Consider the following 57,671-nt stretch of genomic DNA (forward strand, 5'->3'; position numbering starts at 1 on the left):
ATTACCCGAAACAGGGAAGTATTTGTAAATTAGGTGGGTTTATTATCCATACAAGTCACTCAAAAGGACAAATAACAGTTGGTCTTTGCTCCTTCGTCGCTTATTTTAACCAACTATTATTTGCCTCTTAGTGGGGCGTTATGTTTTTCGATCACTCTGGAGTATTTAATGAGTCTAAATTGGGTTGATGTTGCGGATACAATGGTGAAAATTGGATTTGGGTCAATTATTACTGCTGTTTCGGGTTATGCTGTATTAAAAAGAACCCAATCTCATGATGTTGAAAAAGAAGTTAGAAATAAATTCTATAATGCACAAGATGTAAGGAAAGATAAATACGTTGAGTTTTTAGCTCAAACTCAGACGATGGTGCAAAAATACCTATTTTCTCATTGTTCGTGTCAGGAATCTGATTATACCGATTTACTTCGAATTTATAATGAAGTCCAAATAATATCTTGTAATGATGTAAGAATTAAGGCGTTTGAATTAATTAACGCTGTAAATGAAATTATTATGTTTAATAGCCCTGACGAACATGAACTTAAAATTAAACTAAGAAAAAATGTTAATGATGCAACTGCGCATTTCCAATGTGTCGCTCAAATTGATGTGACAGCAAATTTTTCTATGGCTAAAACATAACAAGGCACTTAAACGCAACTAAAACAGTGGGTTATGTGTTCAATGTATATTGTCGTTATCTACGGATTTGAGGGAACATTTTCTGGAAAAGTAGAATACGAATATACTTTTCCTGAAATAGGCAATCAACATCGCTGCATGCTATTTCTCAAACAAGAAAATGACGATTTAAACTTTGAAATAGCAGCATCAGAAATTGGTAAATTTGGCTTTGGTGACTTATCAAATTTAAAAGGTAATCCTCTTAAAGTTGAAGTGTTAAATACTGAGTCATTTAAAGGCTTTACTGGTTTTTATGAGGAAGCATTAGATTCAGGAAGTTCACTAGTGGTGTATCCAAACACCTAACAAGAATTAAAAGCGGGACTGCTTACAGTTTACTCGGTTTAGCTACGCTACACAATTTTAGCAAACTATTACCAGCACCTAATTAGGCGTTAAAGGAATAATTCATGAAATGGAGTTTCTTAATCCTACTCGTTTTATCATTTCCATCGAGTGCAATTATAATGCGACATGATGTAGATGAGTCTCAATATCTAGAATTTGCAAAAGATAATAAATCGATAGTTACCTTTTACGGAAATTATAGAGATAAAGAAATTGTCGAAGGAACTGGGACTCTAATTGCCGAAGATTGGGTGATTACCGCTGCTCATGTCGCCAATTATTTGTTAATTGATGGAAAAGTCAGGTTTAAAGATTCTTACTACAAAATAAAGAAAGTTGTTAAACATCCTGATTGGAAAGATAAGCAATTTCCAAATGATGTAGCGCTTGTCCAGTTACAATCGACTATCCCTAATAGTGAAACTGTTGCTTTATATGACAAAGAAGATGAACTTCATAAAACTTTGACGTTTATCGGTCGCGGGGACTTTGGCACTGGTGAAGTAGGAATTGTTGGTGCTGATGCTCGATTAAGGGCTGCGCAAAATGTTGTCACAGAAACTTCTGGGCAGTGGGTTCGGTTTAAGTTTGATAGTGAACAAGACTCTTTGGCATTAGAGGGTATTAGTGGTCCGGGGGACTCTGGTGGACCCGCACTACTTAAAATGAATAATCGACTTTATATTGTGGGCGTTAGTTCATGGCAAAATGCAGAGCCAACAGAATGGCAAGAAGCTAAATATGGGGTAATTGAAAACTACTCTCGCATTTCATATTTCAAAAAATGGATAGAAAAATCTATGGAGTAGCAACAACATGGTCACCCATTCCATGTGACTAAATATCAAACACTCTATAAGGCTTTAGTTACTGCTTAATATTCGGTGATTAATGATGAAGTATTTAGTCCTTTGGCCATCAGTAAATGAATTTTGGTGTGGGTGTGGGTGTGGGTGAGCAAAGTAAGAATAAGTAAAAGAAACCCAACAACTTTCAAAACAACTGTAAGCATCCGCACAAAAAGCTATTACCTCATCGACACATAAAACCATATAACTTAACGAATATCTAGTTGATAATAGGAGGTCACAGTAAGATAAACCATAATTATTTCATTGATATAGAATTATCATATAATGCTTTGAGGATAAATTTTTCAAATTAACAATAGAGATTAATATGCCTTTTAAGCAGTATCATATTCACAATATTAGTATGTTTTTTCGTGCATGTATTACAGCTCAAACTAACACTTCAATAACGCCTTCAATCGCACAAAGAAAATCAACTGAGACTCTAGCTGTTAATGCATTACTGGCTTTATACCTTGGACTATTTACGTTATTTATGTGGTTCGAGCAATTCAGAATGCCTTATATTCACATGGAAAACTTAGAATTTTATTGGGAATTATTAAAATCAGGTCCGTTTTCTGATGCAGAGATGAACTATAGACCAGTTGCTATGCGTGAAATTGCTGACCTTTATATCTTGCAGTGGGCCCTCTTTGTATTAATACCTTTGTTCGCTTTAATCATTTTTGTCATTGCTCGGTCTAAACTTAAACAAATGCCAATGCATGAAGCTTCTCAAGGGGGAAAACTGTCCACATTCGGCAGAGTATTGGCACTCTTTATTGAAGGTAAAGCGCAGTTTATAATGTTATTTGTAATTGGTTATAGTTTTTTTGCCACGTCAGCGTTTTCCCAATGGATGATAGATGCAGCCAAGGGCCATGCGGACTTCAACATTTATAGCTTGTTTTTTCCGTTAGCGTCGTTACTGCTTGTTTGGCAGTTTATTCGGCCTTTTGCCACTTACTATGTAATTACAATTAACAAAAAACAGTAATCATGCCCTATCGTGAATAAACAGTCCTTATCCCCAAATCGTTGTCCAGCTCGAAAATTTCAAAGCTCGTGGGGGAGTTGTCTAGGCCTCGGTATTCAACCTTCTTTGAAAATAATTTTTCAAAGAAGGTTGTAGTTCATTAATTAGCCCACCCAGTCTAGCTTTATGTTATAACTTCAAAATAATGGGTGGCTATGTATTAGCTATAAAAAGATCTTTTAATGAAAGTCTAATTAACACTATAGCCTTTACCCTCTAGGCAAGCTGCGCGAGCTTGATAAAAGTTTTCCTCGCCTTGGGCATTTGCAGTTTGTACCTGAGCCTGTTGTTGCGCAGCTTGCTGCTGAGCCGCTTGTTGTTGCTGTTCAACTTGTTGAATATTACTGCGGCGACTTTGACGTCTTGCTGCCACAGCGCCAATAGCGGCTCCATTTTGCGCAGCGTCACTACGATCATCATCACCAAATTCGGCAATCATAGCGCCAGCGGCTGCACCAGCCATAGCTCCTCGCATGCCAGAGCCTCTATCAGCAGAGTCATTACTATCTGGTGTAACTTGCGTCGGTTGTGTTGTTGTGGCGATAGTTTGTGGCTGACTTGGGTTATAGCCAGTTTGCGATACAGCCCAACTATTACAGCTTGCCTCATCACTAGCCTGTAGCTCTGAACTTTGATTTTGCTGAGGAAAAACATACTGCTCAGCATAACTACTATTAATGACGGTAAAATTCATCACTGCGGCAACGGCAAAAGTAGATACAAGACCTGCAGTTTTTAGCAATAAAGTCTGATTAAGCTTAGACATAATACCTCCAATAAAAGTTAGATAATCAATTGTTGTTATTCAAGAGCGCAACTGTCATTTACTACATAAGCCATTTGCAACATCAGCTCTGTTTGGCAACCAGATGAATAACTGCGCTTTAACAGCACAAATAATCGCCTATTATTGGCGGATATAGTTACCATTTAACGCCAAAAATAAAATCAAATGAAACCTAACTGAGATATGAATCTCCCCTAAAAGACATGAAGGGAAAGCCAAAGGGAAACGAAAAAGGAAAAGGGAAAACGAAGAAGAATTTAGAAACTATGCTTTGCAGAAGAGTGAGTCTAATTGGCTAAAAACGAGCAAGATGCTCGTTTTGTATTTATTTACTCCCCAAAAAAATTGAGAGCAATGAACTGCAAACTCAGAACAGCCCAAGAAAGCTGGTAAATTAACAAAACATAAACGCAGTTCCACCAGCAAAATTTCTCACTGCAATAATGCTTTTCCCTTGCACCAAACCACAAAGGCTATTAACCCGTTTTTCAATACTTTGTTGTAGTCGAGATTTTAATTTATCCAGATCAATACTCTGGGATTTATATTGATAAAATCGATGTAAATAGATGACCCCGAGACGCTTAGGTGTCATTTTTTGAGTACTGGACTTATCAATTGAACGAAAGTAATAACTTAATTGCTTTCGCTTTCTTGCAACTCGATAAAAACGCTCTGCATTAATCTCACCTTCTCTAAACTCCAATATTGTCTCTTTAAGCGAACCTGTATGCTGTAAAGCCCGCGCAATTCTGTGGCCCACACCAGGAATGCGGTAACTGGCAACACAGGATTTAAAGCGTTTTTTATGTAAAGTATCAGGAATAAACAATGGATCGTAGATAATGGTTAATGGCGTTTCACAATGGCTTGCATCAATATGTGACATATCTTGAACTTGCAGTTCGGTGTGTTTACTCAGCTTTGGATCCCACGGTGCATTAGGTTGCCAATAGGTACTTAGCGGCATGAGTAATAAGGCTTTATCTAGCTTTAACGCTTTGGCATGAAATGCTGCTGCAAAACCGCCTTTACTACAGCCATAACCAATCCGAGCAGGAAATGGGAATAATGAATCAGACAAGTCATCAATAAATGCGGCAAACTTTGCTGAGTCAAAATAATGGGTTTCACCACCAATATGATTAAACGAAATCACATTCATTTTCTTTTTAGCAAAAAACTGAAAACTCCATGCCTGCTGGTCAGCATCAACTTGCTCTTGCGACATCGCATTACTAGAAGGGGGAAATGTCACCATTAAAGGCTCATCAGTATCAAAGATATGATATTGAACCAATACATTGTCAACTTGTAAGCGTACAGATTGGTGATAAGTCAGCATTGTTAACTCCCCAGCTTGCAGTACACCATTTAAAGACATGCACTTGCTAAACGACATAATTTAAATCGCATGCTACAAGACTAAATGGGGGATTCAAAGTGTTAACTCACTTAAGGTTAAATCTACCCCCAGCGTGTAAAAAAACAGCAAGAATGGCGTTACATATGTTAAAGGAATGAGCGTGTTACGCCATTAAAAATTAATTCAACTGTTGATTTTGTCGTCAGCAAATTCACAAGCTTGAACTCAGTTGAGTCAAGCATTGTTAAAATTTCATTCGAAGCTATTAGCCCTCTTTAAATACGCCCACAAAAAACCGAACTACGGCTATCGCCATGAATACCTGTACCAACATATTTAATGACACCGTAATATCAAAACTTGGTGTAAGGTGCAGCGCACTCATGGTTAGCACTACCAGTAAATTAGCACCAATCACTTTTTGCAAAGCTAATTGAGGTGCTGCACAAAGTCGCCAAATCACCACTATATTGACAAAATAGAACATGGCTAAATGCCACACTTCTGTAAAAGAAGGCATGATAAATACATATTCCAACGTCACTAAAGCACCAAAAATACAGATACCGACCAAAGCTTCATTGACAATAAATTTTGGTAATGCAATCAAATTAACAGCCATCACCGCAGACAACATCGGAAACATATAGCCATTAGGTAACGGCGTGTATATCCACAAAGCAAAACTGGTCGCTAATGCCGCCATTACAATTAAGCCATCTTTAATGCGCAACGATAGCGGAAGCGCAATATCCCATTGTTTAACTAACTCCTGCCATGTCAAAGTCACGTTGATATCAGTAAAGGTTTTGCTGTTTTTATCAATACGTGTTGAGGTGCTCAGCAAATAATCTTTAGCTACCTGAATACGCGTCACCATTGATGCGCTCTGCATCAATTTTTCGTTCAGTTGAATAAGGCTATCTTCATTAGAAACGGCTTGCAGTAAAGACACTTTAATCACTTCAGCATCTGCATCTGCATCTGCGCTGTCGACGATACTCTTAGCTTGCTCAAGCCATTGAGTTAAACGCTCAATCGTTTCATAACTCGCAATGGTCAATAGCTTCCACTGTTTACGTTGGTGGGATAATTGGTAACTCCCTGCACTGGGCAAATCTAAAATTAAACTTTGGGATTTGATGCTTTCGGTCATCTTAGCTAAGTTAGCCTGATGGGCTAAAAGCTGATCTATACTCACCTCTTTTTTGCCATTCAAGCAGTCGGTTAGCTCTGCAACTAATTCAGTTAATTGCTCTGTGATGCTGTTGTGTTGTGCATAAAAATTGACTTCAGAATTTATCGGCCAGACAAATCGATACACAAGCGAGAACATCACCACGCCCAGTAATGTTTCTTGTAAGCGAAGAAAAATCATATTGACTGATGTTATATCGTCAAAGCTTCCCATAAAGCATATTAGAGTACATACAATAAACGTAATTCTGACAAAGTATCCGTGTTTGCGATCATAAGACATCACAGTACTAATGCCAGCAAGCAATATAAATGTCCCAATAAATAGCATTCGCTCTTGGGCAAAAAAGGCAATCATTGCAATAGCAATGCTAGCCCCCACTATTGTGCCCATAATACGGTTTTGTGCAGCTTGAATTGAATGGCTATATGATTCATTTGCCGCCAATGTAACAACGGTAATGGCTGCCCAATAAGGCTTTTCCCAGCCAAATAACAATGCCAATACAATGGCACTGGTAAAAGCCAGAGCGACTTTAATGGCTTCTTTAGTAGCAATACCCAACATATTAATCCCCTTTTGCACCATAAATATCAGGTCTGCAGCTTATTAAGCGCCATTAAAAATTTGCACTGAGGCGGTGGTGCCAACACGCAGTTGTACGTCTTCAGGAACATGTTCAATATGGATCTTAACGGGAATACGCTGTGCTAAACGGATCCATTGAAAATTAGGGTTCACATTAGGTAATAGGGTATTACCTGTGCTGCCATCTGACTTAGCAATACCAAAGCCAATGCTTTCAACTTTCGCTTCTATCGGGCTATCTGGGTTCATCATTAACGTCACGCGAGCTTCATCCCCCATATTCACCCCTTGTAAATCAGTTTCTTTAAAGAAACCTTCAATCCAAAAACTGTTCTCATCAATCAAGGCAACAACAGGGTTGTTAGCCACAACCTGGGCGCCTTGCCTAAGGTTTAGATTGGTAATAAAGCCGTCTGTAGGCGCTGTAACATGGGTATAAGCCACATTAAGTTCAGCTTGTTCAACCACTGCATCTGCTGCAGCCAGGTTAGCTTTAGCTGTTTGCACCGCGTTTTGAAAGTTATTCAAATCAAGCTCAGAAACCGTGCCGTGCTTGAGACTCTCAAGTTCCACTGCGCGATGATTTTCATTTTTAGCTTTATCTAATAATGCGCTCGCCTGCATCTGCTTTGCTTTAGCATTACTTAACTCAGCTTGGTAAATACTCGGGTCAATTTCAAACAGTAATTGGCCTTTCTTAACGCGGCTATTATCGTCTACCAGCACGTTCGTTACAGGGCCTGTCACTCTTGGGGTTATTTGAATAATGTGCGCTCTTACTTGGCCGTCACGGGTCCAAGGATTTTCAGCGTAGTTTTGATACTGGCTTAACACTGCTATTGCAGCAATCACAACCATCACCAGTGTGGTAATTATACGAAACATATCGAGCTCCAAAGTCTGATGAGTTAGGTAAAAGCGATAAATCGACTTAATAACACGGTAAATATCACCACCATGCAAAGTTCAACTAATGCTGGCAACGCTATAACGCGCTGCCAACCGAGTTTGCCAGCAACAAATGTAACCGCAACGGTAAGAAAATAAGCTAACATTACAACGATTAACAGCGGCGGAAAGTACACTTCTCCAATCGCAAATTCATGAGGCATTTGTGTCACCAATCGAGTTATAACTATAAAAGGGAGCAGCATCTTTAGATAAGCAATACTGCTAATGACGACTATTGTATCGATTGATTATTGTTTAACGGAATCGCTTAAAGAGGATGAGACCCGTCAAAGTTATTCCCATGACTGGCTCTTGTACCAATGACTGAATAGAGACTATCTTTAATAATATTTAGTGAGGCACGAACATCGTATTCAATGAGCCAATAATCGCTCAAATAAACCATTTTGAGTGGATTTGTTAAAACAAATGATGAGTATGAACAAAGCAGGTAAAGAAATACCTCATAAGCAACTGAATACGCTTGCTTACTGTTTCAATTGATACAGGGTTTAATTACACTGACTCTTGAAGGTAATTTTCTCAATCTGCATCAAATGACGTAGCTTGGCGAGTCACTTAACCAGAAATAATGATAAATGGAGCCCATACCCGATGAATTTTAGCTTAGAGCAATTACGCGCATTCGTTGCGGTTTATGAACAGCGCTCATTTAGTAAAGCTGCAGTTAAGTTAGATAAGCACCGTACAACTATTGGGCAAGTGATTACCAACCTAGAAGATCAAGTCGCAGTAGAGCTGTTTAATCGTGTCGGTCGCAGTGTCGAAGCAACTGAGGATGGAGAACTGCTTTACACTTACGCCAAAACAACGGTTCAACAAGCACTGACTTTCGATAAAATGGCGCTCAGTTTATCTTCTGGTGGGCTTGAATCTATTACTATCGCTTATGGCAGCTTCATGTCTCCCGGGATTTTAAGCGACATTCGTCTTAAGTTGCTGGAAGAGTTTCCCAATATGAAAGTGCACTTTGTAGTGCGCACTAAACCAGAAGTCAAAAAAGGCATTGAAGATGGCAGTATTCATCTGGCTATTGTCAATGTTTACAACAGCAAAGTGGTCAACAGTATTGACTTTACTTTTTTAAAGAATTTAGATTTTTATTTATATACAGGTAGAGAGCACCCATTAGCTACGGCACCTATAAGTAAAACCATGTCTATGATGAAATCATCAAAGCAATTAGTATTGAAAGCCATGATCGATGACGAAATGGAACAAAAAGTCATATTATCTTCAGATCATGAAATCATCGATCAAATGACATTAATACTCAGATTACTCGAAGCGAATGTTGGCTGGGCTTTATTGCCTAGCTTAGTATCCATGTCACCAAGCTTCAAAGACAAAGTCGTTACGTTCAAGTCTGAACAAGTTCTTGATCATATTAGTGTCCCTGTAGCGCTATGGGCACCGTATTCAAAACAAATTGCGCCAATTAAAGCGATTATCTCCAAAATCTTTGCAGAGTTTGTCTACCCTCAAATTTCAGAGTAACTTAACGGTTAGTTACTTTTCTTTTAACGGCTTATTGAGCACAATCAATAAGCCGTTTTTCATCCGTTTCACTCTTCACTTCTCACTTTTTACTCGGTCTGAATAGGATGCAGCTTCACGACTTACCTCTTTTTTATATCTCTTAAGGGATATTTCTGCAAATATTACTCAAATATAATAATCTCCCCCCTAGACTCCTAACTTCTATTTCACTGATAAAAATCAACAACCTAAAACACAAAACCACTCTATTTTCTCTCAGGATACAAACCTACAGAGGATTCGATCCATCAAATGGGATTAATTGTGTCTAGTTTCCTGCCCTAATATTGCTGCCGAAACCACGAACTATCACTCACATTCAGTTCAATAGTGAATCAGTCAATGGTTCAAATTAACCAGTAATTATTCACTTTTGAATTAAATTTTAAGGCAGCAAATATTATGAGCATTATCGAAAATCTATTTGCCGTATCTCCTTACATCGCTTTATTTATTACACTCGCGTTAGGTTACCTCATCGGTAAAATCACCATCGGCCGTTTTGTGCTTGGTGGCGTAGCAGGAACCTTAATCATGGGCGTGTTAATTGGCCAATTTGGAGTACAAATAGACCCAGGTGTAAAAACCATTTTCTTCGCGTTATTCATTTACGCAGTCGGTTATCAAGGCGGACCACAATTTTTCAGTGCGCTTAACTTCAGAACCATCAACATCTTGTTATCTGCAGTTGTTATGACAGTCACAGGTTTACTCTGTGTACTTGCTGCAGCATTGATGTTTGATCTTGATAGCGGCACAGCAGCAGGTCTTGCAGCAGGTGGCTTAACACAATCAGCCATTATCGGTACAGCAGGTGATGCTATATCACAGCTAGGTAACGTCACCGAAGAAGCTAAACAGTTGATGCAAACCAACGTAGCAGTCGGTTATGCCGTGACCTACATCTTTGGTTCATTAGGTCCAATTTTAATGGTGTCATGGTTAATTCCGACCTTCATGAAATGGGATATCCGCGGCGAAGCACTTAAGCTTGCTGAAAAAATGTCAGACGGAAAACCAGAGCTAGCAGTTGGTGAGTTTAACGCCATTACCGACCTGGTATCTCGTGCTTATCAAATTGATGGCAGCAGCGATTTCATTGGCCGCACTAGTCAACACATCAATAAAGATTTGCTCGATATTGCTATCGAAATGATTGACCGTAACGGTAATGCCATTGAGCTTGATAAAGACATCACAATTCAAGCTGGCGACGTTGTCATTGTCACTGGCCGCCGTGAAGCGATTGCAGGTTATATGAACACTGCAAGCTGTGAAGTTGCTATGCCAAAAGGAATCAGCTTAATTGAAGAAAATCGTCAGCTTATTGCGAAAGATGCCAGCCTAGTGGGTAAAACCATTGCTGAAGTTAAAGCAAAAGCCAATGCGGATACTTACCGTGGCGTTTATGTCACCGACATTATTCGTGGTGGTCATTCACAAATTGTCGACGCTGACTTTATCGTCGCTAAAGACGACATCATACAGCTAACGGGTACCGCTAAAGACATTAACCGTGTAGAGAAAAATATTGGTAAGCGTTTAGGCTCAGCCGTTGCCACTGATTATATCTTCTTTGGTTTAGGTATGGTGGCTGGTCTACTAATTGGCCTAATCAGTTTCGAAATTGCCGGTATTCCCGTCACAATTGGTTCTGGCGCGGGTTGTTTAATCTCAGGCTTATTCGTGGGTTGGTTACGTAGCCGTAAACCTGCTATTGGCTCACTACCTTTAGGCGCTTCTACCTTCTTACGTGACTTTGGTTTAGCTGTGTTTGTCGGCATTGTTGGCTTGCAAGCGGGCCCAGAAGCCATTAATACCATGAAAGAACACGGTTTAACTTTATTATTCTTGGGTATGGCAGTGACCATTATTCCACAAATCATTTCATTCTTTATTTCTTACTACGTATTGAAAATTAAGAACCCAATTGAAGCATTAGCTTGTGTTTCTGGTGGCCGCAGCGCTAACCCAGCATTCGCAGCCTTACTTGAAAAAGCAGGCAACGCGACACCAGTATTTGCTTTCACAGTGACTTATGCCATTGCCAATGTATTGCTCACCCTTTGGGGCCCTATCATTGTCGGCATCGTGTCAACTCAGTAATTTCAAAGTAATAGCTTCAAATTTAACAACATTTCGGCGAGTGAGTTCACTCAACTAGCTCGCCAATATCAGATTTTCAAATATCAAAAGGTACAAACTATGAACAATCAAAACACTAACGACCTAATGGCAATCGATTTCACTCAATTTGCAGACTTAAGCCCATTTGAACTGAAAGATAAACTTATCGAAGTTGCACAATCAGTACCTGATCGCACTTTGTTAGATGCTGGCCGTGGTAACCCAAACTTTTTAGCCACCTTGCCACGTAAAGCGTTCCTTCGTTTAGGTGACTTCGCACTAGAAGAGTCAGAGCGCAGCTACTCATACCTCAATCAAGGGTTTGGCGGTATCCCAGATGGTGACGGTGTTGTCGCCCGTTTCGATACCTTTGCTAAAGCGAATCAAGGTCGTGAAGGCGTTGAGTTTTTACAAAAAGCGATTAGCTATGCCAAAGACCGTTTAGGCATCGAAAAGCAGTCTTTCTTACATGAATTTGTTAACGCATTCCTTGCCTGTAACTACCCAGTACCATCACGTATGCTAACTAACATTGAAAAAGTCGTTAAGCAATACATCGGCGAAGAAATGTATGGTGATTTGCCAATGAATTCTGACTTTGATTTGTTTGCAACTGAAGGCGGCACTGCGTCAATGACCTATACCTTCGCCACAATGGCAAACAATGGTCTGCTTAAAAAAGGCGACAAAGTGGCACTTATCACGCCAATCTTTACCCCTTACTTAGAAATTCCAGAGCTTGCTGAGTACGACCTAGAAGTCGTTGAAATTCGCCTTGATGAAACCACATGGCAGTTACCGCAATCAGAAATTGAAAAATTAGCTGATACTGATATCAAACTACTTTGTGTGGTTAACCCAGCAAACCCAGCGTCAGTGAAATTTTCTGACGATACACTGAACCGCTTAACTGACTTTGTAAACACCCAACGTAGTGACTTATTTATCATTACTGATGACGTATACAGCACCTTTGCAGACAACTTTGTGTCACTGTTTGCAAAACTGCCATACAACACTTTATGTGTGTACTCATTCTCAAAATACTTCGGTGCAACCGGCTGGCGTTTAGGCACCATTGGTATCCATCACAGCAATGTGTTTGATGATGCTATGCGTGCCCTACCTGAAGCTCATCAGCTAGAACTTGATAACCGCTACAAAACGATCACTCCTGATCCACGTAGCATCAAATTTATCGACCGTATCGTTGCTGATAGCCGCGCGGTAGCACTAAACCACACCGCTGGTTTAGCATTACCACAGCAAGTTCAAATGGCGTTGTTCTCTTTAAATTGCTTAATGGATTTAGAAGACAACTACAAAGCAGCTTGTAAACGCATTATCCGTGAACGTTACATCACCCTTTACAAAAATATGGGGATTGAAGTTGAAGAAAACGTCGACCGTGTTGATTACTACACCTTACTAGAGCTAGACACTTTAGGTGGCAAACTTTATGGTGAAGCGTTTGTTGAATGGTTCAAAGACAGCGGTAAAGGCAAAGACTTCCTATTCCGTTTAGCTCACAAAACGGGAGTTATCTTACTTCCAGGTAAAGGCTTTGACGTCGTGCATCCATCAGTACGCGTTTCTTTAGCAAACTTAACTCATCACGAATACGAGTTAATTGGCCGTGAAACACGCTCAGTATTGAACGATTACTTTACTGAGTTTCAAGCAGCTACTGCGTAATGAATAACACCTGTATTGGCTCACTTAACTGAGCCAGTACTCGTGACAGTAATCGTGCCAAACTATTACTAAAACTATTACTAAAACTATTACTAAAACTATTACCAGTAATAACCGTCAATACTATTGTAAATACTAACGCCAATCATTAGATTGGCGTGTTTGTATGCTCGAATAGCTTTTCTAAGAATCTTCATAAAACCTTGTGCATAAGAAAGCCTTACTGGTGGATTTCATCCATCAACAAGGATTATGACTATTCAAGATCACAGACTATCATTAGCCATATTGAAATCAATCGCGTAAGCCTTTATAAGCTAACGTTAACCAGCAGCATCATTGTCAGAACATGGCATTCTTCCAGTATTGTGCTCGCATTGTTCATCACAACTTTACTTATAATAGGTCATTACATGAAAGGTATTATTTCAATTCAATCTCACGTGGTATTTGGGCATGCAGGTAACAGTTCTGCCGTGTTCCCTCTGCAGCGCATGGGCATGGAAGTGTGGCCTATTCATACGGTACAATTTTCAAATCACACCCAATATAAACAAGGTTGGAAAGGTCGTGCATTTTCTGCTGACGACATCAACCAACTTGTGGCAGGTATCGACAACATAGGTAAACTGGCGGATTGCCAAGCGATACTTTCAGGTTATCAAGGCAGTGCAGAACAATGCCAGGCAATTATTCATACCGTTAACAGTGTAAAACAACAAAACCCTGATGCGATTTATGTGTGCGATCCTGTGATGGGCGATCCTGAAAAAGGCTGCATTCTGGCAGACGGGATCACTGAGCAATTAATCAATGATGTCATGCCTATCGCAGATGTCATTGTGCCTAACCAATTTGAATTAACTCAATTTACAGGCATGGAAATCAATAACCTAGAACAAGCAAAACTCGCCTGCGAAAAAGCACTGACTCTAGGACCTAAAATCGTATTAGTAAAGCACCTGCACTCTATTGCTGATGACACCTTTACCATGATGTTAGCCACTGCAGATGGCATGTATATTTCCCAGCGACCACAGCTTGAATTTAACCGCCAGCCTGTTGGTGTGGGTGATTTAATATCAGCGTTGTTTACTGGGGGGCTATTACAAGACATGAGCGCAGTAACAGCATTTGAACATGCCACTAACGCTTGTTATGGGGTATTAAAAGAAACCCATAAAAGGCAAGAGTGGGAGCTACAAACCATTGCAGCTCAAGCTGAACTCGTTCAGCCAACTGAAGTATTTCACGCCAAAGTTGTTTAAGACTTAGACATAAAAAAGCAGGAATCAATTAGATTCCTGCAAACTAGGTGGGGGGGGAGTTACAACAGTCACTACACACCCAAAGCAGTGACTGCAAGATGTTTCATCCGCTTAGCATTAATAGTTAGCTTGGAATGTTAACCATAATTTATCGGTATCATTTGAAAAGTCATAGCCTTCATCTGCACCGCTGAAGCTGGCATATTTCACACCTAAGCTGTAATGCTTAGCAAATGGGTAAGTAGCAGCAACGCCCCACTCTGTTCCCATATCAATATCGCCATAATCTGATTCAAACTGGTGATATTTGGCTAGTAATTTAAGACCGGCAACTTTACCCGTTAAGATCACATGAGTATCGACTAAACCGTTATCCCAGTTACCTTTTCCGCCAAACAAGAATTTGTCAGTCCAACCGTTAAAGGCATGAAGTGTTGCTAATGGTGTAATAAAGCCAGCTTTACCACTATCAGAACCTAATACTTCATAACCCACTTTTGCGCCAAAGGCGTCAAAATCGATACCCGCACCTAACTTGTAGTAATCCGCGCTGTAACTTACAGGGTTATCACCCCCTTCAGACTGCTGCGCATATTCAGCTTCATAACTGACTTTCAGCGCATCTAATTTGATATTACCCGCAGCTCGAATACCAAAGGTATCAGTAGAAAAGGCAGCAACATCAGTATTATCAATCAAGTAACCATAACCGGTTAAATTAACGAACTCTAAACCTTTATAATTGATATTGATTAAGCTGGTTTCGTTTTCATGTTCTTCTTTACCTGAACCTTCAGGGAAAATACGATTTACATTAGCGACATACGCATAGTAAGCCGTCAAGTTTTCAATCGCGGTGTTTTTAATCGAAACCGCATCATAGGTTTGTTCATTTTGACGGAAGCCCACTCCGCCAACAAAACGCTGGTTATCTAATAAAATGCGTTGGCGACCTAATTTAGCTAACGTTTCAGCAGGGCCTTTATACCCAATAAAACCTTGGTTGATTTGGGTATATTTATAATCACCGATCAGTGGTTCATTATCCGTAGAGCGAACATCATCAACTTCCGCTACTGCAAATAAATTATATATATCACCTGTTTGATAAGTTAAACGTGTGCGTAATGTGGTTTGGTTTTGTTGATCCACATTGGCAACATCGACATCTTCATAGCGCAATCTAAATTGCACATTCACTGACGAGTCATCGATAAAGGCTTTTTTCAATGGGTCAACAGTTTCAGTTTCAGCATAGGCCGTAGAAGTCGCTAAACTGGCAAGAACGGCTAATGTGAGGGTACTTAATTTCATTTATTGTAATCCTTTTATTTCATCATCTCGAGTGATGTTATAAAGGTGAAATGAAATGAAATAATTGATCTAGAACAATGTTACAAAAGAGCTACAATTACGCATCAATATTTGTGAGCCAGATCATTAACTTATACTAAATTAGCATACCTCGAAATAGGTATTTTTAGCATTGACTCATATATTATTTACTAAATAATTGATTACCGTTTTACTTTTATCCTGCCAATAAAGCCTAAATAAAAATGACTATCCAAAAAAAGCCTGAAATAAGCATTTCAGGCTTTATTGAATTTTTTCAAAATCGACTTTAAACGGCTCAAAAAAGCTCTTTTTTAATAAGTTTTAATAAAAAAGTTTCACGCTCAATGGATAAACCTTTTTTGTCACTGTTCGTCATGGTATTGAGATTATGTTGAATCGCCTCATCAATATCCATCCACACGGGTTTCATGCCATTATTAATCTCGTGGGACTCAAACTGGGTTTCACCCAATTCACTATCTATCTCGCAGGTATAGCAGTATGACAACATATGGATTAACGTCATGCCATCACGTACCCAAGGGCGATATTCCTCGTACAAGCCAAATTCTTTAATATTACGAATTGATTTAGCGCCAGTTTCTTCTTGTAGTTCTCGTACTAAACCTTGCTCAAACTCTTCATGATCATCAACCCCGCCACCAGGTAAAGTGTAATCATGATAACGCTCGGTATAGAGCATTAAAATAGTATTACCTTGCAGTACAATTGCCCTCGCAGCTCGGCGAGTTAACATTGAGTCTTGCTGTTGAGCAACAAACTGACTAGGTGTGTCGGGGTGGTGGCTGGTTTTTAAATGGCGCATAACAAGATCATCAAAATAAAAACGCGCATGATACGCTATTTTTCATAGGAAATATTCCTTCCCTCATCCAAACGTCAATCAATTTTTAATCAATAAACAAAAGCAAAAATGACCCAACATCAATAGTGCCCCCTCTCATTATTAAAACCTCTGCCATACGCTAACTTGTCACTTATAGCACCGAGACGCGCAAAAAAAGACCAAATAAATCTTTACTTAATAATCTCTATTACGCAATATAACAACATAAGACATTGATAAATAAGGACTTTAACGACACATAACGCTACAACTGTTAAGTAATTGTAATCAACAACTAAAAGAATATTTTTCACTTAAAATAACAAGGACGTCGCTATGAACAAGCTCAAGACTCACGCACCAAAGTTAGCAACAAAGTTAGCAACAAAGTTAGCAACAAAGTTAGCAACGGCAATATCAATCAGTTTATTGGCTTTTACTGCGCAAGCTGATAATCAGCAAAACTCAGCATCTAATGGTTTTCATCACGATATCAGCGCTGCGTATATCGACGATAATGACAACAGCGACAATACTTCAGTATTGGCTGGTTACCGCTATTACTTAAATACTGTCGATACTGATAAAGGACCTTTGGCGCTGAATACCTTTTTGGCACAATCATCCAATATTGGGGTGAATTATATAAAGTCAGATTTATCCGAAACGACAAACTATCAAATTGATGGTACCTATGTATTTGCTTCAAAATGGTTTATCGGTGCTAATTACCAGCAAATCAATGATGATTCTGATGGCTGGTTTTATCCTTATGATGAATCACTTTACGGCATTAATCTTGGCTATTATTTTAATGACACATCATCCGTCTCGGTTTTCTATCAAAACCAAAGTGGCTCAGACAATTACCAAAACCCAAATGCTGACAGCCAAGATTGGGTGATGAATGCCAACTTTGATAATCAAGCTGACATCTTTGGTGTTAATCTACAAAGTTATATTCCGATGGAGTCTTTCAGTGGGATTAATTTATTTGCGAGTTGGCAATATCGTGATAGTAACAACAGTAATTTCAGCCAATTGGTAGCTAATGATAACGATCCTCAACGAGCTTTTACCAATACCAATGAGCAAACAATGCATCACCTATACCTTGCTGCTGATTTTTATATTAATCATGCATGGTCAATCGGTGTAAATTACGCTTGGCAAGATGTCGATGGGACTTTTGTAATTAAAAACAGCTTGCTTCCTGATGACTCCGTAAACCACTATTCCGATAGCTTTAATCATTATGGGGTCAACACCGCTTACTGGTGGCAATTGTCTCAACATTTTTCAGCTAAATTTAGCGTAGCAAAGCAATTTAATGATGAACTCTCAGACAACTTATTGCTAGGAATTGACATCAATGCTCGCTTTTAAATAGACATCATTTAAATTTTCCTAAATAGCCTGTTGTGGCAGTTCCCCAAAACCTGTCGCAACAAGCCGATAACAATCACGCTGTTTCCCCTCATTTCCTGCACCGTTTCTGCACTTTTTAACGCTAGGATAAACCAAACTCAATTAAGCAAGCGCTTAACAAGTAGACCTCTGTACCTAGAGGCTTGTAAACAGCTCTTGATAACTGCCTATTTATAAATTGCTTTTTATAACAAGTGGAAGCCCTTGCCATGAAACTCTTTGCCCCGACCAAGCAACACTCAATTAGCCTAATAAAGTCAGCCTTATTTGTACTCATCACAAGCACATTACTGGCTTGTGGCAGTAGCGATGATGATACTGCTGTTGAAGATGCTGATGAAGTTATCACCACTCCAGACGACTCTACTGATGATTCAGGTGATGATTCTGATAATGACTCTGGTGATGATTCTGGAGACGACCCTGATAATGAAACGCCTTCAACAGGTTCAACAGATGGTGTGCTGTGTGATTATGTAAATAGCACCTATAACGAATCTGAATCGGTTTATAACACCAGTAATGCCGAGTGGACTTGCGAGGAAGGTGAACGCTTGCTTGATGCTAATGGGATCCCTGATCATGAAGTGGGATTATTTCCTAATGCAAATAATCCAAACAGCATTTATGAGCAAGATGTTTCTGCCAGTTACACCTTAACCCCTGAAGAAAGTAACACTGCTACAACCCTTGGTGGCCCCAGAGGTGTTTTAGGCTATGTACTTAATGGGGTAAAAATTGATGCTAGTACCGCTGGCACTTGTGATGACTCTGGTGATGATTGCAGTTTAGTTGGCAATGACGGCAACTGGAATATTGAAGCATTGGGCCAATCAAGTTTCAACTTTGGCACCGATGACAATAACGCCCATGTTCAACCTGGCGGTGAATACCATTACCATGGCATGCCAGAAGGCTTCGTCACTTTACAAGGTGGTAGCAGCGATAAAATGACCATTATCGGCTGGGCAGCAGATGGCTTTCCTATTTATGCTCGTTACGGCTATAGCATCGCAGACGATGCCAGTTCTGCCATTAAAACCATTACAGGCAGTTATCAGTTAGTGACCAACGCCAGCAGTAGCAGACCATCAACTGACATATATCCATTGGGTACATTCGCGCAAGATTGGGAGTACGTAGCAGGTTCAGGTGATTTGGATGAGTGTAATGGCCGTGTTGGGGTCACTCCTGAGTTTCCTGATGGCATTTATCATTACTATGCCACTGACAGCTACCCCTACTTTCAACGTTGTGTAAAAGGTGAACTGTAAATAACTGTCTAACTATTGGCATCATGATGAAGTCAATGAAGCCATCAAGCATAAAACCTATTAAGAGTATGAGTACATGAAATTAATAAAGAAACTCGCTGCAGGGATCACTACTTGTATCATCTTGAGTGGATTAACATTCTCATCTGTTCAGGCACATATGATGGTGGCCCAACATGGCACAATTAACTTAGTCGATGATGGTGCCTTTATGGTGCTATCACTGCCGGTGTCGGCGTTTCATTTTCTTGATAATAGTCTGACTGAACTTGATGGCTCTGATGCTGCTGATGGCTCTGATGCTGATGCTGCTGATGGCTCTGATGGCTCTGATGGCTCTGATGGCTCTGATGATGTTGATAAAAAAATCGGCAATATATCAATGTCGAACCTGAGCATTGATCAAAATAATGACGGAAAACTATCATCTGATGAATTACAACAGCATCGACAACAAATAAGCCGCATCATTCTACAACGGGTAAGTTTAAGCGATGCTACTGGCCCACTGCCTCTGCAAGGGTTGATTATTTCATTGGCTTCACATGGCTCTCCTAAACAGCCATCAGATCAAATCATCGTTATGGGCAGGTTCAAACTCAACAAGAATCAAGATCCCCTCATATTTGAGAATCAATTATTTGGTAAAAGTTTCAGTGAACAAGTGATTGATATGAGTGTCACTCGGCAAGAGGATAAGCAGAAAAAAGTATTTCAAATTTCAGTAAATGCTCCATCGCATCAATTATTTTCCGTTCTATAAAATGAAAACATTCACACTAGCATTAAGTTACCTTTGATATTCATAACAAAACGGCAGCCATTTAGGTTGCCATTTTCATCTTAATCTTAATCTTAATCTTAATCTTAATCTATTTATAATACCTATGTCTTTAAAGTCATTGCTAACAATAAGTGATTAAATTAATCAGCCAGTCTTACCACATCAACATCTAATGAAGTTGACGACCAATCACTATCAATTTCACCTATAATTGTTAATTTGATCTCAGGAGTTGCTTGAATACCATGCCAATCATCATTTTCAATTTCTACCACAATCTCACCGCTATCATCCTTAAAACGATATTCTTCATCACCTAAAGACTCGACAATATAGCCTGTTAATACTGCAGGAGTATCATCTTTTGCTTCTAACGCTTTAGCTGCTGTATTCACCACGCCTCGACTTGGACCAGTAAAGCCTCCTACTTGGCTAACACTTGCTTTAGCCGATGGTGTAACGACTGAATCAGTATAACCTTCAGAAGAGCTGGCGATTGCTGTTGTTGAAGCAAATAACACGCCGCACACTAATAATTTCTTCATTTGATGACCTCAAAATAGCTAACTTTTAATAGGAACATCATACTATAAATTAGTTGTACAAAAGCTGACATTTACAGTGGTTAATATTAATCATCGTTAATGGTTAACTTGTGAAGTTTATTAAGGCAGCTTAAGACCTGTCTTGAAAAGGATATTGTTGCCGCACTGGTTACCTAAATAGGGACTATCAGCTAATCATTCACCATCGACTCACACTCAAAGCCTTGGCGCATTGAGTCAAATCGACACTGAGAACCACATTGCCACGGCGCATTATCATATTTAGCTGATACCGTTTGAGCGTGAACTTTGCAGGACTGATAATCGGTGAAGTCGGTGTCCATTTCGTAGGCAGCTGAAGTATAGCCATTTTTATACACAAACGAGCTCCATACTGCAGGCCCCTTATGTTGATTAGACTGATTAATCATTATCACAGCTGTGATAACAGCAATCAGTAAAATTAAGACAACTACGATAGAAATGGCATTGGAATTTTTTGAAACGGTCATAAGTATCAGCACAGCTTTCGAAAAGAATTAGCATAAACTTTAACATGATATTTGCAATCAAAAATGCGGCCAACATCTAGTCTACAGTGATTAATAAAAGCTTACTCACGCCCTCTATTATTAACAAAACCTATAAACTAATTCTACTGAACTCTCGCTTATCAATCGCTTTATACCTGCTAACATTAATATATTGAATGTGCGGGCGATAGGTTTATAAAACATCAATTTTTAAGCCTTAAAGTCTTAAAGTCTTAAAGTCTTAAAGTCTTAAAAATGAAACCTTAAAGGCAGTCCCGTAACTTATTAATCACTAGGAACTCATCATGCAAAAGACGATTCTTGTTACCGGCTCTACCGATGGCATTGGTTTAGAAACAGCAAAGATGTTAATTGCTGAAGGTCATAAGGTGTTATTACATGGCCGTAATCCAAATAAACTGACTGACGTTGTTAATCTATTAGCTACAGCAGCAGATGAATCACAAATTGAGTCTTACGTTGCCGACTTATCGAGCATGGAAGAGGTAAGAGCTTTGGCTAAACAAATCAAAGCCAAGCATAATCACCTTGATGTGCTAATTAATAACGCAGGGGTTTATAACCCAAGCACATTAATTACCCTAGATGGCTTAGATTCACGTTATGCGGTTAATACTTATGCACCCTATTTATTAAGCCAATTATTACTGCCTATCATGGATTCAAGTAGTCGTATCGTTAACTTATCTTCTGCAGCACAGGCGGCATTTTCTGCCAATGATATGGCTAAACCAAGCCCATTGTCTGACTCAACCGTATATGCCCAAAGTAAATTGGCACTGACGATGTGGTCACGCCATTTAGGGTTAGCGATTAAAGGAACAGGCCCAATGATTGTGGCAGTTAACCCAGCATCAATGCTTGGCAGTAAAATGGTCAAACAAGCATACGGCGTTGCAGGTGGCGACTTATCGATTGGCGCAGATATATTAACTCGCGCAGCGTTAGCTGATGAGTTTGCAGAGGCAACAGGGCAATATTTTGATAATGATAGAGGACAGTTCGCCTCTCCTCACCCTGACGCTTTAGATGTGGCTAAAACAGCAAAAGTGGTAGACGTGCTAGAGCAAGTTTTGACAGAGCTGAGTTAAATTAAGTTAAGTCAGTCTTCTTTTTAAAATAAAACTACGGGTACTTATAACAATACCCGTACTGTCTTATATAAATTAACCACTACTATTTTTACAACGAACGCTTTTCAATAATATCAATATAGTTAAGTATTGCAGCAGCTAAACGCTTTGAAATTTTTCAACTTAAAGCTAAACAAGCTGTATAGTTTAGTCGCTAAATGACAATAAAAAAGCTAAAACTGCTGCGATTTCAAACAAGTTAGTCAGCCACTCATCAATTAAAATATGACTCATATCTCCTTTTGAAACTTTAAAAAAAAATTGTTATCCAGATCGCATTTTTATTTTGAAACTCCTGATAAATTCCAGATTAAGCACACACTAATATAGTGTTCACAACCACCAATACTAAGTGCTTGTAGTTTGGGCTTTATGATTGATATCGAACAGACTTTCTATTTCAAGGGCGACTTATTCCCCAACAAGAAAGCCATGTCTCGATAGAAAGGATATTTTATGGCTGAAATTATTGACCTTGTTCCAAATAATACTGAAATCGATGGGTTTGACAAACCATCTACTCCAAAAGCAAAAGAAGATATGTTGCATAGACGAGAGGTGAAAAGACGCCTTGAAGACTACTTAGAAGCACAACAACTTAAACGTGCTATGGGTGGCGATGACTTCTTTGCTTAACACGTTATTGTATTCAAACACTCTGTTTATCTATTCTGCATAAGCGTGCATTTCTCCACCATGCTTTCCGTGCATCATTAAGCTCAAGTGACTTCTCCAACACTGAGCTTAATGAACCACGCATCCATTATTTCCGCTGTTACGCTGCTTTATTTATACAAAAATGGCATAAAAAAACCACAGTTTTCATCAACGTTCAACGCTACAGATACCAGTAACTTCACGTTTAAAAATCCGTGGTTAGGAGTAAATTGAAGGGGGGAACTCCTGAAGACTAATGCCCATTTTTATCGTTTTATTTGATATACCCCATAACTTAAGCGAGGCATTGAGACTGTGATAGCTTGTTTTTCAACGTCAATTAAGTGGCTTGAATCTACATTGCTAGAAGGTAAGCCGTTATAATATAAATCACCAGCAGCCTTAAAGGTTTTCAATACATCTTCAATCGCCGTGATAGGCTCACCTTTATCTGTCATATCAATTTCAATGCTTGCAGATTGATTACCAGAATTAAACACAATCAAATATTCTTCACCACTCGTTTCATCCACTCTAGCAAAGGCAAACATGCCGCTGTTCGCTTGGATTGATGAGGCTTGAATTATTGATTCTTGAATTGCTGAATCTTGGATTGTTGAAGCTTGATAGTATCTAGGTTGATATACGCCACGACGTAAGCTTCTATGCTCTTTCCTAAGCTGACTGAGGGCTGATATCGCCATAAATAGTGGATGGGATTGATTAAAATTATCTTCAGCAGTCGTCGCTGAAGTCCCCATTAACACATTATCGTTATAACTGTTTACCCTTGATGGAAACATGTCTTCTCTTGCATCAATATCGTTACCATCACCAGTAAAGCCTTGCTCATCACCGTAATATACAACGGGGATCCCGCGCGATAAAAACATAAACGCATGGGATAAAATACTCCGCTGTAACTTTTCAGCTGCCGTCAATTCAAGTCCTGAGCCATTAATAAAATACCCCGCTCGCCCCATGTCATGGTTACTTAAAAAGGTCATCAATAAATCTGCTTGGCTATCTTCATCTTGATACAACACATCTTGCTCAAATAACTGTTTTGCTAATAGCGGGCTTTTACCACGATAAAAAATATCAGCAGCGACATCCTGAAAAGCAAAGTCTAATACCGAGGGCAATTTACCTTCTGTGGTATACAAACTGAGATGATGTGGGTTAGTGTCGTAGACCTCGCCAAATACATGAAAATTAGGAATGCCTTGCTGATTGGCATAATCAATAATTGCTGGTGTAAAAGTTTGCCAGAATGACAAATCAACATGACGCACAGTATCGATGCGAAACCCGTCAGGCTTAAACTCGGCTATCAATTGCTGATAAATTTCAATCATCCCTTTGAGCACTTGAGGATTTTTAGTATTAAGATCGTCAAGGCCATTAAAATCACCATTAAGTGAGCTTTCACCTTTAAAGCTACTATCACCTTGATTATGGTAATACTGCGGATCGTTCAACCACTCTGGCACTTTAATATCAGCGTGTTCATCAAGTATAAATGGTGAATATTGTTCTGTTTTAGATGTGCTTAATGGCTTGTATTCACAATGGTCTAGACCTTGACGGAATTGACCGTCTTGTTGATGGCACTCGCTATAGCGGATGATGTCTGCGGTGTGATTAGTGATGATGTCAAAAAACACCTTCATTCCCCGCTGGTGAGCAGCATTGATTAAGGCTTTAAGATCATCATTACTACCAAAGTGTGGATCAATTTCACTGAAATCGACAATCCAATAACCGTGATGTGCAATGCCGTCTTTTTGAATCGCCTGATTTCTCAGTAGTGGTGTCATCCAAATAGCTGTGATCCCTAGAGACGCCAAATAATCTAATTTCTGCTCAATCCCAGTAATATCACCACCATGAAAACCACGCGTTGACGCCTTATCGACACCACCGTGAGATATTCCTGACAAAGCGCCATTATCGTTAGCTTCATTGCCATTATTAAATCGATCTGGCAATACAAAATAAAAAATGTCATCCCGAATATCTCGATGTAGATAATCTTGGTAAATATCTAACGATGCTGGGGGTTCGCTTACGTTCGATTCCCTGGATATTGATTGCGTGGACGCTAATTCAAAAGCCGCTGACTCGGCTTGAGATGACTCACTTATGAGGCAACCTAGGAGCAGTACTCCTGCATTGACAGTGACTAAACCAAGCCTTGCTACACCCAATGTAGTTTTTGATAATATTGAATTCATATTTGTTCTTAATCCATTAATAGTTCAAACAAAAGTGCCACAACGAAGTGATATAAAGTTAAGGTAACTCTTCACCTTTTGCGCTCACATATAAGGCATACCAATGTTCACGGGAAAGTTTCAAGCCAATAGCTTGCTGACAAGCTGAAATTCTTTGTAAGTTCGTAGTACCAATGACGGGCTGAATTTGCGCAGGATGCTGCATTAACCAAGCAAGTAAAATGGCTTCCTTGCTAACACCGTAATCTGCGGCTAATCGCGCTACTAATTTACTGGTTTTTTGAACCGCAATTGGTTGACTACTTGCATCGACTCCAGTGTAAAGCCCCTGACACAAGCTCCCCCAAGACTGCACTTGCAGACGGTTCTGCTGGCAATACGCTAATGTACCAGGGGTAAAGTTAACCCCAGCGCCAGCTTGATTACCCGCATAAACAGTTTCATCGAGCCAATCTTGCTTGTGTAAACTCAACTCAATTTGGTTGACAACTAAAGGTGTATCCAGCGCTTGTTGAATGGCTGATACTTGATGATGCTGCATATTAGAAACACCCAAGAATCGTACTTTTCCTGCATCACGTAAACGATGGAACGTGTCTGCGACTTCCTCTGTCTCCATGAGTGGATCTGGGCGATGCAATACCAACACATCAAGGTAATCGGTTTGTAATTGTTGCAAGCTTTTATCAACACTGTGGTTAATCCATTGCGCTGATAAATCGTAACGCTTTGGCCCTAAATCATCTTCAAGACGGATACCGCATTTGGTTTGAATAAACATCTTTTCACGTAATTCAGCACGAGCTGACAACACCTGACCAAACACTTGCTCTGCTTTACCAAAGGTATAAATATCAGCATGGTCAAAGTAGTTAATTCCCTGTGCTAAAGCCGTATCTATAACCTCGTGAGCTTGATTTCGATCAGCTGCGCTAATGTCATGATTATTCCAGCCACCGCCTAGTCCCATGCAGCCATAAACCACTCGGCTAACGTCTGGTAAGTGTTGCGCAAGCGCCAAAGGCTTAACGTTGACTTGTTTTGCATTTATTGCTGAGTTTGAACCCGTGACTGATTTTGAATTAATAACTGATTTTGAATTAATAACTTGAGGCTCGGTTAAAGATGCATTCATTGAAAGGCTTCGCTCGTTATCGGCACATTTTAGATAACAATCAGTGTAAGCATTGAGCAGCAATGAGGAACCGTATTCACCAAAATCATTGTTTGATATAGCTACCAATAAAAGAATACAATTCGTTTTAAAAGATAATGATGAATAGTTTAAGATAATTAATTTAAGATGATAATTTTAGGGTGTTGATTTTAAGATGATGATGACATGAGTCGAGAACACAAAAAATTTGAACGGCTATTTCTGTTCAGTGAAGTCGCAAAACAATTAAGTTTTACTGAAGCCGCAGCCTCGCTTGAGATCTCAAGAGGATATCTTTCTGAGCAAATTAGACAGCTTGAAAAAGAGTTCGCCAGACCCTTACTCATCCGCACCACTCGCAGTGTAAAACTCACGCCTCAAGGTGAGCTTATCCTTGCAAGCATGAGCCATGTAAAACAGTCGCTTTTAGATTTAGACCGACAGATCCGTCATGAGAATAACAGTATTGCAGGACGGATTAAAATCACCGCACCAAGTCAATTTACCCAGCGTTATTTATTAGCTATCTGCAGTGAGTTTCAGCAACAACATCCACAGATTAGCTTTAGTCTCGATAGCAGTTACACCACCCATGACCTTGCCAAAAGTGATTTTGATTTAGCGATTCGCGCGACTAACACACCACCACAAAATATGGTGGCAAAAAAGCTGTTTTCTTATCAGCACATTTGCTGTGCTTCCCCTCAATACCTTAACCGTAATGGTATGCCTCAACGGGTGACAGATTTAACTAAGCATGAATGCCTAACAGCAACGGAGTTTACTGAATGGCCATTAAATGGCGAGTCATTACCTGTATTAAGTAGCCTTAGCGTTAATGACAATCACATGCTCAAATCGTTAGCCATTGCCGGACAAGGGATTATTATGGTGCCCGAATACTTAGTGGACAAAGAAATAGCCTCAGGGCAACTCATTACAGTATTACCACAGGTCAGCACTGTCTCTTCAGCCACGTATTTGATGCATCCACAATTGATCCATCAATCAGCTAGATTGTCTCGCTTTATCGAATTTACCTTGCAATGGATAGCCTATAATTTACCGCCCTCTCAGCAAGCTGCCAGCTAATCATTCTTCCTCGACGATAAATTTAGTCGACAAAAAACCTATCAATACTTGATAGGTTTTAGTGCGAATAAGCTCAAGTTTAGTTAGCCTGATCAAGGCTAAAGTCTAGCCTCACTTGCAGCCCTTTTTGCTCAATGGCTTGCCCTGCAACCGTTTTAGGTTTGTACTTCCAATTATTAATCGCTTGTATTGCTGAGCGATTAAACACTCTTCTGGGCTCAGCCTCCATCACTTGAGCATTGATAACTTCGCCCGTCTTACTAATATCAAACATCACAATCACATAACCCTCTTTACCATCTCGCGCTGCAGCCATGGGATATTGCGGTGAAACCTGCACAACAGGCATAGCATCTCCATCATTGTAGCTGCGATCATAGTTCTCTTTTGGCACAGGTAAGGCTTCAGGCGTAAAACCTTTAATGACGTCAGCATCTCCCTCTGAAGAAGTTGGCATAGGAGTACGATCAATAATTGCAGGCACTTTTTGAGGTTGCACCCTGATTTTTTTGATCACTTTTTGAGGCTCTTGTGGCTTTTGAAAAAAGTTAATCACTGGCAATGGAGCAGGTTCATCAACATATACAGCGTCACTTTTAACTAATTGCGCCATGAAAACGAATAACGCTAAAGTGACAATTGCGCCTAACAACATAATTCCAGCTTTAGTGATTAGCTGACGTGGTGCTAACAATCCCCCCTCTGAAACAAGGGCATTGCTCATATGCTGCATCACTAAATTTACTTGGTTATGCAACTGAGTTTGCGCCTGAACTTGAAGCTTAAAGATGATATTGGATTTGATCATAGACATTCCTTGTTATTTATTATTAAAACAATAGGTGGTGCCTTTTAACCTCTAGTTGCCAATTAAGTTAACTGGCAAATATTTTGTTACAAATAGCTAAAACCCGCCCAAATTTAACACCAACCAAACAAATCAATCACACAAAACCAACCAACCAGAAACACAAAAGGCACATCACAAGGGGGAGTGACAAACATATTAAGTTGATAATATCGCGATATTTTTCAGATCTGGGGGGATAAACTTAGTGATTGTTCGCGCCTAAAATCTAGGCTGATATTGAAATTACTCAATAAAAACAAGATTTGCTAACAATTATTAAATTGACTTTTTTCTTCAGTCTAAGAGTATGGATAGGTTTTTTACCGATAAAGCCCACTTTCGTTAAAATACCCATAAAAAATAACATCGAATAATTATAAAAATATAAACCGATTCCATCCTTTGTAAGGAAGCAGACAACAATGAAAAAAACACTGATCGCAATTGCACTGGCCTCAACATTTTTGAGCGCTTGTGGCACTTCAGATGTAAAAACCACAGATAACGCCACAGATAAAGTTAAAGCAGCAGTCGCCACCCTAACCCAAAAAGCTGAATTGGGTGATTTCGGCGTTGATTTAACCGCTCGTAATGAAGCTGTTAAACCAGGTGATGATTTCTTTATGTATGCCAGCGGTACTTGGTATGACAATTTTGAAATGCCAGCTGATAAAACTCGCTACGGTGCATTTACCGCATTAGGTGAACGCAGCGAGCAGCAAGTCAAAGAAATCATTGATGATATCGCAAGCCGCAGCGACCTGAATGCTGAAGAGCAATTAATTGCTGACTTTTATCAGTCTTATATGGACACAGATACCATCAACAAACTGGGTATCAGCCCAATTCAAGGTACTTTAGACACCATTACAGCGATCAAAAGTACCGATGACTTAACCCAAGTTTTTGGTAATGCATGGCTAACCGATGCTGAATCGCCAATTTCTGGTGGTATGTGGTTTAACCGTCTTGATCCAAACCAGTATGAATTATCAATTGGTGCCGGTGGTTTAGGTCTTCCAGATCGTTCTTACTACCTAGAAGATAGCGAGCGTTTTGTAAAAATTCGTAGCGCCTACGTAAGCCATATTGCTGAAATGCTTGCTTTTGCAGGCATTAAAGATGGCCAAGCTCGCGCTGAAGCGATTGTGGCATTAGAATCTAAAATAGCTGAAGGTCAATGGCCACGTGAAAAACGTCGTAACCGTGATTTAACCTTAAATCAGGTAAAACGTGCTGACTTAAACAATGAATACCCTAACTTCAACTGGGACTTATTCTTTGAGCAATCAGGTTACCAAATACCACAGCTTAACGTTTCTCAGCCTGAGCCTATCAAGGCAATGATTGAGTTGGTTAATAATCAGCCACTCAATGTATGGCAAGATTACCTCACCTTCCACACTGTCAGTAACAATGCAGGTTTATTATCGGAAGATATCTACAATACTAGCTTTGCGTTTTACGGCAAAGAACTCAGCGGTCAAGAAGAGCCTAAGCCACGTTGGAAGCGCGCTGTCGCTGAAATGTCCGGTACTCAGTCACTTGGTTTTGCAATCGGTAAAGTCTATGTTGCTCGCTACTTCCCTGAGTCATCTAAGCAACAAATGGCTGAGTTAGTAGAAAACCTTCGATCTGCATTAGGCCAACGCATTGATGGTCTTGATTGGATGGGCGATGAAACTAAAGTGAACGCTCACGCTAAGCTAGCTGCCTTCAAGCCTAAAATTGGTTACCCTGATGTGTGGCAAGAGTTTGATGGATTAGCACTGACTAACAAAGATTTGCTAAGCAATATCAAAAATCTACGTCAGTACTTCCATGCCGATAGCGTTGCTAAAGAGCTGAAGAAAACCGATCGCAATCGTTGGGGCATGACACCACAATTTGTCAATGCTTATTACAATAGCTCATTTAACGAAATTGTATTCCCAGCGGCAATTTTACAACCGCCATTCTTCGATCCTAATGCTGATCCTGCTGTGAATTACGGTGGTATTGGCGCAGTTATTGGCCATGAAATGGGCCATGGTTTTGATGACCAAGGTTCTAAGTCTGATGCTAATGGTATTCAGCGTAACTGGTGGACTGATAGCGACCGTGCTGCATTTGAAGCGAAAGCAGATATGCTTGCCGCCCAATACAGTCAATATGAGCCTATCCCTGAAAACTTCGTTAATGGCCGTAATAGCTTAGGCGAAAACATTGGTGATGTTGGTGGTCTATCTATGGCATATCACGCTTACCAGTTAAGTTTAAATGGCAAAGAAGCACCAATTATCGACGGATTAACTGGCGATCAGCGTTTCTTCTTAGCTTGGGCACAAGTGTGGAAAGAAAAACGCACCGAACAAAGCATGTTAAGCCAGCTTCGCGCCGGTACCCATGCTCCTGGTCGATACCGCGCATTAGCACCACGTAACCATGATGCATGGTACAAAGCATTTGATGTTAAGCCTGGTGACAAACTGTATTTACCTGAAGATGAGCGTGTTCGCATCTGGTAATCAGTTAACCATTCAAACGTGAGTTTTCATATTGAACTCGCACAAAAAAGCCAGTCACTGACTGGCTTTTTTATTAACTCATTAAGGCGGTATTAAATAGAAATTTTATTTCGCTAGCTTCACCACCACGCGGCCACGCACCTTGCCAGCAATCAGAGCATCAGCGGTATTAATCACTTCATCTAAACTGATTTCTTTGGAAATATCATCAAACATTTCCGGCTCGATAATCTCAGCCAAACGCTGCCAAGCCTCTAACCTATCTTCAAGTGGGCGCATGACGCTGTCGATACCCGCTAATGTCACCCCGCGTAAAATAAATGGCATCACTGAAGATGGAAAATCCATTCCCTGGGCTAAACCACACGCTGCCACTGTGCCGCCATATTGGGTACTAGCACAAATGTTTGCCAAGGTATGACTCCCTACAGAATCAATCGCACCAGCCCAACGTTCTCTCGCTAATGGACGACCAGGCTCTGATAAAGTATTACGATCAATCACCTCTGTAGCGCCTAACTTTTCTAGATAAGCGGATTGTTCAGCACGACCTGTTGAAGCCACAACTTTATAACCAAGCTTGGCTAGAATAGCGATAGCAAAGCTCCCTACTCCGCCATTGGCGCCTGTTACTAAAACTTCACCTTTATCCGGTGTCACACCGTTTTTTTCAAGTGCAATAACAGACAGCATGGCCGTATAACCTGCAGTACCAATTGACATAGCTTGTCTTGGCGTAAACGCTGCTGGAAGCGGAATTAACCATTCACTTTTTAAACGTGCCTTTGTCGCTAAGCCACCACAGTGAACTTCGCCAACTCCGAAACCATTAAGTAGCACATGGTCGCCTTGAGTAAATTTATCACTATCTGATTGCTCAACCACACCGACTAAATCAATACCCGGGATCATAGGAAACTGCCTAACAACCGGTCCTTTTCCGGTAATCGCCAAAGCATCTTTATAATTTACCGTGCTATAAAGTACCTTCACGCTAACATCGCCTTCAGGTAACAGACTTTCATCAATTGCTTTAACTTCTGCGCGATAACCTTGGTCATCTTTTTCAATCAATAAACCATTAAACATGGTGTCTCCTTAATATAGACCGAGCGTCTATAAATGGTTAAAAATTTTTTATCGCGGTAATCCAGCGATAAAAAACTCGAGGTAATTCTGTAAAGGTTGGGTGCTTTGAACTAGCTTAGCGCGGCTTACCGCACCTTCCCAGCCAACCCAAAACTGTTCAGCAAGTAATTCACAATTTGCACTTTGTGCGATTTCACCTTGAGCTTTAGCCGCCTCAAGACAAATGGATAACCTTTGTTGCCAATCTAAAAATATATCAATCAACTGCTGGCGATAGCTTTCAGGCAGCAAGTCCACTTCTTGGCCTAAATTACCCACTAAACAACCTCGTTTGAACTCAAACCGAGCCATACCAGTTTTGGCGCTTTCTACAAATTGGCCAATACGTGCTAAGGGCGAATAGGCTTGATCTAACAAGTGCTTATCAAGTTTGTGCGCAAAATAAGTCGCATAATTGTCAATCACAACCTGACCAAACTCTTCTTTACTGGAAAAGTAATAATAGAAAGATCCCTTAGGCACGCCTACTTTTCGCAATATTTGATCAATCCCTGATGAAGCAAAACCTTTTTCGGTCAGCTGCTCAAGGCCGCTGCGAATTAACTCAGCGCGAGTATCTTGATTGTCTCTTGCAGCCTTTGGTGGTCGACCTCGACGAGGTTTAGCCGCTTTTACCAGTTGTGATTCTGTCATGGTTCAATATTAGACCGATCGTCTAGTTAAATACAAGTATCGTCTGCAATCTCAATCCAAATTTGAGAATTTGATCGCAAATGATCTCTTAAAGGAAAAGAGGTAGTCGCAAGCTATAGAACAAAGCTTGATTGAACAACGCTGGATTGAAACAAGTCTCATAAATTACAGTTTAAATCATGCTAGAACTTGCTAAGAATATTCATCAATATTAAGCCATTCATTTTGTGGCTTAGTGTTTAACTATTATATCAGTGTTTAACTATTATATTAGTGTTTAACTATTATACTTAGTGTTTAACTAATATATTAGTGTTTAACTCTTATATTAATGATTAACCTTTTTGATAGCTTAACTTTCTGATAGTTAAACTTTGCGATCGCATAAATCCATTTCACTATCATAAAATCTATTTGCACTATCATGAAACCAGCTTGCACCAAGTTGAATCAATAAAGTCTTAAAACAGCCCTTAAAAATCTAAACTCAACCGAAAGACTCACAACTATCGCACCTCTATAGCTCATCGAACTCACTGTTAGCACAGTAATTTTACTTACCTGCACCAATAATGAACCTGTCAAGCGTAACATTTTTGCAACATAGGAATAATTCTTGCTTCACTAAGCCTATGAATTTTAATAAGAGAATAGCTTTGGGGAGCATAAATGGACAATATTAGTGACGCAATCGGGGTCATTGCACAAAGTGCAGACACCCTTTTTATCCTACTTGGTGCAATTATGGTGCTTGCGATGCACGCAGGCTTTGCATTTTTAGAGGTTGGTACCGTTCGACACAAAAACCAAGTTAACGCATTAGTTAAAATCTTAACTGATTTCGCCTTTTCAGCTGTCGCCTACTTCGTCATAGGTTATCAAATTGCTTATGGTAGCCACTTTTTTGTTAGCGCCGACACGCTAGCAGCAAATAATGGCTATGACTTAGTGAAGTTCTTTTTCCTATTAACGTTCGCGGCAGCGATTCCAGCAATCGTATCAGGAGGTATTGCTGAACGTGGCAGTTTCCGTCCATTCTTGTTTGCATCAGCGTTAATTGTTGCCTTTGTTTATCCACTTTTCGAAGGGATTATTTGGAATGGTAACTATGGTTTTCAAGCATGGCTTGGCAGTACTTTTGGCGCTGAGTTTCATGACTTTGCAGGTTCAGTTGTCGTCCATGGCATGGGCGGCTGGTTAGCGTTAGTCGCAGTTTACTTTTTGGGTGTCCGTGGTGGTCGTAAACCTGGGGTAGCCTTTGCACCTTCAAACATTCCGTTTCTTGCATTGGGTTCATGGATCTTAATCGTTGGTTGGTTTGGCTTTAATGTCATGTCAGCACAAACCTTAGATGGCATTAGTGGCCTTGTAGCATTAAATAGCTTAATGGCCATGGTGGGCGGCACTATTATTGCGCTTCTTGTCGGTAAAAATGACCCCGGATTTATTCATAATGGTCCACTAGCAGGCTTAGTCGCTGTTTGTGCAGGTTCTGATTTAATGCATCCTATTGGCGCTTTCGTGGTAGGCGGGGTTGCTGGCGGACTGTTTGTATTTGTGTTCACTAAGCTTCAGCGCAGCACTAAAATTGATGATGTCTTAGGTGTATGGCCACTTCATGGTTTATGTGGTGTTTGGGGTGGTATTGCAGCGGGTATATTTGGCCAACAAAGTCTCGGCGGCCTTGGTGGTGTAAGCGTTATGTCGCAACTTGTCGGCACTGCTGCTGGCGTCGTATTCGCTGTGGTTGGTGGGTTCATCGTTTATGGCATCGTCAATAAAGTATCTAGCTTACGTTTAAGCCAAGAAGATGAATATATCGGCGCTGACTTAGCCATTCATAAAATTGGCTCCACCAATGCAGACAAGTAACCGAAATCAATAAAACCATTATTGTACTGATTTTCAGTAACAAAAAAGCTCAAGCGATGGCTTGAGCTTTTTATTGAAACCTGACAATTATAAAACTGTAATGACGTCAGCTTCTGGTAAGCGGGCTTTAGGTAAGCCTTTGTTATAATCTTCGCCGTCTTTGTGGTAACCAATCGCTAACGCGAATTGACACACATAACCGCCTAATTCTTCATTAAAAATCTCACCGATTAAATCCGGGTCAACCCCTTCCATTGGCGTTGAATCAATACCTAAGCGAGCAAGTACATGCAAAGTATTACCAATTGCTATGTAAGTTTGTGCCTTAGTCCAGCCGCCATTATAACCATTCTCATCGGTATTAAGGTCCACAAAACCAAAAGCTCCGTTAAGCATGTTGTCATACATTTCAGCAGGTAAATGACCTGAAGAAACTTCAACATCAACGACTTTTCTGTAGTCATCTTTAGTGAAATTAGGGTTATGAGCGAACATAATAATATGTGACGCTTCAGTCGCATGCGGTTGGTTAAACTGATGCATATTAGCAAATGTGTCGTGGAAACGTTGTTTTGCTGCATCGCTCTCAAGCACAATGAATTTCCATGGCTGTGAGTTAATAGAGGAAGCTGATAAACGAATAGCTTCTTTAAGCACAGTCATATCTTCAGCCGAAATACGCTTTGATGAATCGTATTTTTTAGCAGTGTAACGGCTGTTTAAATCTTTAATAATTTGGTGAGACATGATGATTTTCCTCATTGAACGATGTCGATGGAGTGCATATTAAAGATCATTACGAAAGAGAAAAAGAGCCGATAGCTCCAATCATTATGGTCTTAATCATCCACAATGAACCACTTTGTTATTCCAATTTGTTTTCTAGTGAAAATTACCGCCATAATAACAAGCGCGCTTTTAGGGCTGTTTAAGTAGCGGGTTACTGTTTGAGAATCTATTTAAAAAATAACATTCACAATGGCTATAGCCATAACTATGACTATGACAATAACCATAACTATGACTATGACTATGACAATAACCATAACAATAGCCATGACCTGACAATAGCCATGCTATAGCCCATTCATGCATCATGGTAAAAATCAAAGCTCAAGGAATAGCGAAAATGAAATCACCAACTTGGACCTTAATGGCTGCTTTTATCACAGCAACCTGCTCGATGAGTCTGCCTTACTCTGCTCACTCAACCGACATAAAGTCCGATTTTATTTGGCCAGCTAATTATCAAGCCGCTGTCAGTCTGTCCTATGATGATGCGTTAATGAGTCAATTAGCCCATGCTATTCCAGCACTGGATAAATATGGCTTTAAAGCCTCTTTTTACCTCACCTTAGCAAATCCAGGTACACAGCAAGGAATGGAGCAATGGCGCTCCGTAGCCGCTAATGGTCATGAGCTAGGTAATCACACCATTTTTCACCCTTGTAGTAAAAGTCAAAAAGACCGTGACTGGGTTGCCGCTTATCATGATATCGACACTAAAACCTTGACTCAGATACAGCAAGAAATCAGCGTCGCCAATACTTTTCTGCAAGCAATAGATAGCCAAACCAGTCGCACTTTTACTATTCCCTGCGGCGATACTGAAACCGCTGAAGGTAATTATGTCGAGGTAATAAGAAACGATTTCGTGGCGATTAAAGGCTTTAATCCGCAGTATGATGCCAAATTTGATTTGTTGATGATGCCCGAAAATGTCAGTGGTGAAGCGCTGATTAACTTTGTAAAAAAAGCCCACAGACAAGGTGGCATCGCCAATATCTTGTTTCATGGAATTGAAGGAGATTACTTAACTGTCAGTAATCAAGCTCATGATGAATTATTGCAGTATTTAAGTGATAACCGAGAAACGCTATGGGTCGATAATTACCGAAATATTATGCAATACGTAAAGCTCAAGCATCAACCACTCAATCCCCAAGAATAAGCTAAGTGATCGATCACTCATACTTCTGAAGCAAAAAGTGGTTCACTCCTCTTTTCAACCATTTTCCAGTCGGTCGAAAACCGATAGTTAGACACACTTCAAACTTTAATAAATTAACTGATATTTATACTTTTTTTCTAAATAAGCCTGTGATTTTTGTTCTATACTGAATTTAAGCTAATCTCGGTGTAAAAGGATTTACAAAGATAATGATGGTGTTATGGAATGACCAGAAACTGATTAATTTAATTAAGTTTGCACCTGCCTTAACAGTGTGCTTTTTCATGATTATTATTAATATTGTCATCATCAGTGACAACCAAGAAAAAGCCAACAACAGTATAATATCCCTCAGAGAAGACGTCATTGCTCGCCAAAAACAAGAAATCAAACAGCAAGTCAATCAAGTTATAAACATCATTGAATTCAAAAAAAGTGCAGCGCTTTCACAGCTAAAAAACCTATCTAGAATGCGAGTAAATGAAGCCCACGCTATTGCTCTCAATATCTTTAATATCAACCAAGATAAACCTGAATCAGAAGTCAAAAAAATGATTGTTGATGCATTAAGGCCGATTAGGTTTAATGATGGCAGAGGTTATTTTTTTATTTTCCAAATGGATGGCATAAATGTACTACACGGATTAAAACCTCATTTAGAAAATACCTCAGTATGGAACGCTCAAGATCTTCGTGGGACTTATATCCTGAAAGAGCACATCCAGAAAATACAACTGCATAACGGTGAAGCTTTTTATCATTGGTGGTATCAAAAACCTGGTTTTCCAGCTAATCAAGAGTTCGAAAAAGTGGGCTATGGCAAACAATTTGGCCCCTATGACTGGTTTATCGGCACAGGCGAATATCTCGCCGATGTAGAAGAAGATATTAAAGATACCCTCCTAAACTGGATTTCTGAATATGATGACGACAAACATCAGCGTGTCTTCATTATTAATAAGAGTGGTCATCCACTGGCCAACCCTATCAGCCATCAACGACATGACTTCGTCGAACACCATGAGCACACGACTCAAGAATTAGTCAATCAGTTGCTCTCTCAAGTTAGCATTGAGGGGAATTTCATGGAATTTGATTTAGCTAATTTAACCAAAGAAAAAAGAGCCCCTGTTGAAATTAGTTATGCCAAATTACTTGAGCCATGGGGCTGGGTTGTCGGGGCACATTTCAATTCTCATGACTTTGAAAAGTATCTGAATAATAAACAGGAGAAATTGCTTTTAAATAACCATGAAAAACTGATGAAGGTGCTCACTTTAAGTATTCTATCGACCTTTTTTATGGTGGGAGGCTGCCTATTCGCCAGTAATTTAATTGCTAAAAGATTTAAAAAGTTCAAGTTTCAAATTGAGAAAGACTTTAAAAGGTTAGAAAACTCCAAAGCCACCATGAAGCATATGGCGATGCATGATGGCCTCACAGGGTTTCCTAATCGATTATGCTTCGTAGAGCATATTGCTAAAGGGATCAAAACCGCTAACAAAAAGCATAAAAAACTCGCGGTATTATTGATTGATATCGATAATTTTAAAAAAATTAATGATGTTTATGGCCATTCAGTTGGGGATGAATTACTCAAAGAAGTGAGCCGAAACATAGAACAATCTATAGTGTCAGAAGACACAGCTTCACGCTTTGGCGGAGACGAGTTCGCATTTTGCTTTCCAAACTTAGACAACATTCATCAAGTGCATCAAAAAGTTGTCTTGATCCAGGATATCTTTAATCGAGAATATAGCTTGAATGACAATCATCATGAGATTAAAGGTAGCATTGGGATCAGTATGTACCCCTCTGACAGCCAAGACCCTGAAGGGTTAATTCGCAAAGCCGATATTGCACTTTATAAATCCAAAGCCAAATTGAATGGTTTGGTCAATTTCTTTGATGAAGAGGTCGATGCTCAAATAACTTATGAATACCAACTTGAAGAACAGCTAAGATCCGCTTTAGCCAAGAATGAAATTAGCGTCTTATATCAACCTCAAATCACCACAAATTCTGAAAAACTGCAGAGTGTTGAAGCATTAGCCCGTTGGAACAATCCAATACTGGGTAACATCTCACCAGAAATTTTCATTAATATTGCCGAGAAAACAGGCCTAATAAACAGCATAGGTTTGTTTATATTCCGTAAAACCTGTGAAGATATTTTAGCCATCTCACCCAATGGCGATAGTGCGATCCGTGTGGCTATTAATATTTCTCCCCATCAATTATTGGATATCAATTTTGCCGAATCGATTACTCAAATAGTTAATGAGGTCCATATTGATCAGCAACGTATTACATTAGAAATTACTGAAAACTTAGTCCTGAAAGATTTAAAAAAGACATCCATTATTTTAAATGAATTAAAAGCACTAGGATTTGGTATTTCCCTTGATGATTTTGGTACAGGATATTCTTCATTAAGCTATTTAAATGAACTGCCAATAACTGAAATCAAAATAGATCGCTGTTTCATTAATAATATGATCAGCAGCCCACAAAGTAATGCCCTAGTCAAAGCCATTTTAGCTATAAGTGAAGCTTACGATATCAAAGTCGTCGCTGAAGGGGTCGAAGAAAAAGAACAGTTTTCAACTTTAAAATCATATGGTTGTGAACTAATACAAGGTTACTACTTCGATAAACCCTTAACGTTAGCGCAATTAGAATCAAAATACTTCCATAAACACTAAAACCTTAATAAGTGCTCAGCCTTGGGTACTGTCTGCAACTCTATCTGAGATTGAAGTGATTGAGTCTTTACTCTATGGTGATTAACATAGAAAGCGGCTTTCTAATTACAGCCTAATAACTAATGTACATAACTCAATAAATAATCAAAATGAAACCAGTTAACACACGCATGGATACCAATTTACTTCAGCCATCTCCCCCACCTCACGCCTTGATTGTAGAAGGTGGTGCCATGCGAGGGATTTTTGCCTCAGGAGTGTTAGATCGTTTTATTGATTTAAACCATCGCCCTTTTGATTTTTGTATCGGTGTTTCCGCTGGTTCAACTAATCTCGCCTCTTGGCTTTCAAATCAAAAGCAACGAAATTACCGTATTATCACCCACTACTCATGCTTGCCTGAATTTATTGATTTAAAACGTTTTATTAAAGGTGGACACTGGCTAGACCTAAACTGGTTATGGGATATTCTTGCCAAAGAATGTCACTTTGATATGGACACCTTTAGCCAACAACCAGTCCCACTATTTGTGGTCACAACAGACATTACTACTGGAAAAGCGGTTTATATTAAAAGTAATGCTGACAATATCGAACATATCTTAAAAGCATCATGTTCAGTACCTATCGCATTTAGAGATTTTCCAGCCTATCAAGGCAGCCCCATGACAGATGGCGGTATCGCTGACTCGATTCCAATTATCAAAGCCTACGAAATGGGAGCGAAAGAAATCACTGTCGTGCTATCAAGGCCACTGGGTTACCGAAAGAAATCCCCGAAACTACCTTGGCTAATAAAGCGTGCATTAAAAGCTCACCCACAATTAGCCAATGCAATGGTCAATCGTGCCAATAGTTATAATGACGCGATTGATTTTATTCAGTCACCACCCCTGGATTGCAAAATCAATGTTATCGCTCCACCAGCAGAATTCAATGTTGGCCGTCTAACCACAGATAAAGCCACCTTAGAGTCGGGTTATCAAATGGGCATTGATGCCGCCAATCTAACAGTTGGTAACAGTTGAACCGGTAAACTCAGCCTTAAATAATATCAGCCTTAAACAATAGACAAAAAAAACCGGACATAAAGTCCGGTTAACGTGTTGCTTCCGTGCACTGGTTACGAAAAAAATGCCTTAAGGCAAGTTGGCTATTCGTGACACCACAAAACATGATAACGAACGCCAATAACCAACGAGTAGATTGATAATTCAGTGATTGCTTTTCTTATACTAATTATGGGTAAAACATACTTATAACGGTGTTACTTATGGCAGTTCTTGTGACCACACGGTGTCATTTACCACCTTGTCAAAGCCATACTTGTAAAGCGCTTTCATGTATTCAAGGTCAAACATTGCTTTGGTTTTTGATGGCGCGGTAAACTCATCATCAACATAGGTAAAACGTAAATCGATTTGCTGAAGTTCGCTATCGTAAAGCATCTTGTATAAGTCTCCACGACTTTGCAGTACGGTTAAGCTTTTTAAACTGCGGGTTAGGAGTTTCATGCCTTTATCTGGCGTCGGTTCATAGGGCATATTAAACATGCCGTTGCGAATAACATGAATATAAGGCTGCTGCGTTAACCCTAAAGCTTTGGACACTTTGTTAAAGTCAGTTTGAGTCGGTTCAAAGAACATTTGCGCCGATAAACCGCCATCGACATGCAACTCTTCGTATTGTTCACCTTGATAATTCACTTGAATAAACTGCGGTGGAAAAACCCCAGGAATTGAAGAGCTTGCAGCAATAATCTGATGAATTAAAGCCTGTTTATTTTCTATATCGCTATTGGCAATTTGACCAATATTCCAAATGGATAAACGACCTGAATCAAATTGAGTGGTGCCAATAAAGAGTCGACGACCCGCTTGATGTTGCTTGGCGATTTGCTCAATCATTTCTGGGTTATATACATGGGTAATAAACTCGAACATATTGTCGCCATTGCTAAACCCATCTTTGAATAACGTATTTAAAAAATTACGTTTACCAATCACTTCTTTATCTGTGATACCTAACATGACTTCTTTTAGTCGAGGAACTTCATCGCCACCTAAAAATGCAAATGGTGCAATCAGAGCCCCTGCGCTCACGCCTGTTACAATGGTGTATTGCTCAAGTTTATCTTGTTCATATAAGCCATTTACGATACCAGTACCAAACGCACCTTTAGCACCTCCCCCCGATAGCACGAGAATATTTAACGCATCACCTTGAACCTTCAGTGGAGTTGATTTGTTAAGCTCTGAATATAAAAAATCATCCTGCTCACCGGCCCAAAAACGTAAAGGTTCTTTCGATGAATTATCGGCCACATCACCAACAATAGCCTGTTCATATCCTTTTTCAGGAATACGAATATCTAGTGTATGCGTCGTGCTACAGCCCATTAAAATGGTCACTAACAATAATGCAGCTAATTTCTTAATATGAGTCATGCTATCTCTCTTTTGGTCTGTATAGCGACATGCATCTCACTCGTTTAACTGTTTTTATTAGCAGTAAACAGGAAGGCTTATCGTTCAATAAACGGGGTTATATCTGTTATGACTAATTACCCCCTAATAAGCACACCATGGTGTATTTATTTTAAGGCTAACGTCATATATGCAGCTTGAATTGGGGCACTATAAAGACAAACTAGCCTGCACTTAAATCACGTTTGTAGGATTAAACCCTCGCCTAGAACATCCATACCTTTAACTCTCTTGCTGAGTGTTTTGGCTTGCTCCAATAAAAAATAACAAATCAAATCACCACCTCTCCCAAGAGTCATCTTCCGTTTAAAAGCACAAAACCTTAGCTAAGCGTTTAAAGCTAAGCGACTAAAGCTAAGCGGCTATAACTAAGCGCCTAAAGCTAAGCGGCTATAACTAAGCGGCTTAGGCTAAACCTTTAAAGTTAAGCGCCTATAACTAAGCGACTAAAACTAAGCGACTATAACTACGCCCTTAAAACCAATCGACGATTGGCAATTGGTTAATTGCCATTCAGCTCAATTAACTCGCTCCCACGACTTAATAAAGAACAAATAACCCTCAGCGAGCAAAAAACAACCTGAGGGTTTCATCCTACAAACGCGATTAACTTAAATTAATGTCTCCCCCTAGAATGCTCGCCAACACATTAAGACCGATGCAATTTCAACAATGTAACAAGATGAGCAGCACATAAAGATGCGCCACTTTAAGCAGAAATTGTATGGGGTTCACAACTGACCAAGGTTCGTTAGTTGATATCAATAACGATTGAATACGCATAGTTTTGCGGTTCAATAGGAGTATTAGACATGAGCTTTACAAAGAACTGGATGACATCATTCCCAATGCAAGTATTAACCCTTGGTATAGGCTTGTTGGCACTCAATTATCCAGTGCATGCATTTGCTGAAGATACGCAAATCGAAGTCGTTAAACAGCAAGAACAAATTTTGACTGGCAGAGCTATTTTTGCAAAGTACGGTATTGCTGATGATCTACCTAAGCTTGGCTTAAGCTCGTTAATGCAAGGTGAGCATCTGGTTGAGCACGTCACCCGCACTGTGACGGTCGGCGATGAAACAAGCAGCACAGAAGCTTTTTTAGTCCAAAATACCGATAACAAAGGCAACATTGATTTAAGAATCAAATACGACCCAGCCAAAATTGATGAAAACGAAGACATCATCAATGAAATAGAAGCCAACACAAAAATTGAGTATCGTCTGCGTAAATATGCCCAGAGCTACGATCCAAACTCAGTGACGGCAACAGAACTTGATAACGGCCAAGTGGAAATCGCCTTTAACTACTCAAAGTTTGGTTTGCCACAAGATATTGCTTATTTCCGTTTTATGCGCGTGAAACTTACCGTTGATAATGGTCAACCTGTGCGTATGGTCATTAAAAACACCCGTGATTTTGCATACAAAAAGTACCGTATGCGCGACTATAGCCAGATTGTCGATTTTGAAACTCATGCCAATGGCGTTGTCAGCATGAAACAAAAACACATTAAAATTGCTGGCGAGAACAAAAAGGGTGTCCCTGTCAGTCTCACCACGCTCGTTGAGCCCGTTGCTTTTTACAATGAAGATATGAGTTCGACTGTACTCAATGAAGCACGTTTATCTCAAGTGTCTGACCCACGCTACCACGAGGAGAGCGTAAAGCTAGATCGCGTATTCCCATTAATGAGCGATATGGTTCGTCAACAAGGTATCGATGTGCCGTTACCATTTGGTATTTCTATGGCTTACCGCAACCAAGACATGAACTTTGGCTTTACTGACTTTGACATTATGGGCGTTAAGTTAAATGAACTATTCGATCCTTATAAATCGGTAGCTCAAGTGACAGCTGAAACACTCACTTTACGTGGTGAAGTGAATATCCTGCCATTTTGGAATGTGTTCGGTTACTACGGAAAACTAAATGTTGATGCCAACGTTGATGCGGAGTACACCGGTGAAATTGGCCGTCAGCTACAAGATGCACTGAATAACAAACTGCCTGGTTTAGGGAACGCAGTATGTGATGGGCTATCTGCATTATGTAACTCGGGCACATTATCAGTGCCACTTGATTTACATTATGACTTAGCCGGTATCGGTACAACTTTATCAGTTGGCTACAAACAGTTTTTCGCTTCAGTAACCACCACTTACACCAAAACAAGAATGGAAGGTAGTGATAAGTGGAGCGACGGTATCTTAACGGTTCAACCTATGCTGGGTTACCAACTGGCTGATTACCGTGCACAATTTTTTGTTGGTGCTGAATATCAAGGCTTAAAACCGAATATGGAAGGCACGATTGCTGGTGTTGAAATTGGTGGAGAAGAGTTTTTCTATAACGTCGGTGTTGACGTTAATAAGTGGGCTTTCCTTGCAGGCTTTAACAAGCAAATAGGTAAAAACTATAACGTCAGTGTGCTTTACAACAAAGGCGAAACACGTAACTCATTTACAGTTAACTTTGGCTACCACTTCTAAATCTTAATTGTTCGACAAAGCACATGACGAGCTAGCCAACTAAAGGCTAGCTCAATATCACTGACTATGGCTATGTAGGCTGAAAACTCAATGAGGACTCCATCCTACATATGCGATTACAGATAGATAGCTTGAGCAATTATTATACACCCACATTCACTGACAGCGCAGCCAACAGACCTTAACAATAATCAGTAAGCCTAACTTGGCGAACTGCTGGCTACGTCAACAGCCTAGCTTATAACAGCTAGAGTATTACAGGATACAACGATGACTTTGTTCAATAAAACACTACTAGCCGTTACCATTACACTGACTTTAGCCGCTTGCGGTAGTGATAGTGATGAGACGCCAGAAACAACACCGACTCCACCACCACAACTACAGCCGTTACCACCTGAAGAGGTCAGCCTTGAAATCGGTAACAGCATTATTACAGCAACAAAAGAATCTCACGTAATCACTTCAATTGACGGCGAAGAGTCTTTAGCCAGCATTGAAAGCTTTAAAGGCATTACTTATGCAACAGCAGAACGATTTGTTCACAGCGGCGTAAGCGACATGACAACTGAAGTTAATGCCACAGAGTTTGGTTTTGCGTGTCCGCAACTTAAAACCACTCACGAATTACAGTCTGAAGATTGTTTAAATCTTAACATCTGGCGACCAGCTGATGTTGAAGAAAACGCTTCATTACCAGTCTATGTATTTATTCATGGTGGCGATTTCGAGTCAGGTGCAGGTTCTGAACCGCTTATTCATGGCGATACCGTTGTCGCTCAAGGTACTGCTGAAGGTAACCCATTTATTGCCATTACCCTTAACTATCGTTTAGGCATGTTAGGCAGCCATTGGCTGAAAGATTCGCAGGGCGGCAACTATGGCCTTGGCGACCAAAAAACAGCCCTTAAGTGGATTAACCAAAACATCGCAGAATTCGGCGGTGATATTGAAAATATCACCTTAATGGGTCAAGGCGCTGGCGCTATGTCTGTCGGTATTTTACAGCAAACTGACACCGAAGAGCCGATGTCAGGTGAGTACTTCACTCGCGCGATTATGCAAAGTAATCCAGCAGGTTTCGATTATCGTAGTTACGACCAAGCAGAAGATTTTGCCGATAAAATAGCAGATTATCAGGCCGAAATGCCTGAGCTTGACCAAGTTGATTTAAAAGATTTGCCACTTGATCAATTGTTAGAAGTACAAAGAAAAGCATCATCAGCGCTTTCGCGCATTGGCGACTGGACTGGATTATCTTGTGTTGACTTAGACAACTTAGTTGGCAGTGGTGTTTGTTTAACCAGTAAGGTTTCAAATGAAACGACGCCATTAGCAAACTTAATGCCTTTCGCGCCTTACATTGAATATAAAAAACCGATTTTTGGTTCAACCATTAAAGGTTATCACTTAAGAACTCAGCCAGCACTTGATCACTTCACTGTGCCAACGGTTGTGGGGTCAAACACTGACGAAGCTAGCAGCACCGCTATGCTGCCAAGCTTAACGTTTTTAATTCCAACCATTATTAACTTAATGACTGAAGATGACCAAGATTTAATCGAGCAAGGCAATGTTAACCAAAACATGATTGAGTGGCTTGCAGACAAAAATAACATGGCATTAGTAGAGCAAGAAATTGCCCAACTAACTGCTGATGATATTAAAGCGCAAGTCGAGCTTGGCGATATTTTACCAAGTTCTGCATACGAGGCGATTACCAAGTTTTACTTTGGTTTAGGTAATGGTGACACCACGAATGGCTTATTAAGCTTAACTGATTTTTACCCAAACAAAGAAGGTGAAGTGTCAGGCGCGTTAGCCAACATGAAGCAGTTTAAAATGATGTTGAATGACGTGTTATTTGCAGGACCTGCACGTAAACAGGCTCGCGACAGCCAAGAGGATAATGTAGAAGCGACCTTTTACCAATTTGGTTATCACGCAAGCTTTAACGTATGGACTTACAATACCGATGGACAAGAAGGCGCTGTGGATATTGGCGATGTACTTAAGACTGTAAGCTGTATTAGCGGCGCTTGTAACGCATCAGAACTGCCATTTGTGTTTAACAAACCGTTAAAACTGGATGGTTCTTCAGTAAAAGTAAGCACTAAAGACCAAGCATTGATGGATAGAATGTCTCGTCTATGGTTCAGCGATGAACTATTTAGCGACTACCAATACAACAGTGACAGTGTTCTTGTGTTTGATGAAGATGGCGTTGAAACCTTCACCCAAGATTGGGATAGCAAACAACCAGGCGTCGACCCAGAATTACGCGACGGTCGCCTTCAAGGACTAGAAAACCTAAATCTAATATTAGGTTACATGTAAGCATTAACCAGGTGTCTACCACAACACACTAATGACATGTTAATAAGGCCAGTTCGCTGGCCTTTTCTATGACTTTTTCTTGCTAAGGTAAAATATTTTCAATGACATTATTCAAACTTAACCAGCACAATTCCATTTGGGCTTTGCTATGTGGCATCTTGCTGTTAAGCGGCTGCGCTACCCCGAACCCAAGCGTACCAGACGATTTTGAGGCCAACTTTCAAAAGCGTGATTATCAAGCTAAAGCTTATATCATCCCTAGAGCCAATGAAGCATTTGCACACCGTATTGAGTTAGTCAGGCAAGCCAAAAGTAGCATCGACATGACCTACTTTTCATGGAATGGCGATACCTTAGGACTAAGCCTGCTAAATGAAATTAGCAAGGCTGCCGATCGCGGCGTCAAAGTTAGGTTAACCTTAGATGACTTATTAGTGTTTAATGACAAATGGTTAGCTGATATTGATAAACACCCTAATGTACAAATCAGAATATTTAACCCTTTTAATTCGCGCAAAATGGGTTGGGCTGGACGCGCTTTTGATTTTCAAATTCATCAGCAGAAGCTAGATAATCGCCTGCACGAAAAATACTTTAACATTGACCATCAGCAGATGATTTTAGGTGGTAGAAATATCGGTGACGAATATTTCGGTTACAGTAAAGCGGCCAACTTTTACGACCTAGATGTTTTATTTTCAGGTGACGTCATCGCGCCTTTCGCGGTCAATTACGAGCGTCAGTGGCACAGTGAACACTTAGTGCCCATTGCCGAACTAATTCAAGTTAAAAAAGACATTAACGATACCCGCTATTTTACAAAAGCCTTCAATAAGGCAACAAAAAAGCATGCTGAAATTATTGCCGATATTGAGCACACCATCAACACAATGCCAGCAGCGCAGTGGATTGATGTCACCGTTTCCCCAGTGTTTGATTCGCTAAAGAAAATGGAAAACCGTTTACCTTACTTTAGACAACGTGCTGAAATTGCAATCCAGGATGAATTGGCTAATGCCAAAGAGGCGGTTATTTCAACCCCATATATTGTGCCAACCGACGGTGATTTTTCGGTGATATCAAAGCTTACAAAGCAAGGTGCAAAAGTACAGCTAGTCACAAACTCATCGGCATCGAACGACTCGTTATTTATACCAGCCTACTACGAAGAACACCGTAAAACCTTACTGGATATGGGCGTCGATATTTTCGAATATAAAGACACGGCTAAAAATGATGACCACTTTTATCATGGCGATACTTATTACCATAATAAAACCATCATTTTAGATAGCCGCGTGTCTTATGTCGGGTCGTCTAACTTTGATCCGCGCTCAGACTTTATCAATGTGGAGTTTGGGTTATTTGTTCACAGTGCAGCCTTTGCTGAGAAATTGCATCATTACCTATTTGCCCAGCAATCATCTCTGTATTGGCAAGTGAGTAAAAACGCTGAAGGCGAGATTGAATGGCAGTCGCAACAAGAAGTACTAAAGTCAAACCCAAACTATGGTAGTTGGCATAAGCTACCGGATTGGGTATTCAAGAAAATGGATGGTGAGTCGGAGCTTTAATAGACGACAAAACGGGGTCCTTAGTTACCCACTAAGGACCCTTTATTATTGATGTGATTATCAATCTTTTGCTTACGACCCATTAACCTCAGTCAAACTCACACGCTTGGTTAGCTTGAATGGTTTCCGATGCGATTTGCCCCAATAGCTGTTGTGTCGACTCCTCAACTGCGATATCAGCTATATACGGCAACAAATCTGCAGACTGGCCAGTTATCACTTCATAAAACACCAAAGCAGTCAATAAGTTGCCCATCAGCGAGGCATGATTTCCATCTGTACTGTGTAACTTAAAACTTGGAACCGTCATTAAGGTCTTATTCCAAGCTAATCCCACAGGGGCAACACAGGCTTTTTGCACTGCTGCAATACTTTGATGCAGTGAGTGTACTTGCCGCCCTTCATCTGGTCTGCCTTTTTGTGGGTGTTCAGGAAATAGAATCGGCGTAATTGCCGATTCTTTCGCTGTTGCTATCCATGTTCTTGCAGCAATGGTTGGATAAGATACAGTCCCTGATTGCGAGTACTTTTGAGCTTGTAAAATAATATGACTCCATGACTTTGAAGCCAAAATATCTAACCTGCGCTGCTGACTAACTGGATTATCTAAATACCCACCAGCCGCATTCACTGCAGTAACTTGTACGTTGCTATTACCTGCCAAAATCAGTTTAGTTATCAAGCTTGCCTGAGCAGAGACATGACTATTGCCAAACAGTAACACTTGATAATGTTGAACATCTCTATTATCTGGAATTGCTAGATTACTAGCAGTATTTGTCTCTGTTATTGTTGGTGGGGGAGTTTCTTGCGCAGGCTCACTCATTACAGAGTCACTTCCACAAGCTGATAATAGTCCCGTTGTAAAAATCACAGTGGCGAAACGGATAACATATCTTAAAAACATAATGACTCCTTTGAGTGGCCTGATTAATGTTTGGATTAGTTAAAAATCGGCGTGTAAATTTGCTTTAGTGCTGCCGCATCATATACCGCCTCATGAGGTACATTATTCAATTCTGAAAAACGCACAGGCTTAATACACCCTTGCCATAACTTCGTCTCAGTGCCATTACTCAAGGCGCTCACTGCAGGATGTGCCGTTATTTCAGTTGTCTCGTCACAACCATTGATTTGACGCCAATGGGCTAAGGTGCCATCCACTGATTGGATTTCGCCCTCGACTCTACCATTCATAGGGACATCGGTATCTCTAGGGCTATGTAAATGATGTATGGTCACTGGTGTAGAAGTTGTGCACTGTTCAAAGTCTCCGCGAAACTGGCCAGCAAGTGATACGACTGCAGAAATTTGCTCTGGGATCTCACAGGCCAATTTATACCCCATAAATCCACCAGCAGAATAACCAAACACATACACTTTATCGCTAGTAATATTATTTTCTGCTTTCAAGCGCGTGATAAGATTCACTATAAAATCTGTATCTACAGCGCCTCCTCTTTCTGTATTTAAACTATCCCAGCCCCAAAACTCATTACTGCCCTGCGGGCTAGCTGACAGTAATTGCTGTTCTTCGGTAATGGTTTTCGCATCAAAAATCCCAGACACTTTTTGGGGTGTTCCTGGCGCACCATGTAAGAATAATGCGATACCTTTTATCTCTTCATCAGGGGTGTAAATAATCACGTCACGCTCATCAAGCCTTAAGCAGCTAGAACCCTCTAAAGGCGCTTTACTTGCACATTTAGGCGTTTCATCTGTAACCTTTGGGGCATCAACTGATTCGTTGCTATTATTTCCGCTACATCCCATGAGCAGCCCAGTTAATACCGTACAAGCTGCTAAGTTTTTATACTGTCGACTTGGCTTGTTTATCAGTTGAAAATTAATCCTTACTTGCTTTGTGCTTTTTTTCATATCATTCCCTTTAACATTTTTAAGTGCTTTGCTTTCGTTCACATAGTGTGTAGCGACCTTGCTTTCAAGCAATAAAGAGGTAAGAATGGTTTGATAATGGAATAATAATGATTAATAAAATCATAAGGATATAAATGCGATTTGCCTTTGGCGATATCATTGTTGACGTTGAGCAAGTCAAAATAACCAAAAAAGGCGAGCACCTGGAATGCGAACCTAGGGTATTTGAACTGTTATTATTTTTTTGTCAGCGCCCTTTAGAAGCCATTTCTAGAGAAGAATTAGTCAACACTGTTTGGCAAGGCAGAATAGTCAGTGATGCTGCAGTCAATCGCGCTATCGGCGAGTTAAGAAAGCTCATTGAAGATACCCCCTCGTCACCACAATGGATTAAAACCGTCAGTAAAGTTGGATATCGATTTACTGTCAGCCCAACTCAGGAAGATGCAGAAACAAACAGTGGAAACACAACTGATTCATTCGCTGAAAATTCGTCTCTGCTATTAGATAATAATGGTCATAAAGAATCTCAAACAGAGACTCAAGCAATTGCTATTAATCCAAAAAGAAAAAATATAGCCGTCCTACTTTTAATTAGTATTTCGTTCCTTACTTTAACCTTAGTTGCTCTTTGGGGCACTTTTCCAATCGTTAAACAAAGTAAACCTTTGGCAAAGCATCAACTGCAAGTGATACAACGTAAACCACTAACGTCCATTACTGGCAGTGCTTTTAATCCTGCTTATCATCAAGCTAACCAGCAATTAGTGTACTTATATCGAGCAAGCAGTGATGACTATGCTCAAGTTCATCTACAAATAAACAATGGCGCCCGTTCAGCGCTAACCCAAGATAGTTTTTATTATACTGATGTCGTATTTGGCAGTGGCAATCTTGTTTATGCATCGCGATTAAATAACTTACAAGAGCGTCATTGTGAAATTGTTCAAATAGATACTATAAGTCAGCAAGTGACCTCACTTTTCAAGTGCGGCATAAATGTAGTGACACAACTCGCCTTCGATAGCCATAAACAACGATTATTGTATCAATCTCGCCCGAGTATCTCTGAGCCATACAGCATCCATGCCTGGCAAATTGATACAGGCAGAAAACAGCAAATCACTCACCCCAAACAATTCGGTAATAACCTTGGCGATTACACCTTTTCACTCTCTAGCGATAATCGATATCTTTCGGTGATTGAATATGATGCTGACAACAAGGACACGATGAAACTGATTGACCTTGACGATAATCAGTTGCTGCAAACCCATCCATTTATTGATGATGTTTTTGGTTTAATGTGGCGCTCAGATACTGAATTACTGGCCAGTAATAGTGATGGCTTATTTATATTTGACATAACTAAGCAGCAGTTAACGCCAATAGAGCATAGCGATCAATTTGCTAGATTAGCAGCAGGGAAAAATGATCAAACGATACTCACTGAGCGCAGTCAAATTAGAATGAACATCGTCAGTTATCCTATTACGGTTGAGGCCACTAGTGTTGAAGAGGCTAGTGTTGAAGAAGCTAGAGCTGATAGCGCCAGTCTCAATAATACTGTTGTTAAAACAGATACCGTCACTCCACTAACAGCAAGTTCAGGTATCAATCAAACACCAGTATTAGGTAATCAAAGCAATATTATGGCTTTTATTTCTGATCGAAATGGTGAAAGAAATATCTATATTAAAGATGGTAAAAGTACGCTCATACAAACAGCCTTCAAAGGTGAGATAAAGCACATCAGTGCAATGGCTTGGACACATAACGATAAGTATTTGATTGCGAGTATTAACAGTCAACTGTTTCGCTACTCAATAAACGATCAACGCTGGCAAGCAATAGCTGAAAGCTTTGCTCAAGTACATCATGTTGCCGCAAGTGAAAATGCCATCTTATTTAGCGCAGAAATAGACAACAAGTGGAATATTTGGCAATTACCAATTGATGCACAAGGTAATATTAACCAAGGCACAGCCTCACAGTTGACAACAAAAGGCGGTTATAGCGTTCAAGCAAATAACCAAACTGTCTACTTTAGCAAATTCAATCACCCTGGATTATTCCAATTAAACTTAAATGTAAGTACTGAGAACTTAAATGATGAAGTGGCAGAGAAGGTACTGATTGATGATTTCCCTATTGCAGCTTGGCGACATTGGCAGCTAAAGGGAGACTATATATATTACCTACTTGGCAAAGAGTATCTGTCATTAAATTTAACCAACAACGAAATAAAGCCTCTGCATCATTTTTCAGGCAGAGCACCCAGTGGCTGTAATTTAGCCGTTCAGCGCAACTTTTTGGCCTGCGATAGAATTGAATTGAGTCAAAGCAATATATGGCAATTAACGCTATCACATTAAACAAAATGCCCTCTTCTGAGGGCGTTTTGTCAATGAGTAGCTTTCGTTAGTCAGGTTATTATTGTAATGATTTTTTAATCTGAGCCGTATCTCTTTTTGACAGCTTAATATACATAATCAATGACAAGAAGATCACCACGCCACCCGCTAGCTTTTGCATTTCTACGCTTTCACCTAACATCAAGATACTCAACATTAAGGTCCAAATCGGCTCTAAAACCATAATCAGCGCGGCGGTTTCCATGTTCACAGAATACTGACCTATTGTCTGTAATAAGTAACGCAGCGATGTCGCAAACACTGTAGATAACACAAACCATATCGCCAAGTTACTGCTGACTTCAAACGGTGCTTGCTGCGTGAACGCAACATAAATACCGCCGACTAAACCTACCATAAACAGCTGTAAGCAGATTGAATCTAACGGTTTAATACGATTGCTGATCTTCTTATTTAATACAAAATGAACTGACAATAACGCTGAAGCGAATAAAAAGAACCATTGAGATTCATCCACTTGCCAGCCATTGGTTAATGTCATGAGCATCATCCCAGCAATACTCATGGGTAAGGCATACCAAAAAGCTTTGTTAGGCTTAATCTTAAATAAAATCCAGGCTGTCATCGGTGCAATGATCATGGCTAGGCTCATGATGAATGCCCCTTCCGACAAGCTTTGGGTCACTGACACCGCATGTACCCATACCAATAGTGCCAGACCTAGAAAGATCCCCACGCCACAAGCAAGCAGAATTTGTTTCGCCCGCAAACGCCATAAGCTTTTATAGCAAAATGGCAGTAACACTAGACTTGCTAGCATGAAGCGACTGGCAATAAAGGTCTCGCCTGGCATATCCATTACCACGACTTTCGAGGCTATCCAGCCAAGTGCAGCCAACAAAGTGGCGATGAATAAAAACAAGGCTCCGCGCATGTATGGCCTCTAAAGTGGAATTGATGAATATGAAAAGAAGTGACGCTGTTATAAACGATTATCGATAAAGTCACGAACATCGTTGTTGTAAACTGTGAAATCAACGAGATTTATCACGGTGGATTTAAATAATTAAAATACCAAAAAAATAGCAACCAAGCGTTAGCGAGGTTGCTATTAATCTCTATTCTAGTAGATCGCAGCGGATTCAACTAGCCAATCTTTTTAGCCATGAGCTAGTTTACTGCTCACTGTACTCTGGGTAATCAGTTAAGCCTTTTTCATCTCCGCCGAATAAGGTAGCTGGATCATGGGCAACTAACGGGTAACCATTTTTGATGCGGTTCGGTAGGTCAGGGTTTGATACAAACGGACGACCAAAACCAATCATGTCAGCTAAGCCATCGTTAATCGCTTGTCCGCCCTTTGCTGCGTCATACTTACCTGCGTAAATTAACACGCCTTTGTAAGCTTCACGTACGGCTTGTCTGAATTCAAGTGGGGTTTCAGGCGCATCATCCCAATCTACTTCTGCGATGTGTAAATAAACAATGTTATGGCCATTAAGCATTGCTGCAGCAGCGGTATAGGTTTCAACAGGCGTTGCATCAACAGTGCCGTTAAGTGAGGTAAATGGCGCTAAACGCACACCCACTTTATCAGCGCCAATTGCATCAACCATCGCCGTGACGACTTCACTTAAAAAGCGTAGACGGTTTTCGATTGAGCCACCATATTCATCAGTGCGATCGTTCGCTTCTGAATCAATGAACTGATTGATCAAATAACCATTTGCCGCATGTAACTCGATTCCATCAAAGCCTGCTTCAATGGCATTTAATGCAGCCTGACGATACTCCCCAATCACTTGTTCGATATCAGCTTTGGTCATTGCACGTGGCTCAACCACATCCACAAAACCCGGTGCATTGCTGCCGTCATCAATGAATACTTTTACATTTTCAGCTTTCATCGCTGATGATGAAATTGGCTGTTCACCGCCAATGTTTGCTGGATGGGTAACGCGACCTACGTGCCAAAGCTGAGCAAAGACAACTCCACCATTAGCATGCACGGCTTCAGTGGTTTTCTTCCAACCCGCAATTTGCTCAGGCGAGTAAATGCCTGGTGTCCAAGCATAGCCTTGACCCATTGCTGAAATTTGGGTGCCCTCAGCCACAATTAGACCTGCTTGTGCGCGCTGACCATAGTACTCAGCCATCATATCGTTTGCAGAGTTACCAGGCTGTGTTGCACGAGAGCGTGTCATTGGTGGCATAACAATACGGTTTTTTAGGGCGTGTTCACCTAATTGAATAGTTTGAAATAATGCATCTTTCATGGTCTTTCCTTATAACGAAAATGGGAAATCAATCGGCAATATGCCAAGGAAAATTTAATCTAATTGAATCAGTTCAATCTGGTAGTTATCTGGATCGGTAATAAAAGCAATGTGAGTTTCGCCGCCTTTAACAGGGCCTGGCTCGCGAGTGATGTTTCCGCCTAATGCTTTAATCTTGTCACACGCCGCATAAATATCGTCAACACCTAAGGCTAAATGACCAAAAGCGTTACCCATTTCATATTCATTGGTATCCCAATTATGGGTCAATTCGATAGTCGTGCCGCCTTGCTCATAACCAACAAACACTAAGGTATAGCGATAATCAGTATTTTCATGACGCTCTAACACCTTCATACCCAATACATGAGTGTAAAATTCTATTGATGTATCAAGATCAGCAACTCTGATCATCGTGTGTAGAAATTTCATAAAATACCCTTAAGTATGTGCAAATAAATGTGCTGCTATCTCTAGCGAATAAAGCTATTTTACGACTTAGTATTATAAAAATATAATCATTAAAAATTCTTAAAATCATAATTTTTTGTTATACAAACTAAGTATTCCCCATTTTATTGCCAGAACCACAGGTTAATTTGCAATCAAAACCATAAGTGACTCAGTTAAATTCAGATACTCGGTCAGCAGATTTTTAAGTAAACGATGTGAGGATATATTCGACCAGAACTGCTTTAGATAGCGTTTAAAAGCATCAGAGAGAAAAACTTGTATTAAATTAGGGTATTTAAAAGAAGGTAAGAAGTGGTCAGTACCGCCAATCTAAAAGACACTCATTAGAAGTCGATACTGACGAAAGGATAATTAAGCGTAAGAATTAAAATAAGCCACTTGCACAGGATTTTTAAGCGCTTTAGGGCGAATATTTTGCACTTCAGCAATCACCTTATCGGCTGGTATGCCATGTGCCAACATGATTAAACCGATCACTAAACCTGTACGCCCAGTGCCGCCTTTACAGTGAACGGCAATGGTGCCCTTTTGTGAGACTAGCTCAAGTATTTCATCTTTGTGCGTTTGCCACGCTGCTTCAAATACTTCATTAGGCGCTGCATCATCCAATATAGGTAATTGAATCCAGCGAATATCATTCTCAGCGCAGACATTCGGTAAAGACTCAGCATTATTAGCCACCATTTCTTTATCAAACATTAACGTCAGCAGCATATCAGTACCAGCTTGCTTTAAGGTAGCAACTGAATCAGTTAATGAGGCCTCTTTAGTACCAGGACAAGGGGTAAAAATCAGTTGTGCGCCATTGTCTAAGGTTAAGGCGTCAAATGGGTGTGAAGACATAAACATATTCCTAAATGATGAAGGGCAAACGAATGGGCCTATTATAATCCAAAGCTCGCATCAGTATTATGACAAAAGCCGATTTCATATTTTTACAAACACTGATACATGTTCAACCACTTATAATGCAGCAAATAAAAAAGCGAACCTTGAGGTTCGCTTTTATCGTTAATACATTGGCTGAATGTAGATTACTTCGCAGCCAACTTACGCGCTTGATGCAGCTTTTTATAGCTTTCAATCAGACGCAAATGTGGCTCAATCCCTTCAAGGTTCATGCTGGTTTTAGTTAAACCATAAAAACGCACGCTACCGTTTACACTGCCGACAACATTTTCCATCACTTCTTCCCCGAACATACGGTTAAAGCTATGTAGGTAATGCTCAAGCTCAAGGTCTTCTTCTAGTTCAATTTCAAGTACGGCGTTTACCGCTTGATAGAACAAGCCACGTTCAACCGTGTTATCGTTAAACTGTAAGAAGTCACCGACCAATTCGCTGGCTTCTTCATGAGCACCCAATGCTAGGTAAATAAGGATTTTCAGCTCCATAATAGTCAGCTGTCCCCACACGGTATTTTCATCAAATACAATGCCAATCATGGTGCGAATGTCAGTGTAGTTATCTTGCTGACTTTCATCTAAACGATTCACTAAATCCACCAGCTCTTCATCCGATAATGAGTGCAGGTTTAAAATATCTTCGCGGTAATCCAACGCTTTATTGGTGTTATCCCAGATTAAATCTTCTACTGGGTACACTTCAGAAAAATCAGGTACTAACATACGACATGCTGATGCGCCTAATTGATCAAATTCAGCGGTATACACTTCTTTGCCTAACGCTTCTAAAATGCCAAACAAGCCGTTGGCTTCTTCCTCTGAGGTGCCAGAGAAATCCCACTCGCAAAATTCGTAGTCGTGATTACTGCTAAAGAAACGCCATGAAATAACACCCGTTGAATCAATAAAGTGCTCAACAAAGTTTTCTGGTTCACTAACAGCCATGCTGTTAAACGTAGGCTTAGGGACATCGTTTAACCCTTCAAAACTGCGACCTTGTAGTAATTCAGTAAGGCTTCGTTCTAATGCGACTTCAAAGCTTGGATGCGCGCCGAATGAAGCAAATACACCGCCAGTTTTCGGGTTCATTAAGGTGACACACATTACTGGGAATTCACCACCCAGTGAGGCATCTTTAACAACAACTGGGAAGCCTTGATCTTCTAAGCCTTTAATACCCGCAAGAATACTTGGGTATTTCTCAAGCACTGACATTGGCACATCTGGCAGGACTATTTCTTGCTCAATGATTTGACGCTTAACTGCGCGTTCAAAGATTTCTGATAAACACTGAACTTGGGCTTCTTGCAGGTTATTACCCGCGCTCATGCCGTTACTTAAGAATAGGTTTTCAATTAAGTTTGACGGGAAATACACCGTTTCGCCATCAGAGTGACGAGTATAAGGGATCGTGCAGATACCACGCTCAATATTACCTGAGTTAGTATCAATCAAATGCGAGCCATGTAGCTCTTCATCTGGGTTGTAGATATCTAGCGTGTACTCATCCAAAATCCCCTTAGGCAGCGCATCATCTTCTTCAAGCTCAAACCACTTTTCATTTGGGTAATGTACGAATTCGCTATTAGCGATCTCATTGCCAAAGAACTGATCGTTATAGAAAAAGTTACAATTTAAGCGTTCAATAAATTCGCCTAACGCTGAACATAATGCACTTTCTTTGGTTGCGCCTT

General features: G+C 40.1%; 46 protein-coding genes (1 of these 46 running past the window's edge). 23 read left to right on the forward strand and 23 right to left on the reverse strand.

Annotated features, from left to right (window positions below; translation table 11 throughout):
• Positions 1-168 precede the first annotated feature (168 nt).
• The 4 genes from LMH66_RS10845 (at position 169) to LMH66_RS10860 (ending at position 2,886) form a co-directional block, all read left to right on the forward strand.
• The gene (locus LMH66_RS10845) at positions 169-645 is read left to right on the forward strand and encodes a hypothetical protein (RefSeq protein WP_229370006.1); all 477 of its coding nucleotides are present in this window, start codon (positions 169-171) and stop codon (positions 643-645) included.
• A gap of 33 nt (positions 646-678) precedes the next feature.
• Complete coding sequence (locus tag LMH66_RS10850; protein ID WP_229370010.1) at positions 679-993, forward strand: hypothetical protein; 315 nt, start codon at positions 679-681, stop codon at positions 991-993.
• Positions 994-1,097: 104 nt separating this feature from the next.
• Positions 1,098-1,844 carry a S1 family peptidase gene (locus tag LMH66_RS10855; RefSeq protein WP_229370012.1) on the forward strand — a complete coding sequence of 249 codons (747 nt, stop codon included), beginning with the start codon at positions 1,098-1,100 and terminating at the stop codon, positions 1,842-1,844.
• A 574-nt stretch (positions 1,845-2,418) separates the two neighbouring features.
• Positions 2,419-2,886, forward strand: coding sequence for a hypothetical protein (locus LMH66_RS10860; protein ID WP_229370014.1), 468 nt, complete (start codon positions 2,419-2,421; stop codon positions 2,884-2,886).
• A 229-nt stretch (positions 2,887-3,115) separates the two neighbouring features.
• Here LMH66_RS10860 and LMH66_RS10865 read toward each other — a convergent pair whose 3' ends face one another.
• The 5 genes from LMH66_RS10865 to LMH66_RS10885 form a co-directional block, all read right to left on the reverse strand.
• On the reverse strand, positions 3,116-3,691 hold the full coding sequence (locus LMH66_RS10865; protein ID WP_229370017.1) for a hypothetical protein: 576 nt from the start codon (positions 3,689-3,691) through the stop codon (positions 3,116-3,118).
• A 415-nt stretch (positions 3,692-4,106) separates the two neighbouring features.
• Positions 4,107-5,057, reverse strand: a complete 951-nt coding sequence (locus LMH66_RS10870) for a hypothetical protein (RefSeq protein WP_229370020.1) — start codon at positions 5,055-5,057, stop codon at positions 4,107-4,109.
• A gap of 286 nt (positions 5,058-5,343) precedes the next feature.
• Positions 5,344-6,843 (reverse strand): FUSC family protein, encoded by a 1,500-nt coding sequence (locus LMH66_RS10875; protein ID WP_229370022.1) that lies wholly within the window; start codon positions 6,841-6,843, stop codon positions 5,344-5,346.
• Positions 6,844-6,885: 42 nt separating this feature from the next.
• Entirely contained in the window at positions 6,886-7,749 is an 864-nt protein-coding gene (locus tag LMH66_RS10880; RefSeq protein ID WP_229370027.1) for an HlyD family secretion protein, read from the reverse strand.
• A gap of 23 nt (positions 7,750-7,772) precedes the next feature.
• Positions 7,773-7,976 carry a DUF1656 domain-containing protein gene (locus LMH66_RS10885; RefSeq protein ID WP_198589612.1) on the reverse strand — a complete coding sequence of 68 codons (204 nt, stop codon included), beginning with the start codon at positions 7,974-7,976 and terminating at the stop codon, positions 7,773-7,775.
• A 454-nt stretch (positions 7,977-8,430) separates the two neighbouring features.
• On the opposite strand from LMH66_RS10885, the gene LMH66_RS10890 reads away from it, so the two are divergent.
• The 4 genes from LMH66_RS10890 to pdxY all read left to right on the forward strand — a co-directional run bounded on the left by LMH66_RS10890 (position 8,431) and on the right by pdxY (position 14,465).
• The gene (locus LMH66_RS10890; protein ID WP_229370029.1) at positions 8,431-9,333 is read left to right on the forward strand and encodes a LysR family transcriptional regulator; all 903 of its coding nucleotides are present in this window, start codon (positions 8,431-8,433) and stop codon (positions 9,331-9,333) included.
• A gap of 444 nt (positions 9,334-9,777) precedes the next feature.
• Positions 9,778-11,481, forward strand: coding sequence for an aspartate-alanine antiporter (gene aspT / locus LMH66_RS10895; protein WP_229370031.1), 1,704 nt, complete (start codon positions 9,778-9,780; stop codon positions 11,479-11,481).
• A gap of 99 nt (positions 11,482-11,580) precedes the next feature.
• On the forward strand, positions 11,581-13,197 hold the full coding sequence (locus LMH66_RS10900; RefSeq protein ID WP_229370033.1) for a bifunctional aspartate transaminase/aspartate 4-decarboxylase: 1,617 nt from the start codon (positions 11,581-11,583) through the stop codon (positions 13,195-13,197).
• 413 nt (positions 13,198-13,610) lie between these two features.
• Complete coding sequence (gene pdxY / locus LMH66_RS10905; RefSeq protein WP_229370035.1) at positions 13,611-14,465, forward strand: pyridoxal kinase PdxY; 855 nt, start codon at positions 13,611-13,613, stop codon at positions 14,463-14,465.
• Positions 14,466-14,582: 117 nt separating this feature from the next.
• Here the strand turns inward: pdxY and LMH66_RS10910 are convergent, their stop codons facing one another.
• Positions 14,583-15,779 (reverse strand): alginate export family protein, encoded by a 1,197-nt coding sequence (locus LMH66_RS10910; RefSeq protein WP_102529436.1) that lies wholly within the window; start codon positions 15,777-15,779, stop codon positions 14,583-14,585.
• Between the two features lie 319 nt (positions 15,780-16,098).
• Positions 16,099-16,629, reverse strand: coding sequence for an NUDIX hydrolase (locus LMH66_RS10915; RefSeq protein WP_229370036.1), 531 nt, complete (start codon positions 16,627-16,629; stop codon positions 16,099-16,101).
• Between the two features lie 357 nt (positions 16,630-16,986).
• Between LMH66_RS10915 and LMH66_RS10920 the strand changes: the two genes are divergently transcribed.
• The 3 genes from LMH66_RS10920 to LMH66_RS10930 all read left to right on the forward strand — a co-directional run bounded on the left by LMH66_RS10920 (position 16,987) and on the right by LMH66_RS10930 (position 20,115).
• Entirely contained in the window at positions 16,987-18,036 is a 1,050-nt protein-coding gene (locus LMH66_RS10920; RefSeq protein WP_229370037.1) for a putative porin, read from the forward strand.
• A 251-nt stretch (positions 18,037-18,287) separates the two neighbouring features.
• Positions 18,288-19,352, forward strand: coding sequence for a YHYH protein (locus LMH66_RS10925; RefSeq protein WP_229370038.1), 1,065 nt, complete (start codon positions 18,288-18,290; stop codon positions 19,350-19,352).
• Positions 19,353-19,428: 76 nt separating this feature from the next.
• The gene (locus LMH66_RS10930; RefSeq protein ID WP_229370039.1) at positions 19,429-20,115 is read left to right on the forward strand and encodes a hypothetical protein; all 687 of its coding nucleotides are present in this window, start codon (positions 19,429-19,431) and stop codon (positions 20,113-20,115) included.
• Positions 20,116-20,276: 161 nt separating this feature from the next.
• On the opposite strand, the gene LMH66_RS10935 is transcribed toward LMH66_RS10930, so the two are convergent.
• Positions 20,277-20,681, reverse strand: coding sequence for a YgiW/YdeI family stress tolerance OB fold protein (locus LMH66_RS10935; protein WP_229370040.1), 405 nt, complete (start codon positions 20,679-20,681; stop codon positions 20,277-20,279).
• A 191-nt stretch (positions 20,682-20,872) separates the two neighbouring features.
• Positions 20,873-21,193 (reverse strand): hypothetical protein, encoded by a 321-nt coding sequence (locus LMH66_RS10940; protein ID WP_229370041.1) that lies wholly within the window; start codon positions 21,191-21,193, stop codon positions 20,873-20,875.
• A gap of 326 nt (positions 21,194-21,519) precedes the next feature.
• Between LMH66_RS10940 and LMH66_RS10945 the strand changes: the two genes are divergently transcribed.
• Together LMH66_RS10945 and LMH66_RS10950 are read left to right on the forward strand one after the other, a co-directional pair.
• Positions 21,520-22,326 (forward strand): SDR family NAD(P)-dependent oxidoreductase, encoded by an 807-nt coding sequence (locus LMH66_RS10945; protein ID WP_102529430.1) that lies wholly within the window; start codon positions 21,520-21,522, stop codon positions 22,324-22,326.
• A gap of 498 nt (positions 22,327-22,824) precedes the next feature.
• Positions 22,825-23,004, forward strand: a complete 180-nt coding sequence (locus tag LMH66_RS10950; protein WP_102529429.1) for a PA3496 family putative envelope integrity protein — start codon at positions 22,825-22,827, stop codon at positions 23,002-23,004.
• Positions 23,005-23,291: 287 nt separating this feature from the next.
• Here LMH66_RS10950 and LMH66_RS10955 read toward each other — a convergent pair whose 3' ends face one another.
• Together LMH66_RS10955 and LMH66_RS10960 are read right to left on the reverse strand one after the other, a co-directional pair.
• The gene (locus tag LMH66_RS10955; RefSeq protein WP_229370042.1) at positions 23,292-25,262 is read right to left on the reverse strand and encodes an alpha-amylase family glycosyl hydrolase; all 1,971 of its coding nucleotides are present in this window, start codon (positions 25,260-25,262) and stop codon (positions 23,292-23,294) included.
• 58 nt (positions 25,263-25,320) lie between these two features.
• The gene (locus tag LMH66_RS10960) at positions 25,321-26,397 is read right to left on the reverse strand and encodes an aldo/keto reductase (protein ID WP_267869144.1); all 1,077 of its coding nucleotides are present in this window, start codon (positions 26,395-26,397) and stop codon (positions 25,321-25,323) included.
• A gap of 207 nt (positions 26,398-26,604) precedes the next feature.
• On the opposite strand from LMH66_RS10960, the gene LMH66_RS10965 reads away from it, so the two are divergent.
• The gene (locus tag LMH66_RS10965) at positions 26,605-27,510 is read left to right on the forward strand and encodes a LysR family transcriptional regulator (protein WP_229370044.1); all 906 of its coding nucleotides are present in this window, start codon (positions 26,605-26,607) and stop codon (positions 27,508-27,510) included.
• Between the two features lie 79 nt (positions 27,511-27,589).
• On the opposite strand, the gene LMH66_RS10970 is transcribed toward LMH66_RS10965, so the two are convergent.
• Entirely contained in the window at positions 27,590-28,318 is a 729-nt protein-coding gene (locus LMH66_RS10970) for an energy transducer TonB (protein ID WP_229370046.1), read from the reverse strand.
• Positions 28,319-28,782: 464 nt separating this feature from the next.
• Between LMH66_RS10970 and LMH66_RS10975 the strand changes: the two genes are divergently transcribed.
• Positions 28,783-30,867, forward strand: coding sequence for a M13 family metallopeptidase (locus LMH66_RS10975; RefSeq protein ID WP_229370050.1), 2,085 nt, complete (start codon positions 28,783-28,785; stop codon positions 30,865-30,867).
• Positions 30,868-30,972: 105 nt separating this feature from the next.
• Here the strand turns inward: LMH66_RS10975 and LMH66_RS10980 are convergent, their stop codons facing one another.
• Both LMH66_RS10980 and LMH66_RS10985 read right to left on the reverse strand, forming a co-directional pair.
• Positions 30,973-31,956, reverse strand: a complete 984-nt coding sequence (locus LMH66_RS10980; RefSeq protein WP_229370052.1) for an MDR family oxidoreductase — start codon at positions 31,954-31,956, stop codon at positions 30,973-30,975.
• Between the two features lie 48 nt (positions 31,957-32,004).
• The gene (locus LMH66_RS10985) at positions 32,005-32,649 is read right to left on the reverse strand and encodes a TetR/AcrR family transcriptional regulator (protein ID WP_102526521.1); all 645 of its coding nucleotides are present in this window, start codon (positions 32,647-32,649) and stop codon (positions 32,005-32,007) included.
• A gap of 669 nt (positions 32,650-33,318) precedes the next feature.
• Here LMH66_RS10985 and LMH66_RS10990 point away from each other — a divergent pair.
• On the forward strand, positions 33,319-34,521 hold the full coding sequence (locus LMH66_RS10990) for an ammonium transporter (protein ID WP_229370054.1): 1,203 nt from the start codon (positions 33,319-33,321) through the stop codon (positions 34,519-34,521).
• Between the two features lie 87 nt (positions 34,522-34,608).
• Here the strand turns inward: LMH66_RS10990 and LMH66_RS10995 are convergent, their stop codons facing one another.
• Positions 34,609-35,268 carry a nitroreductase family protein gene (locus tag LMH66_RS10995; RefSeq protein ID WP_102526523.1) on the reverse strand — a complete coding sequence of 220 codons (660 nt, stop codon included), beginning with the start codon at positions 35,266-35,268 and terminating at the stop codon, positions 34,609-34,611.
• A 382-nt stretch (positions 35,269-35,650) separates the two neighbouring features.
• On the opposite strand from LMH66_RS10995, the gene LMH66_RS11000 reads away from it, so the two are divergent.
• The 3 genes from LMH66_RS11000 to LMH66_RS11010 all read left to right on the forward strand — a co-directional run bounded on the left by LMH66_RS11000 (position 35,651) and on the right by LMH66_RS11010 (position 40,205).
• On the forward strand, positions 35,651-36,472 hold the full coding sequence (locus LMH66_RS11000) for a polysaccharide deacetylase family protein (RefSeq protein WP_229370056.1): 822 nt from the start codon (positions 35,651-35,653) through the stop codon (positions 36,470-36,472).
• 209 nt (positions 36,473-36,681) lie between these two features.
• Entirely contained in the window at positions 36,682-39,177 is a 2,496-nt protein-coding gene (locus LMH66_RS11005) for an EAL domain-containing protein (protein WP_229370057.1), read from the forward strand.
• Positions 39,178-39,326: 149 nt separating this feature from the next.
• Positions 39,327-40,205 (forward strand): patatin-like phospholipase family protein, encoded by an 879-nt coding sequence (locus tag LMH66_RS11010; protein ID WP_229370059.1) that lies wholly within the window; start codon positions 39,327-39,329, stop codon positions 40,203-40,205.
• Between the two features lie 243 nt (positions 40,206-40,448).
• Here the strand turns inward: LMH66_RS11010 and LMH66_RS11015 are convergent, their stop codons facing one another.
• A complete protein-coding gene (locus tag LMH66_RS11015; protein WP_229370060.1) occupies positions 40,449-41,624 on the reverse strand; it encodes a patatin-like phospholipase family protein in 1,176 nt (391 codons plus the stop codon).
• Positions 41,625-42,475: 851 nt separating this feature from the next.
• Between LMH66_RS11015 and LMH66_RS11020 the strand changes: the two genes are divergently transcribed.
• The 3 genes from LMH66_RS11020 to LMH66_RS11030 all read left to right on the forward strand — a co-directional run bounded on the left by LMH66_RS11020 (position 42,476) and on the right by LMH66_RS11030 (position 48,069).
• Complete coding sequence (locus tag LMH66_RS11020; protein WP_229370062.1) at positions 42,476-44,158, forward strand: hypothetical protein; 1,683 nt, start codon at positions 42,476-42,478, stop codon at positions 44,156-44,158.
• A 270-nt stretch (positions 44,159-44,428) separates the two neighbouring features.
• A complete protein-coding gene (locus LMH66_RS11025; RefSeq protein WP_229370064.1) occupies positions 44,429-46,495 on the forward strand; it encodes a carboxylesterase family protein in 2,067 nt (688 codons plus the stop codon).
• Between the two features lie 101 nt (positions 46,496-46,596).
• A complete protein-coding gene (locus LMH66_RS11030) occupies positions 46,597-48,069 on the forward strand; it encodes a phospholipase D family protein (protein WP_229370065.1) in 1,473 nt (490 codons plus the stop codon).
• An 88-nt stretch (positions 48,070-48,157) separates the two neighbouring features.
• On the opposite strand, the gene LMH66_RS11035 is transcribed toward LMH66_RS11030, so the two are convergent.
• Together LMH66_RS11035 and LMH66_RS11040 are read right to left on the reverse strand one after the other, a co-directional pair.
• Positions 48,158-48,976: a hypothetical protein gene (locus LMH66_RS11035; RefSeq protein ID WP_229370067.1), complete on the reverse strand. Its 819-nt coding sequence runs from the start codon at positions 48,974-48,976 to the stop codon at positions 48,158-48,160.
• Positions 48,977-49,011: 35 nt separating this feature from the next.
• Positions 49,012-49,947, reverse strand: coding sequence for an alpha/beta hydrolase family esterase (locus tag LMH66_RS11040; protein WP_229370070.1), 936 nt, complete (start codon positions 49,945-49,947; stop codon positions 49,012-49,014).
• 134 nt (positions 49,948-50,081) lie between these two features.
• Here LMH66_RS11040 and LMH66_RS11045 point away from each other — a divergent pair, with 134 nt between their 5' ends.
• Positions 50,082-52,322: a winged helix-turn-helix domain-containing protein gene (locus LMH66_RS11045; protein ID WP_229370073.1), complete on the forward strand. Its 2,241-nt coding sequence runs from the start codon at positions 50,082-50,084 to the stop codon at positions 52,320-52,322.
• Between the two features lie 58 nt (positions 52,323-52,380).
• Here LMH66_RS11045 and LMH66_RS11050 read toward each other — a convergent pair whose 3' ends face one another.
• The 5 genes from LMH66_RS11050 to LMH66_RS11070 all read right to left on the reverse strand — a co-directional run.
• Positions 52,381-53,256, reverse strand: a complete 876-nt coding sequence (locus LMH66_RS11050) for a DMT family transporter (RefSeq protein WP_229370075.1) — start codon at positions 53,254-53,256, stop codon at positions 52,381-52,383.
• A gap of 241 nt (positions 53,257-53,497) precedes the next feature.
• Positions 53,498-54,598 (reverse strand): alkene reductase, encoded by a 1,101-nt coding sequence (locus LMH66_RS11055; protein ID WP_102526531.1) that lies wholly within the window; start codon positions 54,596-54,598, stop codon positions 53,498-53,500.
• A 54-nt stretch (positions 54,599-54,652) separates the two neighbouring features.
• Complete coding sequence (gloA, locus tag LMH66_RS11060) at positions 54,653-55,030, reverse strand: lactoylglutathione lyase (protein ID WP_229370077.1); 378 nt, start codon at positions 55,028-55,030, stop codon at positions 54,653-54,655.
• 393 nt (positions 55,031-55,423) lie between these two features.
• Positions 55,424-55,915, reverse strand: coding sequence for a tyrosine-protein phosphatase (locus tag LMH66_RS11065; protein WP_229370079.1), 492 nt, complete (start codon positions 55,913-55,915; stop codon positions 55,424-55,426).
• Positions 55,916-56,106: 191 nt separating this feature from the next.
• Positions 56,107-57,671, reverse strand: the 3' portion of a protein-coding gene (locus tag LMH66_RS11070; RefSeq protein WP_229370081.1) for an OsmC domain/YcaO domain-containing protein. 619 nt of this gene lie beyond the right edge of the window; 1,565 of the gene's 2,184 nt are visible here — the last part of the coding sequence; its start codon lies off the right edge, out of view — the gene reads right to left on this strand; the stop codon is at positions 56,107-56,109.

The sequence above is a fragment of the Shewanella sp. 10N.7 genome (assembly GCF_020806285.1).
Lineage (GTDB): Bacteria > Pseudomonadota > Gammaproteobacteria > Enterobacterales > Shewanellaceae > Shewanella > Shewanella electrodiphila.

Bases quoted from the DNA above. Each gene is read 5' to 3' on its own strand.
- LMH66_RS10845 (WP_229370006.1), top strand. From the start codon at position 169: ATGAGTCTAAATTGGGTTGATGTTGCGGATACAATGGTGAAAATTGGA.
- LMH66_RS10850 (WP_229370010.1), top strand. From the start codon at position 679: ATGTGTTCAATGTATATTGTCGTTATCTACGGATTTGAGGGAACATTT.
- LMH66_RS10855 (WP_229370012.1), top strand. From the start codon at position 1,098: ATGAAATGGAGTTTCTTAATCCTACTCGTTTTATCATTTCCATCGAGT.
- LMH66_RS10860 (WP_229370014.1), top strand. From the start codon at position 2,419: ATGGAAAACTTAGAATTTTATTGGGAATTATTAAAATCAGGTCCGTTT.
- LMH66_RS10865 (WP_229370017.1), bottom strand. From the start codon at position 3,691: ATGTCTAAGCTTAATCAGACTTTATTGCTAAAAACTGCAGGTCTTGTA.
- LMH66_RS10870 (WP_229370020.1), bottom strand. From the start codon at position 5,057: ATGCTGACTTATCACCAATCTGTACGCTTACAAGTTGACAATGTATTG.
- LMH66_RS10875 (WP_229370022.1), bottom strand. From the start codon at position 6,843: ATGTTGGGTATTGCTACTAAAGAAGCCATTAAAGTCGCTCTGGCTTTT.
- LMH66_RS10880 (WP_229370027.1), bottom strand. From the start codon at position 7,749: ATGTTTCGTATAATTACCACACTGGTGATGGTTGTGATTGCTGCAATA.
- LMH66_RS10885 (WP_198589612.1), bottom strand. From the start codon at position 7,976: ATGCCTCATGAATTTGCGATTGGAGAAGTGTACTTTCCGCCGCTGTTA.
- LMH66_RS10890 (WP_229370029.1), top strand. From the start codon at position 8,431: ATGAATTTTAGCTTAGAGCAATTACGCGCATTCGTTGCGGTTTATGAA.
- aspT (WP_229370031.1), top strand. From the start codon at position 9,778: ATGAGCATTATCGAAAATCTATTTGCCGTATCTCCTTACATCGCTTTA.
- LMH66_RS10900 (WP_229370033.1), top strand. From the start codon at position 11,581: ATGAACAATCAAAACACTAACGACCTAATGGCAATCGATTTCACTCAA.
- pdxY (WP_229370035.1), top strand. From the start codon at position 13,611: ATGAAAGGTATTATTTCAATTCAATCTCACGTGGTATTTGGGCATGCA.
- LMH66_RS10910 (WP_102529436.1), bottom strand. From the start codon at position 15,779: ATGAAATTAAGTACCCTCACATTAGCCGTTCTTGCCAGTTTAGCGACT.
- LMH66_RS10915 (WP_229370036.1), bottom strand. From the start codon at position 16,629: ATGCGCCATTTAAAAACCAGCCACCACCCCGACACACCTAGTCAGTTT.
- LMH66_RS10920 (WP_229370037.1), top strand. From the start codon at position 16,987: ATGAACAAGCTCAAGACTCACGCACCAAAGTTAGCAACAAAGTTAGCA.
- LMH66_RS10925 (WP_229370038.1), top strand. From the start codon at position 18,288: ATGAAACTCTTTGCCCCGACCAAGCAACACTCAATTAGCCTAATAAAG.
- LMH66_RS10930 (WP_229370039.1), top strand. From the start codon at position 19,429: ATGAAATTAATAAAGAAACTCGCTGCAGGGATCACTACTTGTATCATC.
- LMH66_RS10935 (WP_229370040.1), bottom strand. From the start codon at position 20,681: ATGAAGAAATTATTAGTGTGCGGCGTGTTATTTGCTTCAACAACAGCA.
- LMH66_RS10940 (WP_229370041.1), bottom strand. From the start codon at position 21,193: ATGACCGTTTCAAAAAATTCCAATGCCATTTCTATCGTAGTTGTCTTA.
- LMH66_RS10945 (WP_102529430.1), top strand. From the start codon at position 21,520: ATGCAAAAGACGATTCTTGTTACCGGCTCTACCGATGGCATTGGTTTA.
- LMH66_RS10950 (WP_102529429.1), top strand. From the start codon at position 22,825: ATGGCTGAAATTATTGACCTTGTTCCAAATAATACTGAAATCGATGGG.
- LMH66_RS10955 (WP_229370042.1), bottom strand. From the start codon at position 25,262: ATGAATTCAATATTATCAAAAACTACATTGGGTGTAGCAAGGCTTGGT.
- LMH66_RS10960 (WP_267869144.1), bottom strand. From the start codon at position 26,397: ATGAATGCATCTTTAACCGAGCCTCAAGTTATTAATTCAAAATCAGTT.
- LMH66_RS10965 (WP_229370044.1), top strand. From the start codon at position 26,605: ATGAGTCGAGAACACAAAAAATTTGAACGGCTATTTCTGTTCAGTGAA.
- LMH66_RS10970 (WP_229370046.1), bottom strand. From the start codon at position 28,318: ATGATCAAATCCAATATCATCTTTAAGCTTCAAGTTCAGGCGCAAACT.
- LMH66_RS10975 (WP_229370050.1), top strand. From the start codon at position 28,783: ATGAAAAAAACACTGATCGCAATTGCACTGGCCTCAACATTTTTGAGC.
- LMH66_RS10980 (WP_229370052.1), bottom strand. From the start codon at position 31,956: ATGTTTAATGGTTTATTGATTGAAAAAGATGACCAAGGTTATCGCGCA.
- LMH66_RS10985 (WP_102526521.1), bottom strand. From the start codon at position 32,649: ATGACAGAATCACAACTGGTAAAAGCGGCTAAACCTCGTCGAGGTCGA.
- LMH66_RS10990 (WP_229370054.1), top strand. From the start codon at position 33,319: ATGGACAATATTAGTGACGCAATCGGGGTCATTGCACAAAGTGCAGAC.
- LMH66_RS10995 (WP_102526523.1), bottom strand. From the start codon at position 35,268: ATGTCTCACCAAATTATTAAAGATTTAAACAGCCGTTACACTGCTAAA.
- LMH66_RS11000 (WP_229370056.1), top strand. From the start codon at position 35,651: ATGAAATCACCAACTTGGACCTTAATGGCTGCTTTTATCACAGCAACC.
- LMH66_RS11005 (WP_229370057.1), top strand. From the start codon at position 36,682: ATGATGGTGTTATGGAATGACCAGAAACTGATTAATTTAATTAAGTTT.
- LMH66_RS11010 (WP_229370059.1), top strand. From the start codon at position 39,327: ATGAAACCAGTTAACACACGCATGGATACCAATTTACTTCAGCCATCT.
- LMH66_RS11015 (WP_229370060.1), bottom strand. From the start codon at position 41,624: ATGACTCATATTAAGAAATTAGCTGCATTATTGTTAGTGACCATTTTA.
- LMH66_RS11020 (WP_229370062.1), top strand. From the start codon at position 42,476: ATGAGCTTTACAAAGAACTGGATGACATCATTCCCAATGCAAGTATTA.
- LMH66_RS11025 (WP_229370064.1), top strand. From the start codon at position 44,429: ATGACTTTGTTCAATAAAACACTACTAGCCGTTACCATTACACTGACT.
- LMH66_RS11030 (WP_229370065.1), top strand. From the start codon at position 46,597: ATGACATTATTCAAACTTAACCAGCACAATTCCATTTGGGCTTTGCTA.
- LMH66_RS11035 (WP_229370067.1), bottom strand. From the start codon at position 48,976: ATGTTTTTAAGATATGTTATCCGTTTCGCCACTGTGATTTTTACAACG.
- LMH66_RS11040 (WP_229370070.1), bottom strand. From the start codon at position 49,947: ATGAAAAAAAGCACAAAGCAAGTAAGGATTAATTTTCAACTGATAAAC.
- LMH66_RS11045 (WP_229370073.1), top strand. From the start codon at position 50,082: ATGCGATTTGCCTTTGGCGATATCATTGTTGACGTTGAGCAAGTCAAA.
- LMH66_RS11050 (WP_229370075.1), bottom strand. From the start codon at position 53,256: ATGCGCGGAGCCTTGTTTTTATTCATCGCCACTTTGTTGGCTGCACTT.
- LMH66_RS11055 (WP_102526531.1), bottom strand. From the start codon at position 54,598: ATGAAAGATGCATTATTTCAAACTATTCAATTAGGTGAACACGCCCTA.
- gloA (WP_229370077.1), bottom strand. From the start codon at position 55,030: ATGAAATTTCTACACACGATGATCAGAGTTGCTGATCTTGATACATCA.
- LMH66_RS11065 (WP_229370079.1), bottom strand. From the start codon at position 55,915: ATGTCTTCACACCCATTTGACGCCTTAACCTTAGACAATGGCGCACAA.